The 57,346-nt window shown below is 71.0% G+C and carries 50 protein-coding genes and 1 pseudogene (2 of these 51 only partly in view); 34 read left to right on the forward strand and 17 right to left on the reverse strand.

Translation table 11 applies throughout. From position 1 onward, the window contains the following. Nucleotides 1–353: the 3' portion of a DUF6636 domain-containing protein gene (locus IT780_RS13735; protein ID WP_199511863.1), read on the forward strand. Its footprint begins 253 nt before the window's first position; 353 of the gene's 606 nt are visible here — the last part of the coding sequence; the start codon falls outside the window, past its left edge; its stop codon occupies nt 351–353. A gap of 39 nt (nt 354–392) precedes the next feature. Further along, complete coding sequence (locus IT780_RS13740) at nt 393–848, forward strand: pyridoxamine 5'-phosphate oxidase family protein (RefSeq protein ID WP_199511864.1); 456 nt, start codon at nt 393–395, stop codon at nt 846–848. Between the two features lie 260 nt (nt 849–1,108). On the opposite strand, the gene IT780_RS13745 is transcribed toward IT780_RS13740, so the two are convergent. Further along, a complete protein-coding gene (locus tag IT780_RS13745; protein ID WP_199511865.1) occupies nt 1,109–1,513 on the reverse strand; it encodes a GntR family transcriptional regulator in 405 nt (134 codons plus the stop codon). A 911-nt stretch (nt 1,514–2,424) separates the two neighbouring features. Then, nucleotides 2,425–2,682, reverse strand: a complete 258-nt coding sequence (locus IT780_RS13750) for a hypothetical protein (RefSeq protein WP_199511866.1) — start codon at nt 2,680–2,682, stop codon at nt 2,425–2,427. 1,890 nt (nt 2,683–4,572) lie between these two features. Here IT780_RS13750 and IT780_RS13755 point away from each other — a divergent pair. Then, a complete protein-coding gene (locus tag IT780_RS13755; protein WP_199511969.1) occupies nt 4,573–4,758 on the forward strand; it encodes a DNA-binding protein in 186 nt (61 codons plus the stop codon). 202 nt (nt 4,759–4,960) lie between these two features. Here IT780_RS13755 and dprA read toward each other — a convergent pair whose 3' ends face one another. Genes dprA through IT780_RS13770 form a run of 3 tightly spaced genes read right to left on the reverse strand, consistent with a single transcriptional unit; the run spans nt 4,961 to nt 8,043 of the window. Further along, nucleotides 4,961–6,112: a DNA-processing protein DprA gene (gene dprA / locus IT780_RS13760; protein ID WP_233412836.1), complete on the reverse strand. Its 1,152-nt coding sequence runs from the start codon at nt 6,110–6,112 to the stop codon at nt 4,961–4,963. A 31-nt stretch (nt 6,113–6,143) separates the two neighbouring features. Then, the gene (locus IT780_RS13765) at nt 6,144–7,682 is read right to left on the reverse strand and encodes a YifB family Mg chelatase-like AAA ATPase (RefSeq protein WP_199511868.1); all 1,539 of its coding nucleotides are present in this window, start codon (nt 7,680–7,682) and stop codon (nt 6,144–6,146) included. Nucleotide 7,683: 1 nt separating this feature from the next. After that, complete coding sequence (locus tag IT780_RS13770) at nt 7,684–8,043, reverse strand: YraN family protein (RefSeq protein ID WP_199511869.1); 360 nt, start codon at nt 8,041–8,043, stop codon at nt 7,684–7,686. A gap of 145 nt (nt 8,044–8,188) precedes the next feature. Here IT780_RS13770 and IT780_RS13775 point away from each other — a divergent pair, with 145 nt between their 5' ends. The 8 genes from IT780_RS13775 (at nt 8,189) to IT780_RS13810 (ending at nt 16,348) form a co-directional block, all read left to right on the forward strand. Then, nucleotides 8,189–8,980, forward strand: coding sequence for a hypothetical protein (locus IT780_RS13775; protein ID WP_199511870.1), 792 nt, complete (start codon nt 8,189–8,191; stop codon nt 8,978–8,980). Between the two features lie 345 nt (nt 8,981–9,325). After that, nucleotides 9,326–10,258, forward strand: a complete 933-nt coding sequence (gene rpsB / locus IT780_RS13780) for a 30S ribosomal protein S2 (RefSeq protein ID WP_199511871.1) — start codon at nt 9,326–9,328, stop codon at nt 10,256–10,258. 78 nt (nt 10,259–10,336) lie between these two features. After that, on the forward strand, nt 10,337–11,167 hold the full coding sequence (tsf, locus tag IT780_RS13785) for a translation elongation factor Ts (protein ID WP_199511872.1): 831 nt from the start codon (nt 10,337–10,339) through the stop codon (nt 11,165–11,167). Nucleotides 11,168–11,269: 102 nt separating this feature from the next. Further along, the gene (pyrH, locus tag IT780_RS13790) at nt 11,270–12,034 is read left to right on the forward strand and encodes a UMP kinase (RefSeq protein WP_199511873.1); all 765 of its coding nucleotides are present in this window, start codon (nt 11,270–11,272) and stop codon (nt 12,032–12,034) included. Between the two features lie 56 nt (nt 12,035–12,090). Further along, on the forward strand, nt 12,091–12,648 hold the full coding sequence (frr, locus tag IT780_RS13795; RefSeq protein WP_199511874.1) for a ribosome recycling factor: 558 nt from the start codon (nt 12,091–12,093) through the stop codon (nt 12,646–12,648). Then, nucleotides 12,648–14,006: a phosphatidate cytidylyltransferase gene (locus IT780_RS13800; RefSeq protein ID WP_233412734.1), complete on the forward strand. Its 1,359-nt coding sequence runs from the start codon at nt 12,648–12,650 to the stop codon at nt 14,004–14,006. Before frr ends, IT780_RS13800 begins: the two co-directional genes overlap by 1 nt. Before the next feature lie 34 nt (nt 14,007–14,040). Continuing rightward, nucleotides 14,041–15,219 carry a dual-specificity RNA methyltransferase RlmN gene (gene rlmN / locus IT780_RS13805; protein ID WP_199511875.1) on the forward strand — a complete coding sequence of 393 codons (1,179 nt, stop codon included), beginning with the start codon at nt 14,041–14,043 and terminating at the stop codon, nt 15,217–15,219. Between the two features lie 40 nt (nt 15,220–15,259). Further along, nucleotides 15,260–16,348, forward strand: coding sequence for a DivIVA domain-containing protein (locus IT780_RS13810; protein ID WP_199511876.1), 1,089 nt, complete (start codon nt 15,260–15,262; stop codon nt 16,346–16,348). Between the two features lie 67 nt (nt 16,349–16,415). Here IT780_RS13810 and IT780_RS13815 read toward each other — a convergent pair whose 3' ends face one another. Continuing rightward, on the reverse strand, nt 16,416–16,643 hold the full coding sequence (locus IT780_RS13815) for a DUF2631 domain-containing protein (protein WP_199511877.1): 228 nt from the start codon (nt 16,641–16,643) through the stop codon (nt 16,416–16,418). A 130-nt stretch (nt 16,644–16,773) separates the two neighbouring features. On the opposite strand from IT780_RS13815, the gene IT780_RS13820 reads away from it, so the two are divergent. From IT780_RS13820 to IT780_RS13835, 4 genes are all read left to right on the forward strand, one after another. After that, complete coding sequence (locus IT780_RS13820; RefSeq protein WP_199511878.1) at nt 16,774–18,321, forward strand: Rieske 2Fe-2S domain-containing protein; 1,548 nt, start codon at nt 16,774–16,776, stop codon at nt 18,319–18,321. 199 nt (nt 18,322–18,520) lie between these two features. Beyond that, nucleotides 18,521–19,474, forward strand: a complete 954-nt coding sequence (locus tag IT780_RS13825) for an SDR family oxidoreductase (protein ID WP_199511879.1) — start codon at nt 18,521–18,523, stop codon at nt 19,472–19,474. A 29-nt stretch (nt 19,475–19,503) separates the two neighbouring features. After that, a complete protein-coding gene (locus tag IT780_RS13830) occupies nt 19,504–20,349 on the forward strand; it encodes a helix-turn-helix transcriptional regulator (protein WP_199511880.1) in 846 nt (281 codons plus the stop codon). An 11-nt stretch (nt 20,350–20,360) separates the two neighbouring features. After that, the gene (locus IT780_RS13835; protein WP_199511881.1) at nt 20,361–21,140 is read left to right on the forward strand and encodes an inositol monophosphatase family protein; all 780 of its coding nucleotides are present in this window, start codon (nt 20,361–20,363) and stop codon (nt 21,138–21,140) included. A gap of 61 nt (nt 21,141–21,201) precedes the next feature. Here IT780_RS13835 and IT780_RS13840 read toward each other — a convergent pair whose 3' ends face one another. Beyond that, a complete protein-coding gene (locus tag IT780_RS13840; RefSeq protein WP_199511882.1) occupies nt 21,202–22,803 on the reverse strand; it encodes a phytoene desaturase family protein in 1,602 nt (533 codons plus the stop codon). Nucleotides 22,804–23,020: 217 nt separating this feature from the next. Here IT780_RS13840 and IT780_RS13845 point away from each other — a divergent pair. Further along, nucleotides 23,021–25,042, forward strand: a pseudogene (locus IT780_RS13845) (MMPL family transporter); the annotation flags it as partial. On the opposite strand, the gene IT780_RS41810 reads toward IT780_RS13845, so the two are convergent. Then, nucleotides 25,014–25,967, reverse strand: a complete 954-nt coding sequence (locus IT780_RS41810; RefSeq protein WP_233412736.1) for a YhjD/YihY/BrkB family envelope integrity protein — start codon at nt 25,965–25,967, stop codon at nt 25,014–25,016. The pseudogene IT780_RS13845 and the gene IT780_RS41810 sit on opposite strands and share 29 nt — an antisense overlap. A 66-nt stretch (nt 25,968–26,033) precedes the next feature. Here IT780_RS41810 and IT780_RS13850 point away from each other — a divergent pair, with 66 nt between their 5' ends. The 4 genes from IT780_RS13850 to ispG are packed head-to-tail and all read left to right on the forward strand — an operon-like array spanning nt 26,034 to nt 30,220. After that, on the forward strand, nt 26,034–26,549 hold the full coding sequence (locus IT780_RS13850; RefSeq protein WP_199511884.1) for a YcxB family protein: 516 nt from the start codon (nt 26,034–26,036) through the stop codon (nt 26,547–26,549). Between the two features lie 29 nt (nt 26,550–26,578). After that, complete coding sequence (gene dxr, locus IT780_RS13855) at nt 26,579–27,790, forward strand: 1-deoxy-D-xylulose-5-phosphate reductoisomerase (RefSeq protein ID WP_199511885.1); 1,212 nt, start codon at nt 26,579–26,581, stop codon at nt 27,788–27,790. Next, a complete protein-coding gene (locus IT780_RS13860; RefSeq protein ID WP_199511886.1) occupies nt 27,790–29,040 on the forward strand; it encodes a M50 family metallopeptidase in 1,251 nt (416 codons plus the stop codon). Before dxr ends, IT780_RS13860 begins: the two co-directional genes overlap by 1 nt. 7 nt (nt 29,041–29,047) lie before the next feature. Further along, a complete protein-coding gene (ispG, locus tag IT780_RS13865) occupies nt 29,048–30,220 on the forward strand; it encodes a flavodoxin-dependent (E)-4-hydroxy-3-methylbut-2-enyl-diphosphate synthase (RefSeq protein ID WP_199511887.1) in 1,173 nt (390 codons plus the stop codon). Between the two features lie 265 nt (nt 30,221–30,485). On the opposite strand, the gene IT780_RS13870 is transcribed toward ispG, so the two are convergent. Continuing rightward, nucleotides 30,486–31,409 (reverse strand): glycerophosphodiester phosphodiesterase, encoded by a 924-nt coding sequence (locus IT780_RS13870; protein WP_199511888.1) that lies wholly within the window; start codon nt 31,407–31,409, stop codon nt 30,486–30,488. A gap of 225 nt (nt 31,410–31,634) precedes the next feature. Further along, complete coding sequence (locus tag IT780_RS13875) at nt 31,635–32,234, reverse strand: PadR family transcriptional regulator (RefSeq protein WP_233412737.1); 600 nt, start codon at nt 32,232–32,234, stop codon at nt 31,635–31,637. A 126-nt stretch (nt 32,235–32,360) separates the two neighbouring features. On the opposite strand from IT780_RS13875, the gene IT780_RS13880 reads away from it, so the two are divergent. Continuing rightward, nucleotides 32,361–33,200, forward strand: a complete 840-nt coding sequence (locus IT780_RS13880; RefSeq protein WP_199511889.1) for a GNAT family N-acetyltransferase — start codon at nt 32,361–32,363, stop codon at nt 33,198–33,200. Between the two features lie 221 nt (nt 33,201–33,421). Here IT780_RS13880 and IT780_RS13885 read toward each other — a convergent pair whose 3' ends face one another. Then, nucleotides 33,422–34,384, reverse strand: coding sequence for an LLM class F420-dependent oxidoreductase (locus tag IT780_RS13885; protein ID WP_199511972.1), 963 nt, complete (start codon nt 34,382–34,384; stop codon nt 33,422–33,424). A 461-nt stretch (nt 34,385–34,845) separates the two neighbouring features. On the opposite strand from IT780_RS13885, the gene IT780_RS41815 reads away from it, so the two are divergent. Genes IT780_RS41815 through IT780_RS13900 form a run of 3 tightly spaced genes read left to right on the forward strand, consistent with a single transcriptional unit; the run spans nt 34,846 to nt 38,719 of the window. Further along, the gene (locus IT780_RS41815; RefSeq protein WP_233412738.1) at nt 34,846–35,988 is read left to right on the forward strand and encodes an ABC transporter ATP-binding protein; all 1,143 of its coding nucleotides are present in this window, start codon (nt 34,846–34,848) and stop codon (nt 35,986–35,988) included. After that, complete coding sequence (locus IT780_RS13895) at nt 35,985–38,129, forward strand: YhgE/Pip family protein (protein WP_307831172.1); 2,145 nt, start codon at nt 35,985–35,987, stop codon at nt 38,127–38,129. The genes IT780_RS41815 and IT780_RS13895 overlap by 4 nt, the downstream gene beginning before the upstream one ends. Before the next feature lie 5 nt (nt 38,130–38,134). Further along, nucleotides 38,135–38,719, forward strand: a complete 585-nt coding sequence (locus IT780_RS13900; protein ID WP_199511890.1) for a TetR/AcrR family transcriptional regulator — start codon at nt 38,135–38,137, stop codon at nt 38,717–38,719. A gap of 372 nt (nt 38,720–39,091) precedes the next feature. On the opposite strand, the gene IT780_RS13905 is transcribed toward IT780_RS13900, so the two are convergent. Continuing rightward, entirely contained in the window at nt 39,092–39,616 is a 525-nt protein-coding gene (locus tag IT780_RS13905) for an ArsR family transcriptional regulator (RefSeq protein ID WP_199511891.1), read from the reverse strand. Nucleotides 39,617–39,619: 3 nt separating this feature from the next. Continuing rightward, nucleotides 39,620–40,249 (reverse strand): DUF998 domain-containing protein, encoded by a 630-nt coding sequence (locus IT780_RS13910; RefSeq protein ID WP_199511892.1) that lies wholly within the window; start codon nt 40,247–40,249, stop codon nt 39,620–39,622. Between the two features lie 203 nt (nt 40,250–40,452). On the opposite strand from IT780_RS13910, the gene IT780_RS13915 reads away from it, so the two are divergent. Continuing rightward, nucleotides 40,453–41,295 (forward strand): SDR family NAD(P)-dependent oxidoreductase, encoded by an 843-nt coding sequence (locus IT780_RS13915; protein WP_199511974.1) that lies wholly within the window; start codon nt 40,453–40,455, stop codon nt 41,293–41,295. Nucleotides 41,296–41,513: 218 nt separating this feature from the next. Here IT780_RS13915 and IT780_RS13920 read toward each other — a convergent pair whose 3' ends face one another. After that, the gene (locus IT780_RS13920) at nt 41,514–41,912 is read right to left on the reverse strand and encodes a helix-turn-helix domain-containing protein (RefSeq protein ID WP_199511893.1); all 399 of its coding nucleotides are present in this window, start codon (nt 41,910–41,912) and stop codon (nt 41,514–41,516) included. Nucleotides 41,913–43,069: 1,157 nt separating this feature from the next. On the opposite strand from IT780_RS13920, the gene IT780_RS13925 reads away from it, so the two are divergent. The 6 genes from IT780_RS13925 to IT780_RS13950 all read left to right on the forward strand — a co-directional run bounded on the left by IT780_RS13925 (nt 43,070) and on the right by IT780_RS13950 (nt 50,286). Further along, the gene (locus IT780_RS13925; protein WP_199511894.1) at nt 43,070–44,599 is read left to right on the forward strand and encodes an amino acid permease; all 1,530 of its coding nucleotides are present in this window, start codon (nt 43,070–43,072) and stop codon (nt 44,597–44,599) included. 72 nt (nt 44,600–44,671) lie between these two features. Further along, nucleotides 44,672–46,018, forward strand: coding sequence for a glutamine synthetase family protein (locus IT780_RS13930; RefSeq protein WP_233412739.1), 1,347 nt, complete (start codon nt 44,672–44,674; stop codon nt 46,016–46,018). Nucleotides 46,019–46,201: 183 nt separating this feature from the next. Then, nucleotides 46,202–47,563, forward strand: coding sequence for an aldehyde dehydrogenase family protein (locus tag IT780_RS13935; RefSeq protein WP_199511896.1), 1,362 nt, complete (start codon nt 46,202–46,204; stop codon nt 47,561–47,563). A gap of 11 nt (nt 47,564–47,574) precedes the next feature. Beyond that, complete coding sequence (locus tag IT780_RS13940) at nt 47,575–48,339, forward strand: 3-oxoacyl-ACP reductase (RefSeq protein ID WP_199511897.1); 765 nt, start codon at nt 47,575–47,577, stop codon at nt 48,337–48,339. Continuing rightward, complete coding sequence (locus IT780_RS13945) at nt 48,339–49,055, forward strand: gamma-glutamyl-gamma-aminobutyrate hydrolase family protein (protein WP_199511898.1); 717 nt, start codon at nt 48,339–48,341, stop codon at nt 49,053–49,055. The genes IT780_RS13940 and IT780_RS13945 overlap by 1 nt, the downstream gene beginning before the upstream one ends. 481 nt (nt 49,056–49,536) lie before the next feature. Beyond that, the gene (locus IT780_RS13950; RefSeq protein WP_199511899.1) at nt 49,537–50,286 is read left to right on the forward strand and encodes a gamma-glutamyl-gamma-aminobutyrate hydrolase family protein; all 750 of its coding nucleotides are present in this window, start codon (nt 49,537–49,539) and stop codon (nt 50,284–50,286) included. A gap of 210 nt (nt 50,287–50,496) precedes the next feature. Here the strand turns inward: IT780_RS13950 and IT780_RS13955 are convergent, their stop codons facing one another. Beyond that, a complete protein-coding gene (locus IT780_RS13955; protein ID WP_199511900.1) occupies nt 50,497–51,063 on the reverse strand; it encodes an HD domain-containing protein in 567 nt (188 codons plus the stop codon). Between the two features lie 64 nt (nt 51,064–51,127). Here IT780_RS13955 and IT780_RS13960 point away from each other — a divergent pair, with 64 nt between their 5' ends. Then, nucleotides 51,128–54,766: a SpoIIE family protein phosphatase gene (locus tag IT780_RS13960; RefSeq protein ID WP_199511901.1), complete on the forward strand. Its 3,639-nt coding sequence runs from the start codon at nt 51,128–51,130 to the stop codon at nt 54,764–54,766. Here IT780_RS13960 and IT780_RS13965 read toward each other — a convergent pair. Next, on the reverse strand, nt 54,753–55,070 hold the full coding sequence (locus tag IT780_RS13965) for an STAS domain-containing protein (protein ID WP_307831173.1): 318 nt from the start codon (nt 55,068–55,070) through the stop codon (nt 54,753–54,755). The two genes, IT780_RS13960 and IT780_RS13965, sit on opposite strands and share 14 nt — an antisense overlap. Nucleotides 55,071–55,158: 88 nt before the next feature. On the opposite strand from IT780_RS13965, the gene map reads away from it, so the two are divergent. Continuing rightward, nucleotides 55,159–56,016: a type I methionyl aminopeptidase gene (map, locus tag IT780_RS13970; protein ID WP_199511903.1), complete on the forward strand. Its 858-nt coding sequence runs from the start codon at nt 55,159–55,161 to the stop codon at nt 56,014–56,016. Beyond that, on the forward strand, nt 56,013–56,708 hold the full coding sequence (locus IT780_RS13975; protein WP_199511904.1) for a VIT1/CCC1 transporter family protein: 696 nt from the start codon (nt 56,013–56,015) through the stop codon (nt 56,706–56,708). The genes map and IT780_RS13975 overlap by 4 nt, the downstream gene beginning before the upstream one ends. On the opposite strand, the gene IT780_RS13980 is transcribed toward IT780_RS13975, so the two are convergent. Beyond that, a protein-coding gene (locus IT780_RS13980; RefSeq protein ID WP_199511905.1) for a nucleotidyltransferase domain-containing protein crosses the window boundary here: on the reverse strand, nt 56,705–57,346 show its 3' portion. 69 nt of this gene lie beyond the right edge of the window; only the last 642 of its 711 coding nucleotides appear in the window; its start codon lies off the right edge, out of view; its stop codon occupies nt 56,705–56,707. The two genes, IT780_RS13975 and IT780_RS13980, sit on opposite strands and share 4 nt — an antisense overlap.

Here is a 57,346-nt window from a genome sequence, read left to right on the forward strand (position 1 = left end):
CTCCCAGCGTGGTCACCGAGGCCGCATTCGCCTCGCCGTCGGGCAACATCGGCTGCTACCTGACCGCGGACGGCGCCCGGTGCGACATCGCCAAGAAGTCCTGGTCCCCGCCGCCGGCGCCGGATTCGTGCACCCTGGACTGGGGTTTCGGTGTCGCGGTCGGCAAGGACGGCGAGGCCACCTTCACCTGCGCCGGCGACACGGTCCTGGGAGCCCGGGACAAGCTCGAGTACGGCGAATCGCTGAAGGCCGGCCCGATCCGGTGCGACAGCGCGAGCGCCGGCATGCGGTGCGAGAACACTGCCACGGGACACGGGTTCAGGCTCGCGAAGGAACAGTACGACCTGTTCTGACGTCCCCTTCTTGTCGTACCCCTCTTCTAGGGTCGACCCATGGCCAGCTGGCACGAGATCGAGAACGACCAACCGGAGTTCGCCGCCAAGGTGAAGGCTCTTTTCGAGGCGGGCACCAACAAGACCATCGCCACCATCCGCCGCGACGGCTCACCCCGCATCAGCGGCACCGAACTCGCTTTCACGGACGGCGAGATGACGTTCGGCTCGATGGGCGGCTCGATGAAGCTCCTCGACATCCGCCGCGATCCCCGCATCGCGATCCACAGCCCCACCCTCGAACCACCGCCCGACCATCCGGAACAGTGGCTGGGCGAGGCAAAGCTCACGGGCACGGCCATCGAGATCCCGGCGCGCGAGGAGCATCCGGGAGCGGGCTTCTTCCGCGTCGACATCAGGGAGGTGTCGATGCTGTACGTGGGGGAGCCGGCCGACCACCTGGTGATCGAGTCCTGGGACGCGACGCACGGCTACCGCCGCAGACCTCGGTATTAAGCGCCGGTCCGCTCTAGCTTGCTCGGGCTTGTCGGCAAAGCCGCTCGTACGGCCGGCTGCTTGAGCTCGTCGGGCTTTTCGGCGCCGCCGCTATCCGGCCGGTCGCTTGAGCTTGCGGGCTTTTCGGTGCAGCGGCTCATCCGGCCGGTTGGCTTGAGTTCGCCGGGCTTTCGGCGCAGCCACTCGTTCGGCCGGCTGCTTGCGCTCGTCGGGCTCGCCGGCGCGGCTGCTTTCCGGCCGGTCGAGTGGCGATGGGCCGCTCAGGGCCTGGTGAGCTGTACCCGGTCCGCCGGGTAGACCGTGGTCGTGCCGTCGGCGGTCGTGACCACCAGCACCGGTACGCCCTCGCCCAAGCGGTGGGTGCGGCGTTCCGCGTCCGTCGGCATGCGGGCGCTCACCTTCTCGCCCCGGCCGAGGGTCACCATCTCCGTCGGCTCAGGCACGCGGACGAACGTGCCGCGTGGCCGGTCCACTGTGACCAGACCTTCGGTGCGAAGCTGACCGATGGCCTGCCGGACAGTGGTGCGGCTGATGCCGTACTCCTGCGCCAGACGCAACTCGCTCGGCAGCGGCTCGCCCGGACCGAGGTCGCCGGACTCGATCTGGTTGCGCAACAGATCGGCGAGCTGGCGGAACACCGCGCGGTCGGCCGAGGGATCGATCATGGCTGACACCGTACGTGGTCACGATGTTCCATAGCATTGTACGTACGACATGATGTCGGTACGATGTCCCGGCCACGCTGAGAAGGCCGAGCTTGATCGCGTGGTGCAAGGCGGCGGCGGTCGGCGGTTCCCAAGGTCCCGGCCGCCGTCTGCCCATCACCGAATCGTCGAGCGGGAGCGTCCGTGCCGCACAGGGGTTGGGAAGGCGAACAGCCGCCCGCGGACCCACCCACCGGTGCGAACCCCCTGCTCTGGCGCTTGTCCTGCGGTCTGCACCGCGACCATCGCCCCGGACGTGACGGCCAGTGCGAAGCCTGCGGCAGCTCCTGGCCCTGCATCGCCCGCCGGCTCGCTGAACAGGGGCTCGCGGCAGCATCCCGTACGGCCTGAGTACCGAGCCGCGGCTGGCTGATCGAGCATCGCTAGGTCTCGCCCCTCCGCGCTGGTCGGCGCTCCAGTTCCTACGGACACGTGACGTCGGCTCTCTCGCTGACAGTGCTGGTCACTCGCCCAGACCGCGGATCAATTGCTGAACGTGCCGGTCGCTTGCTGACCGTGCGACCCGCTTGCTGACGGCACCCGATTCGCTGGCTGCGCTCGATTCGCTAGCGGCGCCAGACTTGCTGGTAGCGCCAGACTTGCTGGTAGCGCCAGACTTGCTGGTGGCGCCAGACTTGCTGGTGGCGCCAGACTTGCTGGCGGTGACTCACTTATCGGCGGCGCTTGACCTGCGGGCGGTGCCCGACTTGCGGGCGGTGCCTGACTTGCGGGCGGTGCCTGACTTGCGGGCGGTGCCTGACCTGCGGGCGGTGCCTGACCTGCGGGCGGTGCCTGACTTGCGGGCGGTGCCGACTTGCGGGCGGCGCCGGACTTGTTGAGGGTCCTGCGTCTGATGCGAACTCCGGGCTTCGTCAAGGTGCCGGGTTCGTCGCCTTGATCCATCCGATGAACCGGTCCCACAGGTCCGGCGGCGGCATCTTGCCGTGCGCCCCGTAGTCCTCGATCGCCTGGGACAGGTACGCGGACATGTAGATGGTCAAGCTCGACGGAAACCGCTTGAACTCGACCAGCAATTCCTCCTTGGCCTGCGCGCACGGCCACGGCTGAGTACAGGCCACGCAGTCCCAGTCCGGCCCCACGCCGACATGCGTGATGGCAGGCCACGACACGTCCCCGCACGACCTCACCACAGGCGGCCCCACCGCGCCGCGATCTCGGACCCGCTGTGGACCTGCCACCGCGAGGCTCGATGCCCCGCCGCTGAAGACGGTGCGCCCCAAGGGGTGGCGGACGTGGGGTCGCGCACGCCGGAGCGCCGGCCGGACACCACTCCGCATGCATCGCCTGACGTCGGCGCACCAGATGCTCTGCTGCGCCGGCGATGGGGGAAGCAAGGTGGCGCGCTGAGCGGGGCGGAGTGTTGTGGCGCCGCGCTGGGCTGAGGAAGGCGGGTTGGTCCCGCGCTGAGTCGAGCGAAGCGGGGTGGTGTGAAGCGGGGTGGCGCCGCGTTGTGCTGAGCCGAGCCGGGTCGCGCCGTGGTGCGACGGCTCACGGAGTTGAGTGATGCCCTGCTGCGCCAAGCCGGACCGGGGGTTGATGATGCGTCAGGCCAAGCCGGCGTGTTGGTCGATCCGCGGCTACGTCGGGTGCGAGGGCCCGCTGGCGAGGGCGCTGGTCGGGCGGCGTTGCGACGCGGTGCGATCTGGAAGAACTGAGGGGCGTTCGAGCGAAGGACCGCAGCCATCATGCCGGTCCCCGATCTGCGCGGAATGCCTGCGCCGGCGTCAGGTCGCCGGCTCTCCCGATCTGCGCGAGCGGCATCGTCGGAGCGTTCCACTGAGGTGGCACCTTCAGCCCGCCTTGCAGGGCGCTCGCCGAGTCCGTGGCGAACGTGGTCGGAACGCGGCTTCGGCGAACCTCAGACAGGTCAGCAGCGCAAGCGCGCGGGATGCGGGCCGGGGGGTGGCCCGGTCGGTCGGCGGCGGCGCGCGGTATGCGGACTGGGGGATGGGCCGGTAGGTCCGTGGCGCAACCGCGTGGGATGCGGGCCGGGGGATGGCCCGGCCAGTTGGCGGCGGTGCGCGACGTGTGGTCCGGAGGATGGTTCGGCGGGTTCGGGGCGCAGGCGTGAGCGGGTCTGGGCGGCATGGTGTCGACCGATCCAGAGTCTTCGCCCCGCACAGCAGTCAGCGGACGCGCAGGTGCGTCCGCTGACGTCCGATCGTCGAAGGAGTGGAGGGTGCCGGCGGTATCCGCATGTGGAGCGCTGTGCGTGTGGATGCGGTGCAGGAGCGGCGTTGTGCCGTGGCGTGGTCGGTGCGGTGGTGGAGCGGCAGGCGAGGCGCGTTGCGGGGTTGGGCGTTGTCGCGTCGGGGTGGTGAAGTTTCGTGGATGACGTCGCCACTCTCCGGGGAGATCGTCGTACGGTGCCTCGTTCGCGGGGGAGAAGGTCGGCGGCGAGAGGTGGGGAAACGGCGTAGGTGGCCAGGACGCTGCCGTGGGACTTCCCGTTCGGTCGGGGCGGTCCCATGATGCGGCTGTCGTGCGTTCCTGCGGGTTCTCAGGTGAAGGGGCGGGGATGCCGGGCGGTGCCGTGCGTGAGCCGCCCGGCGGTTGGCGCCGGCGTGGAATCGGTAGCGTGGCCTCGAAGCCGCCGAGGTGGTATCCGGTAGGGTGCCGCCTCGAGCCGTGATTGACGTCGGCATCCGCGGTGAGCTTGGGCGCGCCGCCGCTCGCGGGGTCTGCTGCGGGCGAGGGCATCTCCGGGCGCGGAGGCGTCAGCGCGAAGGCCGACCCGGCCGTTGCTGGGGCCGGTATGGGAGACGGCAGCCGGTTGGCCGCCGGGCACGGGATCGAATGTCCGCAGGCGCAGCGGCGCCACAGACTGCGCCATTGGCGTTTGTGGACAGGCGGATGAAGGGCCTGCTGAGGGCCCCTCTGACGTGGGATAGTCATGCGACAACCCTAGTTGACGGGTAACTAGCTGTCTTTCGCCAAGTTGACCTATGACTAATAGTCATGCGTCTACGGTCGATCATGTGGCTAAGTCGATCCGACTCATGGGTGCGCATGAGATCCGCCTCCGTCTGGGCGGAGTGAGCCGCCAGCGCGCGTACCAGATCACCAGCAGAGCCGACTTCCCCGCGCCGGTGGCGGATCTCAAGCAGGGCAAGGTCTGGCTGGCGGAGGACGTCGAGGCGTGGATGAAGGTCCACCGCCGCGACCTCGACGACGCGGAGGCATGACCCCACCGGACCTCGGAGGGGTCATCGCGCGGACGGGCCGACGTGCCGCCGCGCAGCAGCAGCCTGCGCCGTCGCGCAGCAACACCGCCCACCGGCCACCGCGGTGAACCACGCCCGCGGCGAGGGTCGTAAACCGCTCTCGAGGCAAGGGCCGTGAACCGCCCGAGGGGTGAGAGCGACTGCGGCAGGCATACGGGCGATCTCATCTGCCGGTCCCGCCTCGGGCCAGCGCGATCCCGTTGTCCCGGCGTACCACCAGGCCTTTCATCTCCAGGAGCGACAGCCTCCGCAGGACAGTGCGTACGCCCAGCCCGGCCTTCGCCGCCAGCTGTTCCGGCCCGACAGCGCCGCGCAGGGGCACCGCCTCCAGCACCAGCGCCGACTCCTCGTCCAGGTCGTCGCGTACGTGGTCGCGTCCGCGGGCCGGCTCGGACAGATATTCGCCGATCCTTCCGACCTCATCGAGTACGTGGGCCACGCCCGTGACCACCCGCGCCTGCGGATAGCGGCGCAGTAGCTCGTGGCATCCCACCGACATCGCCGAGGTGACCGGTCCCGGGACGACCATGGCGTGACGGTTGAGGGACACCACGCGGCTCATCGTCTGCACCGCGCCGCTGCGTGCGGCCGCTTCGACGACCACCGTTCCGGCCGTGGCAGCCGCGATGACCCGGTTGCGGATGAGGAAGCGGTGGCGCAGCGGCTCGGCGCCCGGCAACCATTCGCTCATCAGCAGGCCGCTGTCCGCTATCTGTTCGAACATGGCGGCGTTGCCCATCGGGTACGGCCGGTCGACGCCGCACGCCAGCACGGCGACCGTGCACCCGCCCGCCGAGAGCGCCGCCCGATGAGCTGCCGCGTCGATACCGAACGCGCCGCCGGACACGACGGTCCACTCCTGCTCGGCGATCCCGTACGCGAGGTCGCTCGTGACGTGCATGCCGTACGGGGTCGCGGCCCGGGCGCCGACGATCGCCACCGAACGCTCGAACGCGTCGCTGAGCGGCCGGGTCCCGCGTACCCATAAACAGAGCGGGGGGCGTACGTCGCGATTGATTCTTCCCGCGATGTCGAGCTCCAGAGTGGCCAGTGATTCGACGCCCGTCGGCCACTCGGCGTCGGACGGTACGACCACCCGGGCGCCGAGCCGGCGGGCCCGCCCCATGGCCACCTCCGCGATCCGCCGGGGATCGCCCAGGCCCGAACGCGTCAGGACCGCCGTACGCAAAGCGGCTTCTGGAATGTCGCCCTCGAGCAAGCGTGAGAGCGTGGCCTCCGCGCCATGTGCCTGCACCAGCTGCCAGACGATGCGGTTGCCGGGCTCGGCGAGCCAGGTCAGCGCCACGCGCGCCATCCGGTCGGCGTCGTGGTCGGCGGGTCTGTGGTCAACGTCCGGCTTGCCGGTCACTTGCTTCTCCCATTCTGAGTTGAGCGGCCTCGTCCACATCGGAACCGGTCGGGCGGTCGCGCCCGTCGAGGTCCGCGATCGACCAGGCAAGCCGCAAGATCCGATCGAAGCCCCGCGCCGACAGCGAGCCGCGTTCCAGCCCGGCACGCAGGGCCTTGGTGTCTTTCGGGGGCAGCCGCCATGGCGCTCGGCGGAGTTGAGGCCCGGGCACCTCCGCATTGAGCCGCCATCCGTGGGCGGACCAGCGTGCTGCTGCAGCGTCGCGGGCCCTGCTGACGCGAGCGGCGACCTCGGCGGAGGACTCGGCCGGAGTCTCGGTCGTCATCAGCTGCGCGACGCCGAGCGGCTGCAACCGGATCTGGATGTCGATCCGGTCCATGAGCGGGCCCGAGAGCTTGCCGAGGTACCTGCGCCGGGCGATGGCCGAGCACTGGCAGTACTGATCTCCCGCAGGGTTGGCGCACGGGCACGGATTCGCGGCGATGACCATCTGGACCTGGGCTGGATACTCCGTGCTCCCACGGGACCGGGCGAGAACCACCCGCCCGCTCTCCAGCGGCTGCCGCAACGCCTGGAGGGTGAGGTAGGCGAACTCCGGCGCCTCGTCCAGGAACAGCACTCCGCGGTGCGCGAGCGAGATCGCACCCGGCCGGGCCAAACCGGACCCGCCACCTACGAGGGCGGCGAGGCTCGCGCTGTGATGCGGCGCCTGGAACGGTGGCCGCCGGACCAGCTCCGCGTCGGCTGCGAGCACCCCGGCGATCGACTGCAGCGCCGTGACCTCCAGGGCGGATGTGTCGTCCAGCGGCGGGAGGATCGAGGGCAGCCGCTCGGCCAGCATGGTCTTACCCGCGCCCGGCGGTCCGATCATGGCGAGGTGGTGGCCACCCGCAGCCGCGACCTCGAGCCCGTGCCGGCCGAGTTCCTGACCGGCGACGTCCGCGAGATCCGGACCGCTCGAGGGTGGTGCAGCCCGCGCCGCGGGCGGGTCCATCAGCGGGCCCTGGCCCTTGATGAAGGCAACGAGGCGATGGAGTGAATCGACCGCACCGACTGTCACGCCCGGCACGACGGCGGCCTCCCGGGCATTGCCGACCGGCACGATGACCCGCTCGATCCCGGCGTCCGCGGCTGCGGCCACCATGGGCAGGACGCCGCGGACGGGTCGGACGGTGCCGTCGAGACCGAGCTCACCGAGGACCGCGACGCCCTCCATCGGCGCCAGGGGTAGCTCGCCCGCCCCGGCGAGTAAGGCACAGGCGATCGCCAGGTCGAAGGCGCTCCCGTGCTTGGGCAGCATGGCCGGGAGCAAGTTGACCGTGATGCGTCTGTTGGGCCACACCTGCCCCGAGTTCACCATCGCGGCGCGCACCCGATCGCGGGCCTCGTGCAACGCGGTGTCGGGCAGGCCGGTCAGGACCACGGCGGGAAGGCCGGAGGAGAGATCCGCCTCGACTTCCACCACGTGGCCTGTCACTCCGACGAGGCCGACGCAGAGGACTCTGGCGTAGCTCATGTCAGAACGCCGCGCGCAGATGCTCGACCCGGGCCGGTCCCTTCGGTTGCGCCACGACCGCCACCACGTCGAAGCGGACCTCCCGGGGGCGTACGTGCCTCTCGGTCAGCCAGCGGGCCGCGAGCCGGCGCAGGCGTTTGATCTTCGTGGGGCTGATCGCTTCGGCGGGGGTGCCGTACGTGTCGCCGCGGCGGGTTTTCACCTCGCAGAAGACGATGGCCGGGCCGTCGCGGAGGATGAGGTCGATCTCGCCGTCGCCGCAGCGCCAGTTGCGCTCCAGCACCACCAGGCCCTGGTCCTGCAGGTGGCGTTCCGCGAGGCGTTCCCCGTACGCGCCGACCGCCCGTCTCTCGTTCGTCATGGCCGACACCTTGGCGCAGGTGGCGGCCCGGCCGGGGGCTGCCTGTGGACAGAGCGCTACTGTGGATAACCCCTGCGTCACCGTTGTCACGTGATAGGGGCTCACCGGTGGCATGACGCCTCCGCGTCACCTACGGTGCGGAATCGTGGACGCACATCGCCGGTACGCCGAAGAGCCGGAGCCCAGCTGGTACACCGGGCAGCGGACGTCGGACGGGCAGGGGTCGTACGCGGCTCCCGCGCCCGGTTCGAGCCCCTATGAGTCCGGTGTGCACGAGCGCCCCAGTGGCGCCTTCCGGTTGCCCGAGCAGCGGCCCGCCGACCCGTACGCGAGCCCGGCGTCGTACGCCCCCGCGGACCCGGTGACGACGTCGGGCAGCTACGCGACGTCGTCGGTCGACTCGGGTTCGATGCGGATTCCCGTACGCGGCCCGGAGTACCCGACGATCCGGCCGACCAGCAACCCCCTCTCGGCGGCCGACCCCGCATCCGCCTCACCTGCGGTCTCCACCGTCACGACCACCACGACGTACGGAGCGGGCGCGCTGCCCAATGCGGCGGCCTCGCCGTCCGTTCCGGGCAGTTCGGCGTACGACGAGCCGACCAGCATGGTCCCGTTGGCGGCCGGGTCCCGCCCGGAGAGCGTCTACAACTCGCGCCGCCCGGTCACCGCAGTGATCTTCGCGGCGGTCACCGGCGTCCTGCTCGTTCCCGCGCTGCTTCTGCTCGTGCACGTGACCTTCGTGAGCGATCCGGTGGCGCGCGGCGTCGTGCCGGCCGTACTCCTGACTCTGGGGCTTCCGTTGACCGGCGCCGGGCTGTACTTCCTCGCCGGGGCGGGACGCGTCGCCGGCCGTGAGGCGTGGCTGCGTCCGCCGCTGGCGTACCTTCCGATCGGTCTGGTCCTGCTCCTGGCCGCAGGCCTGGCCGTGGCCTGACGGCCGCGCGGCCGACGCGAGCCGGCGCGGACCGCCGAAGCGCCTCCGGCAAAGCACCCAAACCGGACGTGGATCGCCGTCCGGGGCGGAAACCGGGCCGGCACCCCGCCCGGAGGCGCGCCCCGAAGCGCACGGCGTATGCTTGTCGACGGCGACCGTCTCGTGCGGTCGACCTCGCGCGCCCTCTGCCACGTGCCGTGTTCGATGAGTGCCTTCGATCATGAGCCGTCAGCGACGGCCCTCCCTGGTCCCGATCCGTCGGGTCCGCCCTGGGCCGGCGACCGGGCGCCAGGACGCCCACCGCCGGTGAGCGTGACAACCAGGGAAAACAGGGAGCAACCCACCATGGCCGTCGTGACCATGCGCCAGCTGCTGGAGAGCGGTGTCCACTTCGGGCACCAGACCCGGCGCTGGAACCCGAAGATGAAGCGCTTCATCTTCACCGAGCGCAACGGTATCTACATCATCGACCTGCGCCAGACCCTCGACTACATCGAGAAGGCCTACGCGTACGTGCGGGACACCGTCGCCGAGGGTGGCCACATCCTCTTCGTCGGCACCAAGAAGCAGGCGCAGGAGGCGATCGCCGAGCAGGCGACCCGCGTCGGCCAGCCGTACGTGAACCACCGCTGGCTGGGCGGCATGCTCACCAACTTCCAGACGGTGTACAAGCGCCTGCAGCGCATGAAGGAGCTTGAGGCTCTGGGTGACCTGACCGGCACCGCCGCCGGGTACACCAAGAAGGAGACCCTCCAGCTGTACCGGGAGAAGACCAAGCTCACCAAGACCCTCGGCGGTCTGCGGGACATGACGAAGGTGCCGTCGGCGATCTGGGTCGTCGACACCAAGAAGGAGCACATCGCCGTCGACGAGGCCCGCAAGCTGGGCATCCCGGTCATCGCGGTGCTCGACACCAACTGTGACCCGGACGAGGTCGACTTCCCGATCCCGGGCAACGACGACGCGATCCGCTCCGCCGAGCTGCTGACCAAGGTCGTCGCCGCCGCCGTCGCCGACGGCCTCATCGCCCGCTCGGGTCGTAACCGTGGCGACGCCGACGCGAAGCCCGAGGCGACCGTCGCCGCCGGCGAGCCGCTGCCCGAGTGGGAGCGCGACCTGTACGAGGGCGCCGAGAAGAAGGCCGCCGACGCCGAGCCGGCTGCGGCTGCCCCCGCCGCCGAGGCCGCCCCTGCTGCTGAGGCCGCTCCTGCTGCTGAGGCTGCCCCCGCCGCCGAGGCCGCTCCTGCCGCCGAGCCGGTCGCGACCGCAGCGGAGTAAGTCCGCCGACGCCGGCCGCCTGCGGGCGGCCGGCGTTCACCGACAGCCAGCGAGACTTCCAGAGGATCAGAGAGAGTCATGGCCAACTACACCGCCGCGGACGTCAAGAAGCTCCGCGACCTCACCGGCGCCGGCATGATGGACTGCAAGAAGGCGCTCGACGAGTCGGACGGTGACTTCGACAAGGCCGTCGAGTTCCTGCGCATCAAGGGTGCCAAGGACGTCGGCAAGCGCGCCGGCCGTACCGCCGCCAACGGCATCGTCAGCCACTTCGACAAGGCGCTGCTCGAGCTCAACTGCGAGACCGACTTCGTCGCGAAGACCCCCGACTTCGTCGCGCTGGGTCAGCAGCTGGTCGAGCACGGCTCCAAGACCAAGGCCGGGGACGCCGCCGCGCTGCTCGGTTCGAAGCTCGAGGACGGCCGCGCCGTCGCCGACGTGATCCAGGAGTTCTCCGCCAAGATCGGCGAGAAGATCGTGGTGAACCGCTTCGCCGAGCTCGACGGCACCGTCGCGGTCTACCTGCACCGCAAGGCCCAGGACCTGCCGCCGCAGGTGGGTGTCCTGGTGCAGTACACCGGCAAGGACGACGAGGCCGGCGCCGACGACGCCCGCGCCGTCGGCATGCAGATCGCCGCCATGCGCCCGAAGTTCCTCACCCGCGACGAGGTTCCCGCCGAGACGGTCGAGAACGAGCGCCGCATCGCCGAGGAGACCGCGCGCGAGGAGGGCAAGCCCGAGCAGGCCCTGCCCAAGATCGTCGAGGGCCGGGTGAACTCGTTCTTCAAGGACTTCGTCCTGCTCGAGCAGCCGTCGGTCACCGACAACAAGAAGACGGTCAAGCAGGTTGCGGCCGAGGCCGGCATCGAGGTCACGCGCTTCGTCCGGTTCGAGGTCGGCCAGGAGTAATCCAGGCATCAGCGCACTGCGCGGGAGGCCGGGACGCGACACAAGCGCCCGGCCTCCCCGTCACATAAGGTCTTCTGTTAGCGAAGGAAGGGCGGGGTCGGCATGACGATGGTGACCGAGCAGACTGTCGCGGTGGGCGAGGTTCCGGCGCAGCGACCCGATCGGCCCCGGCGGGTCGTACTCAAGCTCTCCGGCGAGGTCTTCGGCGGCGGCGCGGTCGGCGTCGACCCCGACGTCGTGCAGGGCATCGCCCGGCAGATCGCCACCGTCACCCGCCGCGGCGTCCAGGTCGCGGTCGTGGTCGGCGGCGGCAACTTCTTCCGCGGCGCCGAGCTGCAGAAGCGCGGCATGGACCGCAACCGCGCCGACTACATGGGCATGCTGGGCACGGTCATGAACTGCCTGGCCCTGCAGGACTTCCTCGAGAAGGAGGGCATCGAGACGCGGGTACAGACCGCGATCACGATGGCCCAGGTCGCCGAGCCGTACATCCCGCTGCGCGCCATCCGCCACCTCGAGAAGGGCCGTGTCGTGATCTTCGGCGCCGGCGCGGGCATGCCGTACTTCTCCACCGACACGGTCACGGCCCAGCGCGCCCTGGAGATCCACGCGGACCTCGTGCTGATGAGCAAGAACGGCGTCGACGGCGTCTACACCGCGGACCCGCGGACCGACCCCGACGCCCGCAAGATCGACCACATCACCTTCGCCGGCGTGCTGCAGCAGGGTCTGCGCGTCGCCGACCAGGCGGCCTTCAGCCTCTGCGAGGAGAACGGCCTGCCGATGCTCGTCTTCGGGGCCCAGGGTGACGACACGATCGTCCGAGCCGTCAGCGGCGAGAAGATCGGTACCTTGATCACCGCCTGATCCCGCGCCACAACCACCATCGGACGCATGACGAGAAGCAAGGAGGCGACGGAGCGGTGATCGATGAGATCCTCTTCGAGGCCGAAGAGAAGATGGAGAGCGCGGTCGAGCACGCCAAGGAGGAGTTCGCCGCGATCCGTACGGGCCGTGCCACGCCGGCGATGTTCTCCAAGATCGTCGTCGACTACTACGGCGCGCCCACCCCGGTGACGCAGATGGCCTCCGTCGGCGTCCCCGAGCCGCGCATGGTGATCGTCAAGCCGTACGACCAGACCCAGCTCGGCGCGATCGAGCGGGCCATCCGCGACTCGGACCTCGGTGTCAACCCCAACAACGAGGGCACCCAGCTGCGCATCCACCTCCCGCAGATGACGGAGGAGCGGCGCCGCGAAATGATCAAGGTAGCGCGGCACAAGGCCGAGGAGAGCCGCGTGGCGATCCGCAACGTGCGCCGCAAGGCCAAGGAGCAGCTCGACCGCCTCGTCAAGGACGGCGACGCGGGCGAGGACGACGGCCGGCGCGCCGAGAAGGAGCTCGACGACGTCACGCACAAGTATGTCGCCGTCGTCGACGAGCTCGTCAAGCACAAGGAAGCCGAGCTTCTCGAGGTCTGATGTCGTACCTCGAGCCCCGCGGCGGGCATCCCGGCAGCCGGGCGTCTGATCCCTCCGACGCCCCGTCGCCGTACGCCGGTGACCGGCCGCCCGCCGAGGGGCTCACCCCGCCCGTCACCGGCCCCGGCGCCCCGGCACCGCGCAGCGTGCCACCGGCCGGAGCGCAGGAAGGCGGCCCGCGGGGAGTGCCGCAGCCCGGGGCGGCACCGCGCAGCGTGCCACCGGCCGCAGCGCAGGCCGGCCCGCCGACCGGACCGGTCCGCGGAGGGCACCAGCCCGACGCTTCCTGGGCCCATCAGCCGACCGCCCCCCACTGGGTGACCCCGTCCCCGGAGCACGTGACCCCGTCCCCGGAGCACGTGACCCCGTCTCCGGAGCACACTGACCCGCCGTTCGTCCCCGAGCCGGCGTGGGCCGCGCCCACCGCCGCCACCTCCACCTCTCAGGCGGAGTGGGAGTTGACCACGGCCGAGACGGCCCGCCGTGGCCCCGGGAAGCGGCGGGCGGGGCGGGACGGGCGTCCGGCGCCGCAGAAGCAGCAGGCCGGCCGGGCGGGGCGCAACCTGCCCGCAGCCATCGCTGTCGGCGCGAGCCTCGTGCTGGTCGTGCTCGCGTCGATGCTGGTCTGGAAGCCGGCGTTCCTCGGCGTGATCGCGCTGGCCTCCGGCGTCGGCATCTGGGAGATGGTCCGGGCGCTCAAGGTCACCGGCGCGCGGCCGCCGCTGGTCCCGCTGGTCGGCGGTGGCCTGTTGATGACCGGCCTGGCCTGGTACGAGGGCCCCGACGCGCTCGAGATCGGCCTGCTCGCCACCCTGCTGGCCGCCCTGGTCTGGCGCTTCAGCGAGCACAAGGTGGGCTTCCGGCGCGACATGGCGGCCGCCGCGCTCATCGCCGTGTACGTACCGTTCCTGCTCAGCTTCGGCGTGCTGCTGGTCAAGCCCGACGACGGCCCCGGCCGCGTGCTGTGCACGCTGCTCGCCGTGGTGCTGTCGGACACCGGCGGGTACGCGGCCGGCGTCTTCTTCGGCAAGCACCCCATGGCGCCCCGGATCAGCCCCAAGAAGTCCTGGGAGGGCTTCGCCGGCTCGGTCACCGCGGCGGCGGTCGGCGGTGCGCTGCTCGTGTATTTCCTGCTCGACGACGTACCTTTCTACTGGGGCCTGCTCTTCGGGGCTGTGATCTCCGTCGCCGCAGTGGTCGGCGACCTGGCCGAGTCCATGCTCAAGCGCGACATCGGCATCAAGGACATGAGCAACCTGCTGCCCGGCCACGGCGGGGTCATGGACCGGCTCGACTCGATCCTGTTCGCGGTGCCGGCCGCATACCTGCTGCTCTCGCTGATCGCGCCGCCGGGGTAGGCGTGCGCGCCCGACGTGGGAGACTGGTTACGCCATGACGATTCTTCCGGTCATCCCGACCAGCCCCGACGCTCCCGACGCGGTCACCACGCGGCGTCGCCCCACCATGCCCCCGCGCCACCTCGCGGACCTCGACCTGGCCGGCCGCAAGGCCGCCGTCGCCGACCTGGGTGAGCCCGCGTTCCGCGCGAAGCAGCTCTCCACGCACTACTTCGGCCGGCTCGTGCGCGACCCGGAGGCGATGACCGACCTGCCGGCCGCGGCCCGCGCCCGTCTCGCCGAGGACCTGCTGCCCACGCTGCTGACCCCGCAGCGGGAGCTCGCCTGCGACGACGGCGCCACCCGCAAGACGCTGTGGCGGCTGCACGACGGCGCCATGGTGGAGAGCGTCCTGATGGGCTATCCCGACCGGATCACCGCCTGCGTCTCCAGCCAGGCGGGCTGCGGCATGGCCTGCCCGTTCTGCGCGACCGGCCAGGCCGGGCTGACCCGCAACCTGTCCGTGGCCGAGATCGTCGACCAGGTCGTCTACCTGGCCGGCGTCGCCGCGTCGGGCGCGGTCACCGGTTCGCCGCCGCGGCTGTCCCGGGTCGTCTTCATGGGCATGGGCGAGCCGCTGGCCAACTATCCCCGGGTGATCCAGGCCGTACGCCGCCTCACCGCGCCGGCGCCGGAGGGCCTCGGCCTGTCACAACGGCACATCACCGTCTCCACCGTGGGCCTCGTGCCCGCAATGCGCCGGTTGATCGCCGAAGAGCTGTCGGTGACCCTTGCGTTGTCCCTGCACGCCCCCGATGATGATCTGCGCGATGAGCTAGTGCCTGTCAACCAGCGTTGGAAGGTGGCCGAGGTGCTCGATGCCGCGTTCGACTACGCGGCGCAGACCGGGCGTCGGATCTCCATCGAATACGCCCTGATCAGGGACGTAAACGATCAGCCCTGGCGTGCCGACCTGCTTGGCAGGCTGCTGCACGGCAAGCTGGCGCATGTGAACCTGATCCCGCTCAACCCGACACCGGGCAGCAAGTGGGACGCCAGCCCCAAGCCGGTCGAGCGCGAGTTCGTCCGCCGGCTGCGGGAGGCGGGCGTCGCCACCACGGTGCGGGACACCCGGGGCCGGGAGATCGACGGTGCGTGCGGCCAGCTGGCCGCAAGTGAGCTGACGGTGGTGGACGCTGGGGGCGCCGCCGCCGACGCGGAGGTGGCACGATGACTGGGCTCAGTTCCCAGCAGACGCGAATTTGGGAGACGTTGTGACGAGTCAGGGGCAGCGTTTCCGCCGTCGCGCACTGCGCCGCGGCTACAAGGTGGACGAGGTCGACGCCTTCCTCGACCGGGTCGAGGCCACCCTCGCCGGCGAGCAGGTCGGCGCGCCCGTCGGCGCCCAGGAGGTGCATGACGTCGTCTTCCGCGTCCGTTTCGGCGGGTACGACGAGTGGCAGGTCGACCTGCACCTCGACCGGGTCGAGCGGCAGCTGGCCGAGTTCGAGGAGCGCGGTGGCGGCCCCGGAGCCGGTCGCGCCGAGGTCCGCATGCAGCCCGAGCCGATGCGCGGGGGCATGCCGCCCGAGCGCATGGGTGACCGGATGAGCCAGGCGCTGGGCCGCGGCGCCCCGCCCACCGAGCGTCTCCCCGCCCCGGTGCGCGACGACCGCCAGTTCGCCCGTGACGACCAGTTCGCCCGTGACGATCAGTTCGCTCGCGACGATCAGTACGCGCGTGACGACCAGTACGGCCGCGACCCGTACCTGCACGAGGAGCGCCTGCAGCCGCAGCCCATGCCGCAGCGGCCGCAGATGCCGGGGCCCGACCCGTACGGGCGCTACGAGGAGCCGGGCTACGGCCAGCAGCAGCAGCAGCCGCCGCAGCGTCCCCAGGCCCCGCAGGGCTATGACACCGGCGGCTACGAGCAGTTCGAGCCCGGCCGGCACGGCAAGGCCGACATGACCGCGGAGATCCGCATGCCCGAGCGGGAGCGGGGCGGCTTCGGCGGCCCGGCCCCGATGAGCGCGCCCCCGATGAGCGGCCCGCCGATGGGTGGCCCGCCCATGGGTGGCCCTCCGCCGATGGGTGGCGGCCAGGGCGGCAGCCCCGAGCTCTACCGGGTGGACCAGCTGCGCCGCACGTTCCAGCCGCGCCGCTTCGGCAGCGGGTACGACCCGGTGCAGGTCGACCGGCTGTTCGAGAGCATCCTGCAGGCGATGACCGGTCGCGGCCCGATGCCGGTGCCCGAGAACGAGCTCGACACGCTGCAGTTCGGGCTGGTTCCCGGCGGCTACTTCGAGGCCGAGGTGGACGCCGCACTGCGCGAGGTCAAGGACATCCTGCTCCGCGGCCGCTGAGCCCCACGCACCGAAACGGCCCGCTTCCCCGGATAGGGGGAGGCGGGCCGTCGAGCGTTACGGGACGCTACTGGTCGTTGGCCTTGAGGCCGTTGCGCCGCAGCACCGAGTCGGCGAGCACGATCACGATGAGCAGTGCCGCGAGGCCGATCAGCCAGAGGTTCTCGGTGTTGCCCTCGTGGTTGCCCCACAAGTAGAGCAGCAGGATCGCGGCCGATCCGATGGCGCCCCGGCGGGCCCACTTGCGGTTGCCCGGCTTGAGCTGGTCAGGCGCGTAAACCGGCTCTTCTGCCACGACTCGGTCCTCCTGCGAAATACGGTGGGAACGTCGAGGTCAGTGTCGCACGGCGCCTCCGCGCGCGGCTCACCAACCCGTACCCGGTACCTTCGATGCCGTCGGTAACGTCGGACGAGGGAGCGACACGGTGCGGATCACGGGCACTGGGCATGCCAGCATGCGGATCGACACGGGCGCGGGCAGCATTCTGTGCGACCCCTGGGTCAACCCGGCGTACTTCGCGTCGTGGTTCCCGTTCCCGGACAACTCGCTGCTGGACTGGGAGACGCTGGGCGACGTCGACTACCTGTACGTCTCCCACCTGCACCGGGACCACTTCGACGCCGAGCACCTCAAGCGGTTCGTCAGCAAGAAGGCGACCGTGCTCCTGCCCGAGTATCCGACGAGCCAGCTCGAGGACGAGCTGCGCGACCTGGGCTTCACGAGCTTCCTCAAGACCAAGAGCAACGAGGTGCACGAGCTCGACGGCGGCCTCAAGGTCATGATCCAGGCGCTGATCAGCCCCACCGACGGCCCGATCGGTGACTCGTCGCTCTGGGTCGAGCACGACGGCGTCCGCGTGCTCAACCAGAACGACGCGCGCCCCACGGACCTTTCCGTCTTCGCGGAGCTCGGCCACGTGCACGCGCACATGCTGCAGTTCTCCGGCGCGATCTGGTACCCGATGGTCTACGAGCTGCCCCAGGCCGCCAAGACCGCGTTCGGCAAGCAGAAGCGCGACCGGCAGTTCGACCGGACGTGGCGGTACATCGACGACCTCAAGGCCGACCACGTCTTCCCGATCGCCGGCCCGCCGTGTTTCCTCGACGACGAGCTGTGGCAGTTCAACGACATCCACGGCGACGAGGGCAACATCTTCCCGGACCAGTCGGTGTTCATGAGCGAGTACGCGAAGGTCGGCGGCACCAACGGCGTCGTCCTGCTGCCCGGCAGCGTCTCAGAGCTCACCACCGACGGCATCGAGACCACCCACCCCACCGATGTGGACGAGTTCTTCGCCAACAAGAAGGCCCACCTCGAGGAGATGCGCGAGCGCAAGGCGCCGATCATCGCCGCCGAGAAGGCGTCGTGGCGGCACCCCGAGATCGACGTGCTGGGCGAGCTGAAGAAGCGCATCGAGCCGCTGCTCGAGGAGTCGATCTACCTGGCCAAGGGCGTCGGCGGCCCGGTCCGCTTCGACCTGGTCAGCTACGACGGCGATGCGGTCGAGTCGATCGTGGTGGACTTCCCCGGCAAGCAGGTGCGCCCGTACGCCGACGAGAAGGTCCGCTACCGCTTCCGTACCCAGCGCGAGCTGATCGAGCACCTCATCTTCATCGACGAGGGCGACTGGGTGAACTCGCTCTTCCTCTCCTGCCGCTTCACCGCGGCCCGCATCGGCCAGTACAACGAGTTCGTCTACGCGTTCTTCAAGTGCCTCAGCGAGGAGCGCCTCCAGTACGCCGAGGGCTGGTACGACGAGCACGAGAAGACGGTCGAGGCTGAGGACACGCAGCTGGGCGACTGGACGGTCCAGCGCCGCTGCCCGCACCTGAAGGCCGACCTCAGCCGCTTCGGCATCGTCGACGGCAACGTGCTCACCTGCCAGCTGCACGGATGGAAGTTCGACCTGCCCAGCGGCCGCTGCCTCACCAGCGTCGGCCACAAGATCCGTGCGGAAAAAGCCACTTCATAAGCAGAGGTCGTAGCTCGGTGGGTGGTGCGGACCGTCGCTCCCGCCGAGGCCGGGGCCGGGGCCCAGCATTCGCTGGCCCTGGCCCCTTCATTCTGCGTGAGTGGCTTTCGCGCAGCCTGGGATCGACGGGCCGTGGTTGCGCTCCGGGATCCCGCGCACTCTGGTGTCACATCCAGCGAGTGACATCCGGGAGCAGCTCATGCCGCGCAAGCCAGTGACCATCACCGTCCCCGACCTGTCCGGCAAGCGGGCCGTCGTGACCGGCGCCAGCGACGGCGTCGGCCTGAGGCTGGCGACCCGCCTCGCGGCCGCCGGGGCCGAGGTCGTCATCCCGGTCCGGAACCCGGCCAAGGGCGAGGCTGCCGTCGCCGGGATCCGCCACCAGGTGCCCGGCGCGAGGGTGTCGTTGCGCACGCTCGACCTGTCGTCGCTGGAGTCGGTGGCGGCGCTCGGCGCGACCCTGCGGCAGGACGGCGAGCCGATCCACTTTCTGATCAACAACGCCGGGGTGATGACGCCGCCGGACCGGCAGGTGACCGCGGACGGCTTCGAGCTGCAGTTCGGCACGAATTACCTCGGCCACTTCGCGCTGGTGGCGCACCTGATGCCGCTGCTGCGGGCCGGCCGGGCGCGGGTGACGAGTCAGCTCAGCGTCGCGGCGAATTCCAACCGGATCAACTGGGACGACCTCAACTGGGAACGCTCGTACGACGGCATGCGGGCGTACAGCCAGTCCAAGATCGCGTTTGGCCTGTTCGCCCTCGAGCTGAGCAGGCGGAGCCTCCGGCACGGGTGGGGCATCACGAGCAATCTGTCGCATCCGGGCGTGGCCCCGACCAGCCTGCTGTCCGCCCGTCCGGAGGTCGGCCGGGGCCGGGACACCGCGGCGCGGCGGCTGATCGGCGCACTGTCCGAACGCGGCATCCTGGTGGGGACGGCCGAGTCGGCGGCCCTGCCGGCCCTGTACGCGGCCACCGCCGCCGACGCGCGGGACGGCGGGTTCTACGGGCCGCGCGGGCTGGGGCACCTGAGCGGGCCGCCGGCGGAGCAGAAGCTCTACTCGCGGCTGCGCAGTCCGGCGGACGCCGAGCGGATCTGGCGCGTCTCCGAGGAGCTGACCAGCATTTCCATGCTCCCGTCCGGGCGACACTGACAGAACCGGGTCGCCAGAGGGAGAACGCCATGCAGATCGATCGCGCCGGGCTCGCCGATTTCCTCCGCCGGCGTCGTGGGTCGCTCCAACCCGAGGACGTCGGCCTGCCCCGCGGACAGCGCCGCCGCACGGCCGGCCTGCGGCGCGAGGAGGTGGCCACGCTCTGCCACATCTCCGCCGACTACTACAGCCGGCTGGAACGCGAACGGGGCCCGCACCCCTCCGAGCAGATGATCGCGTCGATAGCGCAGGGCCTGCACCTGTCCCACGACGAACGCGACCACCTGTATCGCCTCGCCGGGCACCATCCGCCCGTCCGCGGCGACTCCGGTGAGCACATCAGCCCCGGGCTGTTGCGGATCTTCGACCGGCTCGGTGACACGCCCGCCGAGATCGTCACCGAGCTGGGTGAGACGCTGCGGCAGAACCGGCTCGGGGTGGCCCTCAACGGCGACCTGACCCGCTTCACCGGCCCCGCCCGCAGCATCGGCTACCGCTGGTTCACCGATCCGGCCGCCCGCGCCCTGTACCACCCCGACGACCATCCGCTGCACTCGCGCGTCTTCGCCTCCGGGCTGCGGAACGTGGTCGCTCTCCGGGGGCCGCGATCCCGGGCCGCACACCTGCAGAAGCTGCTGCTCGGCCGGAGCGAGGAGTTCCGCGCGGTCTGGGACGAGCACGAGATCGGGATCCGGTACGCCCACCTCAAACGGTTCGTCCATCCGGAGGTGGGTGCTCTCGAGCTGACCTGTCAGGCGCTGTTCGACCCCGACCAGGGCCACTCGCTGCTCGTCTACACCGCCGTGCCGGGCACCGAGAGCTACGACAAGCTGGAGCTGCTCTCCGTCATCGGCGCCCAGACGGTCACCCGGTAGTCTTCGTCGCGATGGACCACCGTGACCTTCTCGAAGCTCGTGACCTCGCCGTCGAGCTGGCCGTCCGCGCCGGGCGGCTGCAGCTGGAGCGGCGCGACACCCTGCGGATGGGCGCGCCCAAGGCCCACGTCAACGACGTCGTCTCCGACGTCGACATCGCCAGCGAGCGCCTCATCGTCGACGGGATCCTCGCGGCGTGGCCCGACGACGCCGTGCAGGCCGAGGAGGGGCACGGCCGGACCGGCTCGAGCGGCTGGTCGTGGATCGTCGACCCGCTCGACGGCACCCGCAACTATGTGAGCCGCACCGGCCCGTGGTCGGTGTGCATCGCGCTGTACCACGACGACCGGGCCCGGGCGGCGGTCGTGCACGACCCGGCCGCCGGCGAGACGTTCAGCGCCGTCGACGGTGCCGGCGCCCTGCTCAACGGCGAGCCGATCACCGCGCCGGGTGGGCGGCAGCTGCACGAGGCGCTCGTCGGGGTGAGTTTCCAGCCGAACCCGGCGACCAAGGAGCGCGCCGGCCGGGTGATCCGGGAGCTGCTCCCGGCGTCGGGCGACATCCGCCGGGTGCCGGCAGCGCTGAACCTGGTGTACCAGGCCGCCGGCCGGCTCGACGGCGGTCTGGCGCTGGACACGAACCTGTGGGACATCGCCGCGGGCGCGCTGATCGCCCGGGAGGCCGGCGTGGTTCTCGGTGGGCGCGGCGCGGACTTCTCCACCGAGCTGACGATCGGCGCGGCCCCGTCCCTGTGGCCCACGCTGTCGGAGCTGGTCCGGGCAGTCGCCTGACGGCCGCCGCGCCGCGCCGCGCTGGGCCGCGCCGCGCTGGGCTGGGCCGGGCCGGGCGGTACTAGCGGCCGAGGCCCAGGTCGCGCAGGATGCGTCGAGCCGCGTTGTGGCCGGCCGCGCCGATGACGCTGCCCGCCGGGTGGGCGCCCGCCGAGCCCGCGTACAGGCCGTCGAGGCCCGTCGCGTACGGCATGCGCCGGTCGAACGCCACCGTGTTGTCGACGTGGTGGATGTGGCCGCCGGTGATGCCGAAGTGCCGTTCGATGCCAGGCGGGGTCAGCGGCATCAGATCCGCGACCAGGTCCGACGTGCCGGGGGCGTACCGGTCGACGATCTCCAGCAGCCGCGTCACGTAGCCGGGCAGCGCCTCGTCCCACGTGGTGCCGTCCAGCTCGTACGGCACCGACTGCACGAACAGCGCCGAGGAGTGGTGCCCGGCCTCGTCCTGCAGCGACGGGTCGACGGTGGTGTGCAGGTACCACTCGATGGTCGGCTCGGCGGGCAGGCGCCCGGCCTGCACGTCCGCCCACATGCCGCGCAGCGCCGCCATCGGCGAATCCGACTCGGCCATCCCGGCCAGGCCCGCGGAGCCCGGCAGGAGGTGGATGGTCGAGCCGAACGGCGAGGGGGCATCCGCGGGGAGGCAGGAGAAGCGCGGCAGCCCGGACAGCGCGAGGTTCAGCTTCAACGTGGTGCCGGGCCGCTTGACCGCGGCCATGCGCGACGTCAGTTCCTCCGGGAGCGCGCCCTCGGGCACGAGCGACATCAGCTGGTACGGGTCGCAGGCGCCCAGGACCACCCGGGCCTCCACGGTGCGCCCGTCGGCCAGCGCGACCCCGGTGGCCGCCCCCTGGGTGACGGTCACGGCGCTCACCGGCGTACCCGTGAAGATCTGGGCTCCGGCGGCGCGGGCAGCGTCGGCGAAGGTGCGCGAGACCGTGCCCATGCCGCCCGCCGCGATCATCCACGTGCCGTCCGCGCCCGGCAGGCGGCACATGTTGTGCACGAGGAAGTTGTGGCCGGTGCCCGGGTCGTCGGGGCCCGCGTTCAGCCCGGACAGGCCGTCGGTCACCGCGTACATGCTCATCAGCAGTTCGCTCTTGAAGCCGAAGCGCTGCAGGTAGTCGGCGACCGAGCCGCGTACCAGATCCACGAAGGTGCTCTGCAGCTGCGGCCGGATGTGCCGGTCGGCGATCTCCTCGACGGAGCCGGGCTCCTGCAGCCAGGCGGGCGCGAGATCGGCGCGCAGTGCGGCGATCTCGACCTGCAGCGCCTCGTCCGCCGCGATGTCGCGCGGCGAGAAGAACCGCTCCATCTGCGCGCGCGTGGCCTCGCGGTCGGTGCCGAACAGCAGATAGGGCGAGCCGGGGCCGCCGGGCGTGGGCAGGAAGTAGTGCGGGTCGCGGCGCAGCACGGGGATGTCGACGTCGAGCGTGGCCAGCAGCTCGGGCGGCATCAGGCCGAGCAGGTACGACCCCGTGGACTGCCCGAGGCCCGGCACCCTGCCGAACGGGTGCTCGGTGCGGGTGGCGCCGCCGATCACGTCGGCCACCTCGAGCACGACGACGTCGAGACCGGCGCGGGCGAGCAGCACAGCGGAGACCAGGCCGTTGTGGCCGGAGCCGATGATCACCACGTCGGCGCGGGGCGGCAGAGCGTTCATGAGGGCCGACTCTAGCGCGCCGATCGGCGGACAGTTCCCCCTAAATCGTCGCCTCCTCGACGCTGTCCGGCCGACGGCCACCGGGTGCTTTCCGGCCGTCGCGGGTAAGACACCGGTACAGGCGTGGCGGTCGTCATAGTCGGCGCCATCGAGCCCCGCTCACCCCCTACGGTGAGCGGCGTCTATGCGTAGCGGCCGGGTGCGGGGAGGCGGGCGGATGTTCGGCTGGTGGGGCAGGGCGGTCGTGCGCCTGCGCTGGTGGGTGGTCGCCGCCGCCGTGGCGCTGGTCGTGGCCGGCGCGACCTGGGGCGCCGGTGTCTTCGGCGCGCTCACCGGCGGCGGGTACGACGACCCCGGCAGCGAGTCCAACCGCGCCGCCGCGGCGATCGCCCAGCACCTCGGCCAGCGCAACCCCGACCTGCTCGTGCTCTGGTCCAGTGACACCGCGACCGTGACGGATGAGGCCTTCCGCGGAGCCGTCTCCGCCGCGATCGGCCGGATCCGGGCGCAGGCCGACGTCGAGAAGGTCGCCGGCTACACCGATCCCGACGCCTCACCGGCCCTGGTCAGCACCGACAAGCACGCCACGTACGCGGCCGTCTACCTCAAGGCCGGCGGCGAGGACGGCAAGGCCGCCGCGTACCACCGGCTGGAGCCGGACCTTGCCGCTCCCGGGCTGGAGACCGAGGTCGGCGGGTTGGTGGCCTTCACCGATCAGGCCAATGAGCAGACCAAGAAAGACATCACGCGGGCCGAGATCTTCTCGCTGCCGGTGCTGTTCGTGCTGCTCGTGCTGATCTTCCGAGGCCTGATCGCCGCCCTCTCGCCCCTGCTCGTGGGAGGCATCGCGATCCTCGGCGCGTTCGTCGCGATCCGGGGGCTGACCTACCTCACCGACATCTCGGTCTTCGCGATCAACGTCATCACCCTGCTAGGGCTCGGCATGGCGGTGGACTACTCGCTGTTCATCGTCAGCCGCTTCCGCGAGGAGCTGGCGCGGGGCAACGACGTGCCCACGGCCATCCGCATCACAGTGGCGACGGCCGGCCGTACGGTCATGGTCTCGGGCCTGACGATCGTCCTCGCGCTCTCCAGCCTGCTGATCTTCCCGCAGCCGTTCCTCGGCGGCCTGGCCATCGGCGGCATGGCCGCCGTGCTGATCGCGATGCTCGCCGCGCTGACGGTCCTGCCCGCGGTGCTGTCCGTGCTCGGCCACCGCATCGACAAGCTGCGCATCCCGCTGCCGCAGCGCCGGCGTGCCGACGAGGCCGCCGGGGCCTGGGAGCGCCTCGCGCGCAGCGTCATGCGGCGTCCCGTCCTGTACGTCGTCGGCGTGCTCGTGGTCCTCGCGGCCTTCGCGGCGCCGTTCCTGCGGGTCGAGTTCGGCGGCTTCGACGAGCGCGTGCTGCCGCCGGGCAGCGCCGCCCGGGTGGTGGGGGAGCGGCTCGCCGCGGAGTTCCCCGGTGGCGGGCAGGACCCGATCTCGGTCTTCGTCCAGGGACCCGCCGGCGACCTGGCCCAGCGCATCGCGGCGCTGCCGGACGTCGGTGGCGCCACCGTCACCGCCCAGCGCGACGCCGCCTCGCTGATCACGGTGACGTACCCGCCGGACCTGCCGAACGCCGACGCCCGGCGGATCGTCTCCGGCATCCGCGACCTCGCCCCGCCCCCGGGCGCCGAGGTGCTGGTCGGCGGGCGGCCCGCGATCGACCTGGACCTGCTGGAGAGCCTCGCCGCGCGGCTGCCGTACATGGCGCTGATCATGGCGGTCGCCACGATCGTGCTGCTCTTCCTCGCGTTCGGCTCGGTGCTGCTGCCGATCAAGGCCGTGCTGATGAATGTGGTGTCGATCGGCGCGTCGTTCGGGGTGGTGGTCTGGATCTTCCAGGAGGGCCACTTCGAGAACGTGCTGCGCTTCGAGTCGACCGGCTACATCGAGCCCAGCAACATGATCCTCGTGCTGGCCGTGCTCTTCGGGCTGGCCACCGACTACGAGGTGTTCCTGCTCTCGCGCGTCCGCGAGGAATGGGACCGCACCGGCGACAACACCGCCTCCGTCGCGACCGGCCTGCAGTTCACCGGCGGCATCATCACCGCGGCCGCGCTGCTGCTCATCACCGTCGTGGCGGGCTTCGCCACCGGCGGCGTGACGGTCATCAAGACCATCGGTGTCGGCATGATCGTCGCGATCGTCGTGGACGCGACGCTGGTCAGGGCGCTGCTGGTCCCGGCGACGATGCGGCTGCTGGGTCGCTGGAACTGGTGGGCACCGGGCTTCCTGAGCCGCTTCTACGCCCGGTACGGGATCCACGAGACGCCGGAGCCGCCGGCGCCTGCGGAGCAGCGGCAGTCCGTGCCCGCCTGAGCCGCTGGTACGCGCTCGCGCTCTGGGTGGCGGCGAACCCGGCGAGCACGATGACGTGGAACAGGTAGAGCCACAGGCCCACCGCCACCGTGCCGCCGATCTCGGTGAACCCGCCGAACGGCGCGCCCAGGTCCAGCGGCAGGGAGCAGAAGAGCACGAAGCCGTGCAGGAACCCGGAGAGGTTCGCGGCGGTGAACGAGCCGACCAGTGTCGTCGCCAGCCACTCCGGCCGCCCGGGCGCGACACCCCGGTAGACCCAGATCACCACGGGCGTCAGCACGAGCCAGGCGGCCAGGAACGACAGGATCACGCCGGCCACCGCGTACCAGCCGCCGCGGACCCAGAGGCCGCTCGTCACCGGCAGGGCCAGGAACAGCGACAGCAGCAGCGCGGGCGCGGCGGCGAGCAGCGGCAGCCAGAGCAGCCGGCCGCGCCAGCCGACCAGGGACTCGCCCGGGTCCCGCAGGCTCACGAACGCGCGGCGCAGGCCCTCGCCGTACAGGGTGGCGGGCAGCAGGCTGGCCAGCGCGAGCCAGGGCGTCAGGTGCAGGCCCGCCTCGATGAGGCGCTCGAGGGCGTTCGGGGCGCCGATCGCGTCGGGCAGGGCGTCGATCGTGCGGCCGGTGAGGCGGCGTACCCGGTCGGCCCCGGCGATCAGCCCGGTGATCCAGATGGCCAGCAGCGCCACCGGCACCACGGCGATCCCGGCGTAGAACGTCACCGCGGCGGCGTGCAACGCGAGGTCACGCCCCTGCAGCGGCCGGAACGGGGCGGCCAGCAGCCGGCGTAGTCGTCGCATTCTTCTGACATACCCATTCGACCGCTACGATCCCGCACCATCCACTGCCCGCAGCGGGAAGGCATCATGTCCCTGTCCTTCAGCGCCGAGCCGGACGCGCGGCAGATCGCCGAGGCGGTCCGGCATGTGGCGCGCCGGCGTTTCCTGCCCGCCCGGCTGCTCGCCCTGCCCCTGCTGGTCATCGGGATGACCGGCTACTTCGGCTTCGGCCTGTCGTTCCTCGCGCTGCTGGCCGTGCTCGCGCTGATCTTCAGCGTGCTGGGGCCCGAGGTGGTGATCCGCCGCATGACGCGGGAGGGCGTACGGCTGCTGGCCCGTCCGACCCTCTACCACTTCGACGACGACCGGTTCGGCTTCGCCACCGACCTCGCGCGGACGGAGGCGGTGTGGGAGCTTCTGAGTGCGTACGACGAGCTCCCCGGCCTGATGGTCGTCCGCCTCGGCAAGGAGCAGTTCTTCCTGATCCCGACCGCCGGGCTCGAAGAGGACCGGCTGATGGAGTTGCGAGACCTGCTGGACGGGGCGGTCTTCCGGGCCCGGAACCGGCCCGGCCGGCCCGCATCGCCCGGCGGGCAAGGCTGAGCGCCGCGGGCGTGCGGGCGTCCGGGAAGATGGCAGGCATGCGTGAGCTCGTCCTGCTCGGTTCCACCGGTTCCATCGGTACCCAGGCCATCGACATCGTCCGGCGCAACCCCGACCGGTTCCGGGTCGTGGCGATCGGTGCCGGCGGCGGCAATGTGGCGCTGCTCGCCGCCCAGGCGCTGGAGCTGGGCGTCGACGTCGTGGGGGTGGCGCACGCCAGCGCCGTGCAGGACCTGCAACTGGCGTTCTACGCCGAGGCGCAGAAGCGGGGATGGGCGACCGGCGGCTTCAAGCTGCCGAAGATCGTGGCCGGCCCGGACGCCATGACGGAGCTCGCACAGTGGCCCTGCGACGTCGTGCTCAACGGGGTGGTCGGCAGCCTCGGGCTCGCGCCGACGCTGGCCGCGCTGAACGCCGGCCGTACGCTCGCGCTCGCCAACAAGGAGTCCCTCGTCGCCGGCGGCCCGCTGGTCAAGGCTGCGGCGACGCGGCCGGGGCAGATCGTTCCGGTCGACTCCGAGCACTCCGCGCTCGCCCAGTGCCTGCGCGGCGGCACCGAGCGGGAGGTGCGCCGGCTGATCCTCACCGCCAGCGGCGGGGCGTTCCGCGACCGCCGGCGTGAGGAGTTGACGAACGTCACCCCGGAGGAGGCGCTCAAGCACCCCACATGGGACATGGGCCCGGTCGTCACCATCAACTCGGCGACGATGGTGAACAAGGGGCTCGAGGTGATCGAGGCGCACGAGTTGTTCGGCGTCGCGTACGACGACATCGAGGTGATGGTGCACCCGCAGTCGGTGCTGCACTCGCTGGTCGAGTTCGCCGACGGCTCCACTCTCGCCCAGGCCAGCCCGCCCGACATGCGCCTGCCGATCGCGCTCGCCCTGGCCTGGCCGGACCGCGTTCCCGGGGCCGCCGCGGCGGTGGACTGGACGCTCGCGCACAACTGGGAGCTGCGCCCGCTCGACACCGAGGCGTTCCCGGCGGTGGAGCTGGCCAAGGAGGCCGGCCGGGCCGGTCGCTGCCGCCCGGCGATCTACAACGCCGCCAACGAAGAGTGTGTGGCCGCGTTCGTGTCCGGTCGGCTACCTTTTCTGGGCATCGTCGAGACCCTGTCGGCGGTGCTCGCGGCGGCTCCCGGATTCGACGAACCGAGTACGGTCGAAGAGGTGCTGGCCGCGGAGGCGTGGGCGCGGGCCCAGGCACAGCGGATGATCGCTACTGCGGCTGAAGGAGCCTGATGCTGTACTGGTTGGGGGTAGCGGCGTTCGCGCTCGCCATCTTGATCTCGGTGAGCCTGCATGAGCTGGGCCACATGATCACGGCCAAGCGGTTCGGCATGAAGGTGACGAAGTATTTCGTCGGGTTCGGCCCGACGATCTTCTCGTTCAAGCGCGGCGAGACCGAGTACGGCCTCAAGGCCATCCCGCTCGGCGGCTTCTGCAAGATCGTCGGGATGACGCCGCAGGACGACGACGTCGAGCCGCAGGACCAGCCGCGGGCCATGTGGCGCTTCCCGGTGTGGAAGCGCACGGTCGTCATGTCGGCCGGCTCCATCACGCACTTCCTGCTCGCGATCGTCGCGACCTGGTTCGCGGCCGTCTTCGTCGGCCTCCCCAACCCGGACCTGCCGCAGACCGCCGCCGAGGAGCGGGCCATCCCGGCCAAGATCTCGGTGGGTGAGTGCGTGCAACTGGTCATCACCGACCAGCAGGGCTGCTCGCCGACCGACCCGCAGGCCCCGGCGGCCGCCGCCGGCCTCAAGACCGGCGACGTGATCACCCAGGTCGGCGCCACGCCGATCCAGAACTACGGCCAGCTCACCGACACGATCCGGTCGCTGCCGCCCGGCGAGGTCACGTTCGCGTACACCCGCGACGGCGTCGCCGGCACGGCCACCGTGAAGCTCCTCGCCGCGCAACGGGCGCCGCTCGACGACCCGCGGGGCGAGGTCAAGCAGGTCGCGGTCGCCGGCATCGGTCCGCGGCTCGACATGCCGGGACTGGTCACGTACGGGCCGGTCGACGGCGTCGGCGCCAGCTTCGACTACGGCTGGAGCCTGGTGAAGGCGTCGTTCGCGGCGATGAAGCGCATCCCCGAGAAGATCCCGGCGCTGTGGAACTCGATCACGGGCGAGCAGCGCGACCCCGACACCCCGATCAGCGTGGTCGGCGCGAGCCGGCTGGGCGGCGAGGCGATCGAGGCCGGCGTGCCCCAGGTCTTCCTGATGATCTTCATCTCGCTGAACGTGTTCATCGGGTTGTTCAACCTGCTGCCGCTGCTGCCGGTGGACGGCGGTCACATCGCCATCGCCTGGTACGAGCGCGCCCGGTCGTGGCTCTACGCTCGACTCAAGAAACCCGACCCCGGCCGCGTCGACTACTACAAGCTCATGCCGTTGACCTACGCCGTCATCCTGATCGGCGGCGCGTTCACGCTGCTGACGATCACCGCCGACGTCGTCAACCCGATCTCGATCTTCTCCAGGTGAGTGTGAAATGACCGCAGTCAGTCTCGGTATGCCGGCCGTACCTCCGCCGCCGCTCGCGCAGCGGCGGCAGAGCCGCCAGATCAACGTCGGCGGGGTGCTGGTCGGCGGCGGCGCCCCGGTCAGCGTCCAGTCGATGACCACCACGCTCACCGCTGACGTCAACTCGACGCTGCAGCAGATCGCCGAGCTGACCGCGTCCGGCTGTCAGATCGTGCGGGTCGCGGTGCCCTCGCAGGACGACGTCGAGGCGCTGCCGGCGATCGCGAAGAAGTCGCAGATCCCGGTGATCGCCGACATCCACTTCCAGCCCAAGTACGTCTTCGCCGCGATCGACGCGGGCTGCGCGGCGGTCCGGGTCAACCCCGGCAACATCCGCCAGTTCGACGACAAGGTGAAGGAGATCGCCAAGGCGGCCTCCGACGCCCGCATCCCCATCCGCATCGGCGTCAACGCGGGCTCCCTGGACAAGCGGCTGCTCGAGAAGTACGGCAAGGCGACCGCGGAGGCCCTTGTCGAGTCGGCGCTGTGGGAATGCTCGCTCTTCGAGGAGCACGGCTTCCGCGACATCAAGATCTCGGTCAAGCACAACGACCCGGTCGTGATGATCCGCGCGTACCGCCAGCTCGCCGAGCAGTGCGACTACCCGCTGCACCTCGGCGTCACCGAGGCTGGCCCCGCCTTCCAGGGCACGATCAAGAGCGCGGTGGCGTTCGGCGCGCTGCTCGCCGAGGGCATCGGCGACACCATCCGCGTCTCGCTGTCCGCCCCGCCGGTCGAGGAGATCAAGGTCGGCCAGGCCATCCTCGAATCCCTCGGCCTGCGCGAACGCGGCCTCGAGATCGTCTCCTGCCCGTCCTGCGGCCGCGCCCAGGTCGACGTCTACACGCTGGCCGAGCAGGTCACGGCGGCCCTCGAGGGCTTCCCGGTCCCGCTGCGCGTCGCCGTGATGGGCTGCGTCGTGAACGGCCCCGGCGAGGCCCGCGAGGCCGACCTCGGCGTCGCGTCCGGCAACGGCAAGGGCCAGATCTTCGTGAAGGGCCAGGTCATCAAGACCGTGCCGGAATCGATCATCGTGGAGACCCTGGTCGAGGAGGCGCTCCGCCTGGCCGACGAGATGGGCGCGGAACTGCCGGAAGAGCTCCGCGAGCTGCTGCCCGGCCCGCAGGTCACGGTCCACTGACCAAGCCCTTTCTCAGGTACGGCGCGACGGGCCCGACAACCGCAACACCGTGCCGGGCCCGCACACGGACTGTGACCGGCTACCCGCCGCGCGCCCGCCTCTCCGCGGGCGGGCGGCGTCTGCCGGGCTGGTCGGGTGGCGGGTTCCTCGTGCGGGTTGGGCGGCGGCCTTCCCGTGCCGCTGGGGTGGCGCTTTCCCAGCCAACCGATGCGATCCCCGCGCACCAGCATCGCCCCCGTGCCGCCTCTGCCGGGCGGGGCCGCGGTCAGCCGGTGCAGGCGGAGCCGCCCTGCTGGGCGAGCGCCTCGTCCGGCCGGTCGGTGGTGAGCGCGTCCGCCCCGTACGAGCGGGCTCTGCTCCAGTTCGCGGGCACGTCCAGGCTCGGATCGTCCGTCGTCCACGTGGAGACCTTGAGCCCGTACGAGTGGTAGTAGTCCACGTACGCCACCGAGCGCACCTCGCCGATCGGGACCGCGTACGCCACCGCGCCCATCGCCTTCAGTGAGTCTCCGGTGCGCATGAAGCCGGACGCCGGGCGCTCGAGCAGGTAGTACGTGAGGTCCGGGTACCAGCCGCGCATCGTCCGCAGCCCCGTCTCGCTGTTCGCCATCCACACGATCCGGTTCCGCATCTGGAACTCGGGCCGGTCCAGGTATCCGACGAACGAGTCCGCCTGCGCCCGCGTCGGCGTCACCTTCACGTCCAGCAGCAGCTTGACGCCCGCCTTCTTCGCCGCGTCGAGGAACTCGTACGAGTACGGCGGCCGGACCTTCGGCGTGCCGTCCGCGTTGAAGCCGCCGTACCGCGGGTCGGTCTTCCAGGGTGCGTAGTCCGCGGCGCTGAGCTTCTGCAGATCGGGCATCCACAGGTCCTGGACGCGCCCGGTGCCGTTCGTGGTCCTCGAGACGTCCTCGTCGTGCATCGCGAACGCGAAGTTGCTCTTGTTGAACCGGATGTCGATCTCGACGGTGCCGACGCCCAGCGACCTGCCGACGGCGATCCCGGGAGCCGTGTTCTCCGGCGCGTGGCTGCCGCCGGTCTTGTGCGCGATCACGGCCGGACACGACACGGCGACCGCGGTGGATGCGCGGCCGCTGTGCGTGGACGGGTGGGCTGCGGCGGGGGCGGATGGGAGGGCCAGGACGGTGGGGACGGCGGCGGCCAGCAGGACCTTGTGGGTTGCGGACATGACATCAGTGGGACCGATGCTCACGAATGATGGGTTTACGGGATATGACCGGCTCCCGGCAAGAGGTGGAAGCTCATCGATCGGTTCACGACGCTGGGCGGGGCCGGCGGTCCGTGCTGTGTGCTGGTGGGGGACGGTGATGCGGTTGTCGGGTCCGGTGCGCCGTACCTGGAAAAAGGGCGCACCGAAACGGTGCGCCCTTCCCCCGATGGGTTTGCCGGCAGCTCACTCGCTGTCGGCGAGGATCGCGTAGAGCTTGCGCTTGGTCTCGTTGAGCACCTCGAGGGCGCGCTGGCGCTGCTCGGGGGTGCCGCTGAAACCGACCTGGCGCAGGGCGCTCATGATCCCGACCGCCGCGTCGCGGAAGTCCTGGACCTGCGACATCGTGTCGTCGCTGAACTGGGCCCACGGCGGATTCTCCGCGGCCGTCTGCGCCTCGGCGCGGCCGGCCTCGGTGAGCGTGAAGCGCTTCCGGCCGCCGGTCGCCTCCGCCTCGATCAGGCCCTCGTCCTCCAGCAACTGGAGGGTCGGGTAGACCGAACCGGGGCTCGGACGCCAGATGCCGCCCGTGCGGCTCTCCAGCTCCTGGATCATCTCGTAGCCGTGCATCGGACGCTCTAGCAGGAGCGCGAGCAGGGCGGGACGGACGTTGGGACGGCTGCCGCGGCCGCCGCGGCGATGGCCGTGACCGCCGGGGCCCGGGGGTCCCCAGCCCGGGCCGCCGCCGAAGCCGCCGGGACCGCCCTGGCCGAAGGGGAACCCGGGCGGGAAGCCGAAGCCCCGCATCCGGCCCTCGTGCAGACGACGCATGTGTTCGTGCCTCATGACTATCTCCGATCTGTTGTCGATAGTTAGACGATATATCGCCAACGTGTCGGCGACAAGGCCCCGCCCAAAGTTGCCGGGGGAGCGCCGGGTGTGCGGGCCGTGGGATCTGGCAATCTGATAGCTGTGCTGACGGTGCCGATTCGCCAACTCGGTGAGCCCGAGCGGGCCACGGTCGAGAAGATCCTCGACCAGGACCCGTACGCCGGCGCGCAGATCGCGGAGCGCGTAGCGGCCCACGGGCTGAACTGGTGGCGCTCCGACGGCCGCATCTACGGCTACGGCACCGGGCGGCGGATCGAATCGCTGTGCTGGTCAGGCGCGCACCTGGTGCCGGTCTGCGCGACCCCGGCAGCGGTCTCGGCCTTCGCGGACCTGCTCGGCGCCGACCCCCGCATCTGCTCGTCGATCATCGGCCGCTCGGACGCGGTCCTCGACCTCTGGAACCGCCTCGGCGGCCACTGGGGCCCCGCCCGCGACGTACGCCCCCACCAGCCCCTGCTCGTCGCCGACCGCGAAGCCCCGATCGCCCCGGACCCCGAGGTGCGGCTCGTGGCGCCGGACGAGGTCGACCAGCTCTTCCCGGCGGCCGTGGCCATGTACACCGAGGAAGTGGGCGTCTCACCGCTGCTGGACGATGGGGGCAGGGGATACAGGCGCCGGATCGCCGAACTGGTACGGGGCAAACGGGCGTACGCGCGGTTCGTCGGAGACCGAGTGATCTTCAAGGCGGAGCTGGCCATCGTGACGCGGCGGACCACCCAGGTCCAAGGGGTGTGGGTGGACCCGGAGTACCGAGGCCGAGGCATGGCAGCGGCGGCGATGTCGGCGGTACTGCACGACGCGCTGCACCGGGTCGCGCCTACGGTGAGCTTGTATGTGAACGACTACAACACTGCTGCTCGGCGGGTTTACGCGCGGTGCGGGTTCGTGCAGTGCGGGAGCTTCGCGACGGTGTTGTTCTAGCTGACGAGGTCCGTTCTCGGCGGGTGGCGGTCGTGCGGGCGGTGGGTTTGCGGCTTTATGTGCGGCGGGTTAGCGGCCGTGCGGACGGCGGGTCGGTGGCCGTGCGGACGGCGGGTCGGTGGCCCGGCGGGTCGGTGGCCGTGCGTGCGGCGGGCGAGCGGCCTCGCGCGGTAGATGAGCGGCCCGGCGGTTGGCGGGTCAGCGGCCCGGCGGTTGGCAGGTCAGCGGCCCAGCGCGGCGATCAGGCTGGTGAGCGCCTTCGGGCCGCCTTTCTCCAGCTCAGGCGTGCCGATGAGCGCCATGACCGGCACCTTGACCCCCGCGTCGCTGTAGCGCTGCACATGGTCGCGGCACTGTTCCGGTGAGCCGTGCACGATGAGCTCGTCGATCACCTCGTCCGGGATGGCCGCGAGCGCCGCCTTCCGGTCACCCGCCGCCCACGCGGTCCACATCGGAGCCAGCGCCGGCTCGCGACCCAGCCACCGGTGAAACTCCAGGTACGCCGGAACCGTCAGGTACGCGGCGATCATGCGACGTCCCACCGCCCGGGCGTACGCGGCATCCTCCGTCGGGCACACGAAGATGCGGGCCACCACGTCGAAATCGGGGTTGTCCGTCTTCGCCTCGCCCAGGACCTGCGCCACGTCGGTGGCGGCGAGCCAGTTGAGGATCACCCCGTCCGCCTCGGCCGCGGCCAGCCGCAACATCCCGGGGCGCAGAGCGGCCAGCAGGATCTGGGGCGGAACCGCCGGCGGCCGTTCGAGCCGGAAACGCCGAACCTGGAACGTTTCGTACGCCTCATCCACGGTCTGCCCGGCCAGCGCGGCGCGAAGGAAGCGGAGCATGTCACGGCTGCGGGCGTACGGCCGGGTGAACTCGGCCGCATTCCAATCACCGACCACCACCGGCGACGAGGAACCGATGCCCAGCTGGAAACGCCCGGGAGCGACATCGGCAAGAGCCGCCGCGGTCATCGCCAACAGGCCGGGGCCGCGGGTGAAGACGGGCGTGATGGCGGTACCGAGGCGGGCCGCGGGCTGCCAGACGGAGGCGAGGGTGAGCGGCGTGAAGGCGTCGGTGCCGTTCACCTCGCTCGACCAGAAATCGGTGAATCCGGCGTCGGTCAGCGCGGCGAGAACCGCGGCATGGTCGGCCAGCGGAACCCCGCCGAGCGGAACGGTCATGCCCCATCGCGTCACCATGACTTGATCCTGCCTTGCGCGTCGGGGCCGGGTCCAGCGTGCCGTGGATCGTGGGCGGGGTCTTGGCTTGGTTTGGCTGGCGGTGGGGTTCGGGGCGGCGCCTCTCGGGTGGGGTGGGGGTTCGGGGCGGCGCCTCTCGGGTGGGGTGGGGGTTCGGGGCGGCGCCTCTCGGGTGGGGTGGGGGTTCGAGGCGACGCCGATTCGGAACGGGTTCTCGCCGGAGAAGCCAGCCGTAGCGGCGGCTTTCTTACGGCTTGAAGCGGCCCTTCCGCGGCCGTTGACGCCGACCGCCGGCAAGCGACCGTCGTCGAGACGGCGTACAAGTCGGGCAATTGACGCGTCAGTGAGAGGTCGGACGGTGAGGTGGGCCACCTCGGCGTGCATCTATGGCATGGTCGGGTAAGTATTTGTACTGACCAGTCAGTGCAGAATAGGTACCCATCATGACGGTTCTGACCGTGACCGCAGCGGGAGTCCGCGACCGCCGCCGTTGGCTCTTCCAAGACCTGAACGTCACCGCTTCGGCCGGCGACATCGTGGCGATCGTCGGGCCGCCGGGCAGCGGCCGCACCACCGTGTTGTTGGCGCTGGCTCAACGCTTCCGGCTGTCGTCGGGCCGAGTGGAGTCGTCCGGTACGGCCGCGCTCGGTCATGTGCCTGGCGTGTCGGAACCCGAATCCGTCCTGACCGTTGCGGAGCACGTGCGCGAACGAGCCCTCCTCGCCGGTCGACGCCGAGCGGGCGATGTGGCTTTGCGCGGGCTCGACCCGGAGCTGCGGGGCTTTGCGCTCAGCCCGTACCAGAAACAGATCCTCGGGATTGTTCTGGCGCAGATGACGCAGCCGCAGATCGTCGCGCTCGATGCGGTGGATGAAGGTCTGGATGCGGGGGAGCGGCAGGCGCTGTGGGCGTTGATCGACGAGATGGCCGCTGCCGGGACGACGGTTCTCGTGACGGCCCGCGAGGTGGACGAGGCGCGGGCGTCCACGGTGATCCGATTGGGAGAAGCCTCCGGGCAAGAGGCATTGAACGAGCCATCTTATGTGGATGGTCATGACGCACCGCAGTTGGCGACCGTGCCGGCCGATGCGCCGCCCACCGGGCCCGAAGCCGAGCCCGACACCAACCCGGAGGTCGAGCTCGCGACCGAGCCTGAGGCCGAGCTTGAATCCGAGCCAGAAGCCGAGCCAGAAGCCGAGCTTGGAATCGAGCCCGACGCCGAGCCAAGGTTCGAGCTCGCGATGGAGTCCAAAGCCGAGCCGAAGGTCGAGCTCGCGATGGAGCCGAAAGCCGAGCCGAAGGTCGAGCCTGACGCAGACACAGAGGCCGAGCGTGAAGCCGGACCCGAGGCCGAGCGAAAGGCTGAGCTTGAAGCCGATCCGAAGGCCGGCCCTGGAGCCGAGCCGGCAATCGCCTCGCCCGCTGAGCCTGTGGCCGTTCCGAAGGCTCGGGTCGCGCTAGCCGATGCGCCTGAGCCGGTACCCACAACCGCGGCGCCTACGACCGCGGCGCCTACGGCGGCGGCGCCTACGACGGCGGTGCTCAAGGCCTCGGATCCCACCAAGACTGCTGGAGAGACCAAGTGATCGGTTTGTCGAGCGTGCGGCTCGCGGGGTTCGAGCTGCGGCGTTTTCTGCGTGGCCGGCTCACCGCCGCCGCCCTGGTCGTCATCTGTGTGATTCCGCTGCTGTACGGCGCCCTCTACCTGTATGCGTTCTGGGATCCGTACGGGCGCCTCAACCACATTCCCGCCGCGCTCGTTGTCGAGGACACGGCCGCGACCGCCAGTGATGGCACGAAGGTGCATGCGGGGCAGGATCTCGCCGATGAGCTGGTGCGGCGGGAAGTTTTCGACTGGCACGTGACCGACGAGAAGAGCGCCGAGAAGGGGCTTGCCGACGGCCGGTATCAGCTGTCGCTGCGCATTCCGCGTACGTTCTCGACGAATCTGACCACCGGGCCGGACGCCGATGCCGCTCCGCGGGCTGCCGAGCTTGTCGTCGTCAACGATGACGCCACCAACTACCTGTCGGGCATCTTCTCGCGTACCGCCTTCGAGGAGGTTCGGGCAGCTGCGGCGCAGAGCGCTCAGTCCGGATACTTCGACAAGATGCTGATCGGTTTCACGGACTTGAAGCAGCAGACCGGCAAAGCGGCCGACGGCGCGCGCAAGCTCGACGGCGGGCTCACGGATGCGCGGAAGGGAGCCGGTCAGCTTCAGGCAGGTCTGGCCGACGCTGAGGAGGGCGCGGGCCGGCTGTCCGGCGGGCTCGGATCCGCCGCGCAGGGCGCCGACGATCTCGCCGACGGATTGGCCGCGCTGCAGACCGGGGCTGCCCAGCTGGCTACCGGCACGCAGCAGGCCGCAGCCGGTGGCCGGCAACTCGCGAACGCCGTGGATGCCGCCGCCAACCGGGTGGAGCCCGTGCTGCGGGACAACGCCGAGCTCATCGAGGACGCGGCGAATCAGGTTGCCCGCGGCGCCGACGTGTTGGCGGCCAACGTCAACCGGCTTGATGACGCCGCGGACGACGCCGTCCGTCATGCGACGCGGCTGCAGCGCTACCTGAACGGCCTGCCGGATGACACGCCGGGCATCGACCAGGCGCGCGCGTACGCGAAGGAGCTGGTCTCGGCGGCGAAGCGGGTGCAGTCCACGATCGACCGCGCCGACCTGAACGGGTTGAGCAAGCGGTTGCACACCGTGGCGGCCACTGCGCGAAAGGTGGCGGCGGCCGCGCCGCACCTGGCCGACGATGTTGCGGCTGCCCGGGCGAAGGTCGACGACCTCGCAGCCGGCCTCGGGGACCTTGCCACGGGCGCGCAGCAGGTCAGCGATGGCGCGTCCGACGCGGCGACCGGCGCGACGCAGCTGCGCGGCGGCATTTTCCAGCTTGCGTCGGGCGCGCGGCAGCTCGACAGCGGTCTCGGGACTCTGTCCGACGGCGGTCGCCAGCTCGCGACGGGATTGGGTGATCTGCAGAGTGGCGCCGCTCAGCTCGCGTCCGGGCTGCGGGACGGTGCCGGGCAGATCCCCTCGTACGGCGACGACCCGTCGGACCGTGCCGACCTGCTCAGCAACCCGGTGCAGGTCGACCGCACCGTGCGACACCCGGCCGGAACCTATGGCGTCGGCTTCGCACCGTACTTCCTGTCGCTCGCGCTGTGGGTCGGCGCGATGATCACTTACATGGTGATGCGGCCGCTGAACCGGCGTTACGTGGTGTCGGGCGCGCCCGCACATCGGGTCGCGTTCGCCGGGCTGCTGCCCGCGGTCGCGGTCGGGCTCGCGCAGGCCACGCTGCTCTTCCTGGTCGTGGTGTTCGGCCTCGGTCTGAGCCCACACAATCCGCTGCTCACGCTCGGTCTGCTTGCGCTGACGGCGACGGCGTTCGCCGCGATCATGCAGCTGCTGGGCGCGGCTCTCGGCCCTGCCGGGCGCATCGTCGCGCTGGCACTGCTGATGCTCCAGCTGACATCGTCGGGCGGCACCTATCCGGTGCAGACCACGCCGTGGTTCTTCCAGGCGATCCACCCACTCCTCCCCATGACGTACGTCGTGGAGGCGTTGCGCCACACGATCGACGGAGGGCCGACGGGTACGGTGGTGACCGGCGTTCTGGCGCTCCTCGCGTACGGCCTCGGCGCCCTGGCGCTGACGGTCGCGGTGGCTCGCCGCAAACGTCGGCTGACTCGAACGGACCTGCACCCGGAGCTGGTGATCTGACAACCGTGGACGGACGGACCCGCAGACGCGAGGACACCCGCCAGCGCCTGTACGAGGCAGCGGTGGAACTGATCGCCGAGCAGGGTTTCTCCGCCACGACGGTCGACGACATCGCCCTGCGCGCGAAGGTTGCCAAGGGCACGGTGTACTACAACTTCGCGTCGAAGACGGCGCTGTTCGAGGAGCTGCTGCGCCACGGTATCGGTCTGTTGACCGACGAGTTCCGTGCCGCCGTCGCCGGCCTGCCACCGCGGGAAGCCGTCGGGGCCCTCGTACGGGCGCAACTGGAATACATCCGGCGCTACCGAGCCTTCGCACAACTCCTCCTCTCCGAGATGTGGCGGACGAACCGCGAGTGGCAGCAGACCCTGGTGCTTCTCCGCGAACAGGCGATCGGCGTGATCGCGGAGACGGTGCAGGCCGGCGTGGACTCCGGTGACCTGCCCGCCGAGCTGGACGTGCGAGTGGCGTCGTCGGCGCTCTTCGGTGTCGGTCTGGTCGTGGCGGTGGACTGGCTGGTGTTCCAGCCGGACCGAGCTATCGAGGACGTGGAGCAGTCGCTGCTGGCGATCGTTCGCAGGGTGGCTTGACGCCGTGCCGGTGCGGAACCGGCCGACGAAGAAGGTCCAGGTGAAGACGCGCCGCCAGCGTTGGTGACTGGAAAGCGTGCGGCGGACGACGGACTGACCAGCACCGTGCGGCGGATGACGAACTGACCAGCACCGTGCGGCGGATGACGGACTGACCAGCACCGTGCGGCGGATGACGAACTGACCAGCACCGTGCGGCGCGCGCCGATCCGCGCGACCGGCGCGCCGACCAGCGCGACCGGCGCGCGCCGATCCGGACGGCTGGCGCGGGTCCACCCCTGCGGCCCTCGCCTCAGCCGGTCCCTCGACGCCGCCCGGAAGCCTGCTCGGCGGCGGTCACCCGACCGGCATCCCCGAGGCGTCTGAAGTGCTTCATCGGTTGGCGCCCGACAGCACGACGAGCAGGGGCACGACCCGTTCGCCCGGAACCGCGTAATGCCCGCGGGCGGAGGAGCGCAGCCATCCCGCGCTGACGAGCTGCTTGAGGTGGTGGTACACCTGCCCGGTCGTGCCCAGCCCGTCGTCGGCGGCGAGCTCTGCGGCCGTACGCGTGCCCTGAAGCACCCGGCGCAGCAGCAGGAGCCGGGCGGGATGGCCGAGCGCACCCAGCGTGCCCGCCCACTCCGACCAGTCGGCATCGAAGAGGTCGTCGACGGTTGTGCCCAGCTGCCAGTCGTAGTGCTCACCGGTCGGCAGGTCGACGGTGCCCGTGTAGAGCACCGCGCCCGAATTGTCCTCGCCGACCCGTTCCCGGAGGCCTTCCAGCGCCCAGTACATATCGGTGTGGTGCTTCGTAGCTGGCGGCTTCTCGTCGGTGATCTTGCTGATGAGATCCGCGAAGCGTCGCTCGAGGTCGGAGACGCGGCGCTCGAGGGGATTCGGTTCGGTCGGCGTCATGCCCTACACTTTTACGGAAGAACGTAATAACGTCAAGAGGGCCGTCCCGGAGAGCCAGCTCACCGCGACGATCAGCAAGATCCGCTCGAGGATGGCGCCGGTCAGGCCTCTGCCCACGAAGAGCATGGTCAGGCCCAGCGCGCCGCCCAGCGGGACGGTGAGGACGGTCGCGATGAGAGCGAGCCGTCGCATGACACGCGTGAAGAGGGGGGTGAGAGCGACAGTGAGCATGGCGCCGGCCAGTACGGCCATCCCGACGATGCTTGCTGCGGTGTGCACGACATCGCTGACCGTGGTGCGCTCGAAGGGTGGCAGGGGGCATTGGTCGGTGCAGGGCACGACGCCGGAGGTCGCGGCGAGCACTCCCGCGCTGCCCAGCAGCGCCAACAGCAGGCGGGAAGCGGGGCGCAGGGCTAGTCCGAGCAGTGCCACGCCGGCTGCAAGAAGAACCAATCCCCACCTGTACGCGGTCGCCAGCGGCGAAGCGGAGGTGCCGGCCTCGCTCACATATCCCTGCAGCCACGAGCCCGGCGCGGTCACCAGGGCGACGAGCATGATCAGGGCGCCTACGACGACCGCGAGAACGGCGGCGGCGCTCAGGGCGCGGCCCGCGTCGGTGCCGGTGGGGTCCATGCGGTCGGGCTCGGCGCCGCGGTCGGCCCCGGCTGGTCGGGTCGGCGCAGATGCCGGCGTCACTCCTTCGACGCGGGTGCGGGGGTGGTCACCCATGGGCGTGCGGGAGCAGGTGCTGCCCGGGGGTGGTGGGCCTCATGATCGCGAGCATGCGTTCCACGCTAGCGCCGGGATGGTGATCGAATGGTTGGGTGGCGCGGACCGTGGTGATCACCGGAGGCAGTTCGGGTATCGGCTTGGCGGCGGCTGCCGCGCTGGCCCGGGGCGGAGACGAGGTTGTGCTGCTCGGACGCAACCCCGAACGGCTTGCGCGGGCCGTCGACGTGGTCCGCGAGGCCGGCGGCCGGACCCCGGCGGCGTACCGGGCGGACTTCGCCGTGCTTGGCGAGGTCCGTGATGTCGGCGTGCGCCTGGCCGAGGAATACGGGCGGATTCACGTCCTCGTCAACAATGCCGGGCAGCTCACGTCGGTGCGCCGGCCGACCGTCGACGGCTTCGACCCGACCATGCAGACGAACCACCTCGCCGGATTCCTGCTCACGCATCTGCTCCTGGAGCCGTTGCGAGCAGCGGCGACCGAGGGGACGCCGGCTCGGGTCGTCACGACCGGGTCCGCGGCCGAGGTGTGGGGCACGCTCGACGTCGCGCGTCCTGGCCGGCGTCAGCTCAGCCGGTGGCTCGCGTACGGGGCCAGCAAGCAGGCCAACCTGTTGTTCACGATCGAGGCGGCGCGGCGGTGGGCGCCGTACGGGATCGTGCCGACCTGCTTCTTCCCCGGGTTGATCCGCAGCGGCTTCGGGCGGCGAAGTCCCGTCTTTTCGCTGGCCGGCACGTTGCCGCTGGTGTTCCGCAGTGCGGAGGAGGGTGCCGAGACCCTGGTGTGGCTGGCGAAAGATCCGGCTGGTCTGGTGCCGGGCGGGTACTTCGCGTGGCAGCGGCCGTTCGGGGCGACCGCACGGTCCACGGACGCCCGGCGCGCTCAGGCGCTGTGGGATTCGAGTCTGGCGGCGGTCGGTCTCGTCGAGAGCGGACAGCCGGGCAGGTAACGCCGCTCGCTGGGTGGCCGACGCCGGTTCGGCGCTCGTCATGTCCTGTCGGTGAGGCGCCGACGGAAGGGTGACCATGTCGGGCCATCGCCGGCATGGGGCACGGTGACGGAGGTGGTGCTGCTCGCGGGGCAGCTGGCGCCGGCCCGGTGGTCGCCCATGTCATGTCGGTGCGGCGTCCCGCCAGGGTGACTATGGCTGGCCACCCTCGGCGTGGGTCACGGCGACGAAGGCGAGCGCTCGGTGGTCGGGGAGGGGTAGTAGTTGGTGGTTGCGATGTCGGGGCGTGTCTGGGTCGGGATGTCCGCGTCGTCGTCGGGGGTGAGGGTGCCGCCCAGGTCGATGATGCGGCGGTGGGCGACCTCCAGGCGGTCCTCCAGCTTCACGATCCGGCAGGCCGCGGCGAGCGGCATGCCGTCGTTCAGGAGTTGCCTCACGCGTTCCGCCAGGAGCAGTTGGTGGCGCGAGTAGCGGCGGTGGCCGCCCCCGGAACGTTCCGGCTCGATGAGGCCGGCCGTGCCGAGGCTTCGCAGGAAGGCAGGTGTCACGCCGATCATGGCGGCGGCCCTGCCCATCGAGTACGCCGGGTAGTCGGCATCGTCGAACGGGGTGCTCATGGTGCCTTCCGGGGAGTCCTGCAGACAATCCAAGGCCCCGGCGGGTTACCGGGGCCTTGGCTGTTCAATTCTGCGCCGACCGTCGTCGGCAAGGCCTTACCGCCTGCGTGCCGCTAGCGGACGGCCTGAGTGTTGGGCATCGGCTGCGATCACCTCTCGTCGGGTCGGGGACGTGGCGATTTCGCGTTGCTGCGGTATCTCGTCCTCCTTAACCAACTCAGCGTCTGTGCCAGTTGCGTTGTCGGCTGTGCGTGCCGACAACCACGATCCTAGGCCCGTTCACTGTCAATTTCTAGACTCGCCGCTGTAGATTTTCTGGCGTGTTGAGTAGGGAATCGGCCTTCGCCGAGTAGGTGCCGGGGCGCTCCGCCGCGGCCCGGTAGGGCGAGGGTGGCGAGGCGTCTCAGGCAGGCGAGATCCGGTCGCTACAGGAGCGGGCGGCCCAGGCTGCGGGCGGCTCGTAGCTGCAGCAACCAGGAAAGTCGCAGCGACGGAGGGCGCGGCAGTCCGGCGGTCGCGACAGCGGCGGGCACGGTATCGCGCGGGATGCGGCGAAGGACCGGGCGCCGGGTGCGAGGCCACGAGGTCGGGTGCGGATTGCGCCGAGACGACGGCCGGGCGCGGGGTGCGCGGTGATGGGGCCTGGCGCCCGGTGTGCGGTGATGAGGACCGTGCGCGGGGTGCGCCGTGGTGACGATCGGGCGGCGAGTGCGGCGCTCGACGAGAGTGCGTCGTACCGGGTCGGGCCGCCGTACGAGGTAGGTGCGGCGGTGCGGGGCGGGCGCATGGCACGGCTGTCCGCCGTGTCGAGAGAGAGGTGACCGCGCCCCGCGCCGCCGCGGGATGGGAGCCGGTGTGGTGCTCCCCGGTGTTCGCGATGCCTGCCGAGGGCTCGCGCGCTTGCTCGTGCGCCGATCCGGGTGGTTCGCCCGGTTGCGCCGGTAGCGTCAGAACACCGGCAGGGACTTGCCTGATCGGCGGCGGGCTGTGCCGCGCCGCGCTTTCCGGTGCCCTGTCATGGGTACGAGTGTGCGGGCGGCGGACGGCGTGCGGCAACGCAATTAACACGGCTCATTGACGTGCGTAACACCAGGGGGAGATCATCACCGAACGGCGGTGGCCCAGGTCACAGCCGCCCCTCGGTCTAGGGAGCCTTCATGAGTGCCGACCCTGTACCCAGCACCGACGAAGAACGACTCGCTCAGCTCGGCTACCAGCAGGAACTGCACCGCCGACTGTCCGGCTTCTCGAACTTCGCGGTCTCCTTCTCCATCATCTCGATCCTCGCCGGCGCGATCACGTCGTACGGCATCGCCATGACCGCCGGTGGGCCGCTCGCCATCACCGTCGGGTGGCTCTTCGTCGGTGTCATGGTCACCTTCGTGGCCCTGGCGATGGCGGAGGTCTGTTCGGCGTACCCGACCGCCGGCGCCCTCTACTGGTGGGCCGCCGCGCTCGCGAAACGGAACAAGGCCGCCTGGGCCTGGTTCGTGGGCTGGTTCAACTTCCTCGGTGAGGTGGCCGTCACCGCCGCGATCGATTTCGGTGCGGCGATCACCACGTCCGCCTTTCTCAGCCTCACGTTCGACATGGAAGTCACGGCCGGGCGTACGTTCCTGATTTTCCTCGTCATCATCGTGGTGCACGGCCTGCTGAACACGTTCGGCGTCAGCCTGGTCCGGCTCCTCTCCGACGTCAGCGCATGGTGGCATCTCATCGGCGTCGCCGTCATCGTCGTTCTGCTCGCCGTCATTCCCGACAGTCACAAGCCGATTTCCGAGGTCTTCTTCGAGGTACGCAACGAGACGGGCTTCACGTTCGCCGGGGCGGGTGCTTACGCCGTACTCATCGGATTGTTGATGGCGCAGTACACGTACACCGGATATGACGCCTCGGCGCACGTAGCGGAAGAGACACACGATGCGGCGCGCGCAGCGCCGCGAGGAATCGTGATGTCCGTGGTGGTTTCCGTGATCGCCGGCTTCGTGCTGCTGGTCGCCATCACGTGGGCGATCCAGGACTACGAGGCGGAGCGTACGACCGATCTCGGGCTGCCTCCCGCGCAGATCTTCATCGACGCGGTCGGGCACGACCTCGGCACGTTCCTGCTGTTCATCTGCATGGTGGCGCAGTGGTTCTGTGGCATGGCATCGGTCACCGCCAATTCCCGGATGGCGTACGCGTTCGCTCGCGACGGCGCGTTGCCCGGGTCGCGGCTGTGGAAGCAGGTCAACCCTCGCACGGGTACGCCGACGAACTCGATCTGGCTCTGCGTCACGATCAGCACGATTCTGGTGCTGCCGTCGCTGTGGAACACCACGGCCTATCTCGCGGCGACGTCCATTGCGGTCATCGGCCTCTACATCGCGTACGTCGGCCCGGTGCTGTTGCGCCGGCTCAGTCACGATTTCCAGCCGGGACCGTGGAATCTCGGCCGCTGGAGTGCCCCGATCGGCTGGATCGCGATCGTGTGGGTCGTCGTCATCTGCGTGCTGTTCGTTCTGCCGACCGCGAGTCCCATCACCGCGTCGACCTTCAACTACACGATCGTCGCCGTGGTGGTCGTGGTCGGTGCGGCCACCGTGTGGTGGTTCGCCAGCGCCCGGAAATGGTTCACCGGACCGCGCCAGAACCTCCTGGAAAAGGCCGCCCACGGGGAGCAGACCATGCCCGCACCGCCTGAGTGATCGTGCTCACAGGGGCCGGGCACCCGCCCGGCCCCGAAGAAAATGTCGGTCCCCTGCGATAGGACATCACCCATGAACCTCGAGGACCTCGACGTCGCGGTCGACAACGGCACCATCGACACCGTCCTGCTCGCGCTCACCGACATGCAGGGCCGCCTGCAGGGCAAACGTCTGCATGGCCGCTACTTCGTGGACGAGGTCGTCCGGGGCGGCAGCGAGGGCTGCAACTATCTGCTCGCGGTGGACGTCGACATGAACACCGTCGACGGGTACGCGATGAGCTCGTGGGACAGCGGCTACGGCGACTTCGTCATGCGGCCCGACTTCACCACGCTGCGGCACGTGCCGTGGCTGCCCGGCACCGCGATGGTCCTCGCCGACCTCGAGACCACCGACGGCGAGGCGGTCTACGCCTCGCCGCGGCAGATCCTGCGCCGCCAGCTCGACCGCCTGGCCGAGCACGGGCTCACCGCCTTCGCCGGGACGGAGCTCGAGTTCGTGCTCTACAAGGACACCTACGAGCAGGCGTACGCGAAGAACTACCGGGATCTGATCCCGGCCAATCAGTACAACGTGGATTATTCGCTGCTCGGGACAGCACGCGTGGAGCCACTGCTGCGCCGCATCCGCAACGAGATGGCCGGCGCGGGCCTGGTTCCCGAGAGCGCCAAGGGCGAGTGCAACCTGGGTCAGCACGAGATCGCCTTCCGGTACGCCGACGCGCTGACCGCCGCCGACCACCACGTCATCTACAAGAACGGCGCCAAGGAGATCGCCGCGCAGGAGGGCATGGCGCTGACGTTCATGGCCAAGCCCAACGAGCGGGAGGGCAACTCCTGTCACATCCACTTCTCCTTGCGCGGGGAGGACGGCCGGTCCGCGATGCTGGGCGACGGGCCGGCGCACCTCTCGGTGATCGGCCAGCAGGTGCTCGCCGGGCTGCTCGCCACCATGCGTGAGTTCAGCCTGCTGTTCGCGCCGAACATCAACTCGTACAAGCGCTACCAGCCCGGCTCGTTCGCCCCGACGGCGTTGCGCTGGGGCGTCGACAACCGGACCTGCTCGCTGCGGATAGCCGGGCACGGCCAGGGCATGCGCGTGGAGAACAGGGTGCCCGGCGGCGACGTCAACCCGTACCTGGCCATCGCGGCGCTCGTCGCGGGCGCGCTGCACGGCATCGAGAACGAGCTGAGCCTCGAGGACGAGTTCAAGGGCAACGCGTACGACGACAGCAGCGCGCCCCGGGTGCCCACGACATTGCGGGATGCGATGGACCTGTGGGAACGGGGGCCGGTGGCGGCCGCCGCGTTCGGCGACGACGTGGTGGCGCATTACGCGAACATGGCGCGCGTGGAGCTGGCGGCGTTCGACGCCGCGGTGACCGACTGGGAGTTGCGGCGGGGCTTCGAGCGGATGTGACGGGTCGCGATGCCGGGGTCGGTCCGGGCGCGGCCGGCCGGCGGCTGACGCTGGGGCTGGGGCTGGGGCTGGGGCTGGGGCTGGGGCTGCGGCGTCGCGTCGGCGCTGGGACCTGCGGTGATGTTCGCCGGGGCGGGGCGGCGGGATGCCGCCGTCGTGTGATGATGCGCGAGGAGGTGGGGCGTGGACAGCTCTGATGTGATCAATCCTGCGACCGGGGCGGTGTTCACCGCCGTACCGGCGAACGGGGTTACCGAGACCGACGCCGCGATCGAACGCGCGCAGCGGGCCTTCATGTCGTGGCGGGAAGTGGCGCCCGGGGACCGGGCGCGGCTGCTGCGGCGTTTCGCTGCCGTGGTGGACGACCACATCGAGGAGCTGGCCGCGCTCGAGGTGCGCAACTCCGGGCACACCATCGGGAATGCCCGCTGGGAGGCCGGCAACGTCCGGGACGTGCTCGACTACTACGCGGGGGCGCCCGAGCGGTTGTCCGGGCGGCAGATCCCCGTGCCGGGCGGCATCGATGTGACGTTCCACGAGCCGCTCGGGGTCGTCGGGATCATCGTGCCGTGGAACTTCCCGATGCCGATCGCCGGATGGGGCTTCGCACCCGCACTGGCCGCCGGCAACACCGTGGTGCTCAAGCCGGCCGAGGTGACGCCGCTCACCGCGATCCGGCTGGGGGAGCTCGCCCTGGAAGCCGGGCTGCCCGAGGGAGTGTTCACCGTCATCCCCGGCAAGGGCAGCGTCGTGGGACAACGGTTCGTCGAGCATCCCGCCGTACGCAAGGTCTGCTTCACGGGGTCGACGCCGGTCGGGAAATCGATCATGGCGGGCTGTGCCGACCAGGTGAAACGGGTGACGCTCGAGCTGGGCGGCAAGAGCGCCAACATCGTGTTCGCCGACGCGGACCTGGAGCGGGCCGCGGCGACGGCGCCGGGCGGGGTCTTCGACAACGCCGGCCAGGACTGCTGCGCGCGGTCGCGGCTGCTGGTGCAGGAGTCCGTGTACGAGCGGTTCCTGTCGCTGCTGGAGCCCGCCGTGAAGGCGTTCCGGGTGCAGGACCCGGCGCTCGACACCGCGGAGATGGGGCCGCTGATCTCGGCCGCGCACCGGGACAAGGTCGCGTCCTACACCGGCGACGCCGAGGTGGCCTTCACCGGGGAGGCGCCCGGCGGCGACGGCTGGTGGTTCCCGCCGACAGTGCTGCTCGCGCGCTCCTCCAGCGACCGGCACTGGCGCGAAGAGGTGTTCGGGCCGGTGCTGTCGGTCATGCCGTTCCACGACGAGGCCGAGGCGATCGAGCTGGCCAACGACACCGAGTACGGCCTGTCCGGCTCGATCTGGACGCGCGACCTCGGGCGGGCGCTGCGGGTGTCGAGGGGCGTGCAGAGCGGCAACCTGAGCGTCAACTCGCACTCCTCGGTGCGCTACTGGACGCCGTTCGGTGGGATGAAGCAGTCCGGGCTCGGCCGCGAGCTGGGTCCCGACGCGCTGCTGAGCTTCACCGACGTCAAGAACGTGTTCATCTCGACGGACAGCTGAGAGGGTCGGCAGTGGAGCGTTTGCAGGATCGGATCGCCGTTATCACCGGCGCGGGCAGCGGCATCGGGCTGGCCACCGCGCGGCGGTTCGCCGCCGAGGGTGCCAAGGTGATCTGCGTCGACATCTCGGCGGATGCCGGTAAGGCGGTCGCCGACGAGGTGGGCGGCGAGTTCGTGGCGTGCGACGTCAGCGACGAGGAGTCGGTGCGCGCGCTGTTCGACGGGGTGGTGGAACGGCACGGGCGGGTGGACATCGCGTTCAACAACGCCGGCATCTCGCCGCCGGACGACGACTCCATCCTGGTCACCGGCATCGAGGCCTGGGAACGGGTGCTCAAGGTCAACACTACGAGCGTCTTCTTCTGCTGCAAGTACGCGATCCCGCACATGCAGCGCCAGGGCAAGGGCTCGATCATCAACACCGCCTCGTTCGTCGCGCTGCTCGGGGCGGCCACGTCGCAGATCGCGTACACGGCGAGCAAGGGCGGGGTGCTGGCGATGACCCGCGAGCTCGGCGTGCAGTTCGCACGGGAGGGCATCCGGATCAACGCGCTGTGCCCCGGCCCGGTCGCTACGCCGCTGCTCATGGACTTGTTCGCCAAGGACCCCGAGCGGGCGGCGCGGCGGCTCGTGCACGTGCCGATGGGACGGTTCGCCGAGCCGGAGGAGATAGCGGCGGCCGTCGCGTTCCTCGCCAGCGACGACGCCTCGTTCATGACCGCCGCCCAGTTCGTGGTGGACGGCGGCATCACCGGCGCGTACGTCACCCCGCTGTGATGCGTCCGGTCATCGGCATCACCACCTATGTGGAACCGGCCACTTGGGGGGTCTGGCACGACCTGCCCACCGCGCTGATCCCGCAGGACTACGTCGCCGCGGTGACCGCCGCGGGAGGCCGGGCCGTGCTCCTGCCCCCGGACGACCTCGACGCCGACGTGCTCGGCGTGCTCGATGGCCTGCTGCTCAGCGGCGGTGCCGACCTCGAACCCGAGCTGTACGGGCAGAGCCCCCAGCCGCTGACGGTCACTCGTCCCGAGCGCGATGCGGCGGAACTGCTGCTCGCCCGGGCGGCGCTCGGCCGTGACATGCCGGTGCTGGGCGTGTGCCGCGGCATGCAGCTGCTCACCGTCGCCGCCGGCGGCACGCTGCACCAGCACATCCCCGACGTGCTCGGCCACGAGGGACACCGCCCGGCGCCCGCCGTGTACGGGCACCAGGAGGTCGTGTTCACCACGGGCAGCCGGATCGCCGCGCTCATGGGCGAGGACCGCCGCGTTCAGTGCTACCACCACCAGGGCGTAGCGGATGCCGGGTCGCTCACGGTGACCGGGCGTACGGAGGACGGGCTGGTCGAGGCGGTGGAGGAGCCGTCGAGGACCTTCGTGCTCGGGGTGCAGTGGCATCCGGAGGTGGTGCGGGACAAGCGGCTGTTCGGGGCACTCGTCGCGGCGGCGAGGGAGTACGGGAGCCGGCGGTCCGGGTCGCAGCACTGAGGAGGCGTGCGGCAGGGAGTTCGCGGGCGGGCTCGCGGGGTCGGACGGTCTTCGGCAGCGGCGGTCCTGGGCAGCGGCGGAACGGGCTGGGGCGGCGGCGGGCGGCTACCGTGGGGAGGACCACCCGGGCCCTCGTTGGAGTGACGGGCTTGATCGCCGGCATCGAGAAGCGGCGATAATGGTGGAAACCCGACCGAACCCGCGATGCAGGTTCGCCGACGATGGCGTCGGTTGACGAGGCTTCGGGTCGGACGGCTCGCTCCGGGGCTGCTCAGCATGATTAGTGGGCCGGAGCCGGGTCATAGACATCATCGTGCCGGCAATGCCGTCGGCCTCGTACCTGTTGATGACCGCCGCCCGCCGGTGTGCCGGGGCGGGCCGGTTTCTGAGCCCTGGACTGCCACATTCGCCGGGAATCCCGCTCAGGCGCCGTACCCGCCGGCCGATAGCGAAGATCTGGAGACCCGAGGAGGATCGCCGCATGCGCAGGCCTTTGATCGGACTGACCTCGTACGCCGAGCACGTCACGTACAACGGCAACGACGTCATGGCCGGGATGCTGCCCATGTCGTACGTCAAGGCGGTGCACGCCACCGGTGGCCGCGCAGTCCTGATCACCCCCGATGATCCGGGCACCGACGTGCTGGAATCGCTGGACGGCATCGTGTTCGCCGGCGGCGGGGACATCGACCCGTCGCACTGGGGCGCCGAGCGGCATCCGGCCACCGAAGCCGATTCCGGGCGGGACGCCGCGGAGCTGATGCTGATGCGGGCGGCGCTGGAGGCCGACGTACCCGTGCTCGGTGTGTGCCGGGGCATGCAGGTGATGGCCGTGGCCACCGGGGGTTCGCTGCACCAGCACCTGCCCGATGTGATCGGCCACGACCGGCATCGGGCCGCCGCCGGCACCGACCCGCTCGCGGCGGACGCGTCGGCGTTCGGGCGGCACGACGTCGAACTGCAGCGTGGGTCGCGGGCGATGGCCCTGCTCGGCGGGCGGATCACGGTCAACTCGTTCCACCACCAGGCGGTCGACGACCCGGGGACGTTCACGATCAGCGGCTGGTGCCCCGACGACCGGGTCGTCGAGATCCTCGAGGCTCGGGACCGGGAGTTCGCGCTGGGCGTGCAGTGGCATCCCGAGCGCACGGGTGACCTGCGGGTCTTCGCCGCGCTGGCGCAGGCGGCCGCGCGCCGCGCGGGCCTCGGCACATCGGCCCTCGCCGCCTGACCCCAACCTGAGCCCCCCGCGCGGGCTTCGGCGCCCAAAACCGCGCTCCGCGCGAGACAGGTGGGGGACGCCGGAAAGGCGGGGGCGCGGGAAAGGCGGGGGCGCGGGAAAGGCGGGGGCGCGGGAAAGGCGGGGGCGCCGGAAAGGCGGGGGACGCCGGAAAGGCGGAGGCGCGTGGAAAGCGAGCGCCCCGCGAAACGACGCCCCGGTTCACACCGGGAAAGCCGCCTGGAAAGCGAGCCGCTCCTCAGCCCCACCGGCCAGATCCTGAACAAGGTCGTCCAGCGCCAGGAACGCCTCCCACGGCGCCCCGCCCAGATGCTCTGCCACCCGGGCCTCCAGCGACTCCACCCGCGCCCCTTTCCAGATCTTGTCCGCGAGGCTGACCAGCAGATCCTCCAGCCCCACCTCCGCCGCCTCCCACGACCCGTGCGTCGCCGCGAACCGGGCCAGGTGACTCGGCACGCCGTACCGGATCAGGAGGTCTCGGCCCGCCGCTTCGTGGCGGTGGCCGGGGCCGGTCAGTTCTTCGGGGTGCTGCACCTTGCCGATGTCGTGGGTGGCCGCGCCGAACAGCACCGCCGTCGTGTCGAACGGCAGGTCAGGGGTGCGCCGGCCGAGGCGGTCCGTGATGGACCAGGCGACGTCGTGGACCGCTCGGAGGTGGGCGCCGAGGCGGGGCGGGGCGTTCAGGTCGTGGAGGAGCTCCGCGGCCGTGGGCGGCAGGGGACGCAGGCCCGGTCGGGTGAGGGCCTGCTCGAGACCCGGGGTTGCCACGCGCGCAAGGGTAGCTACGGTTACCGTGCAGGTCTCGTTGGAACGGACACGTCCGGGAGGATGCATGGGCGGCGCCCTGCCGGAACGGCTGCGGACGGCGTTCGAGCGTGGCGGCGAAATGGGCGGGCGGATGCTCTCCCTGGACTGGTCCGCGACCCCGCTCGGCGAGCCGGCGCAGTGGCCGGCGGAGCTGGTGCACGCCGTGGCGACGATGCTCGCCTCCAAGGCTCAGATCGTCATCTTCTGGGGCCCCGACTACTGCGCGCTCTACAACGACGCCTACATCACCACGATGGGCAGCAAGCATCCGAGCCATCTCGCGCGGCCCGGGCGGGAGATGTGGGCCGAGATCTGGTGGCTGCTGCAGGAGTTGTTCGACGGGGTGGCCGCCGGCGACGAGTCCTACTACGCCGGCGATCACCCGTTCATGCTCGAACGGTACGGCTTCCTCGAGGAGACGTACTTCGACATCTCGTACGACCCCATCCGGAGCAGCGACGGCACGGTGACCGGCGTGTTCTGCATCGTCGGCGACACGACCCGGCGGGTGCTGGCCGACCGGCGGGTACGCACGCTGAGCCGGCTCGGGTCGCGGCTGGCGGACTCGCCCGATCAGGCGTCGCTGGGCCGGCAGGCCGCGCAGGTCCTCGGCGAGAACCCGGGCGATGTGCCGTTCGCGGCGCTGTACCTGGACGATCCCGCCGACGGCGGCGAGCTGGCCCTTGCCGGGGCCTGTGGCGTTGCCGCCGAGGCCCTGCGGCCGCTGGACGGCACGGTGCTGCGGACGGTGGAGGAGGTGATGCGCGCCGACCGGGCGGGGAAGCTGCCGGTGGCGCTGCTCACCGAGGAGCCGCCCGAGTCCGCGGCCGAGCAGGCGATGGTGTTCCCGGTGGGTGCCGGCACCAGCCGGGTCGGCGTGCTGGTCATCGGCATCAGCCGCTATCTGGCGCTGGACGACGCCTACCGGGACTTCGTGGATCTCGTCACGTCGCAGATCTCGCGCGCGGTGGCGAACCTGCGGGCGTACGAGCAGGAACGCAGGCGGGCCGCCCAGCTGGCGGCGCTGGACGCGGCGAAGACGAACTTCTTCTCGAACGTCAGCCACGAGTTCCGGACGCCGCTGACGTTGATCCTGGGTCCGCTGGAGGAGCTGCTCTCCGACCCCGTCCTGACCGCCGACCAGCGGGAACGGCTCATGCCGATGCAGCGCAACGGGCTGCGCCTGTTGAAGTTGGTCAACACCGTGCTGGACTTCTCGCGGCTGGAGTCGGGGCGGCTGCGCGCGGCGTACCGTCCGACCGATCTCGCCGATTACACCGCGCGGCTGGCCAGCACCTTCCGCTCGGCCGCGGAGCGGGCCGGGCTCGCCCTCGTGGTCGACTGTCCGCCGCTGACCCAGCCCGTGCTCGTCGACCGGGAGATGTGGGAGAAGATCGTCTTCAACCTGCTCTCCAACGCGGTCAAGTACACCGCCGCCGGTGGCATCACCGTGCGCCTTGCCGAGCGGGACGGCTCCGCGGTGCTGGAGGTAGAGGACACCGGCGTCGGCGTCAGCGCCGACGAGCAGAAGCTTCTCTTCGACCGCTTCCACCGGGTCACCGGTGCCTGGTCACGCAGCCACGAGGGTACGGGCATCGGCCTGGCCCTGGTCCGCGAGCTGGCCGAGCTGCACGGCGGTACGACCACCGCGCGCAGCGAGCTCGGCGTCGGCAGCACGTTCACGGTCACCGTCCCGTTCGGCGCCGCGCACCTGCCCGCCGACCGCATCGTCGACGAGCGCACGACGGCGTCGCCCGACGAGCAGGCCCGGCTGTACGTCGAGGAGGCGCACTGGTGGGTCGGCGAGCCCGAGCAGCCGGCGGCCGCCCCGGTGAGCCCCGGCGAGGTCAAGGACGCCCGGCGCGGGCGGGTGCTGCTGGTCGACGACAACGCGGACCTGCGGGATCACGTCGCGCGGCTGCTGACGCCGTACTTCGATGTCACGAAGGCCGTCGACGGCCGCGACGGCCTCGACCGGGCCCGGGAGGATCCGTTCGACCTGGTCCTGACCGATGTGATGATGCCGCGGCTGGACGGCTTCGGGCTGATCAAGGCGTTGCGCGCCGACGAGCGCACCCGCGACGTGCCGATCGTCGTGCTGTCGGCCCGCGCCGGCGAGGAGTCCTCGGTGGAGGGCCTGTCCGCGGGCGCCGACGACTACCTGGTCAAGCCGTTCTCGGCGCGTGACCTGATCGCTCGGGTGCGCGCGAACCTGGAGCTGGGCCAGCTCCGGCGGCAGATCATCAGCCGGCTGCGGGGCCTGGTCGACGCGGCGGCTGCGGTCAACACCGTACGGACGACGGCCGAGGTGCTCGATGTCGCCGCCCGGCACGTCCGCGGCATGACCTCGGCCGGCCGGGTGGTCGTGACCGCGCCCGGCATCCGCGCCGAAGTGGACGGCGGGGCGCCCTCCTCGGCGGAGCCGGACGCGGTGCTGGTGCTGCCCGACACTTCCGGCGCGCCGCTCGGTGAGCTCAAGGTCTGGTCGGGTCCCGACGGGGCGGCCGAGCCGGTGCTGCTGACCCAGCTGGCCCGCCTGATCGGCCTGCGGCTGGAGAACGCGCGGCTCTACGAGGCGGAGCACCGCATCGCCAGCACGCTGCAGCACAGCCTGCTGCCGCAGTCGCTGCCGCGGGTGCCGGGGGCCATCGTGGCGAGCCGCTACCTGCCGGGCAGCAGCGAGGCCGAGGTCGGCGGCGACTGGTACGACGTCATCACCGCCCCCGACGACCAGCTCGTCCTCGTGATCGGCGACGTGGTCGGCAAGGGGGTGCAGGCCGCCGCGGGCATGGGTCAGCTGCGGAACGCGCTGCGGGCGTACATCCTCGAGGGGTTCGACTGCGGGGAGGCGCTGACCCGGCTGAACCGGCTGGTGGACAACCTCGGCCGGCGCCAGTTCGCGACGGTGGTGTGCGTACGCTTCGACCCCCGTACCCGTGACCTGCGCTTCTCCGCGGCGGGCCACCCGTCGCCGGTGGTTGCCGCACCCGGCCGGGAGGGACAGTTCCTCTACACGAACGCGCTGGGGCCGCCCGTGGGGGCGCTCAGCGACTCGGAGTATCCGACGCTGCACACGAAGCTCGAGCCGGGCGACCGCGTGCTGCTCTACACCGACGGCCTGGTGGAGGACCGGCGGGTCGGCATCGACGCCGGCCTCGCCGAGCTGCGCGCCGACCTGGCGAAACCGGCCGACCACGTGGAGGACCTGCTCGACCACCTGCTCGGTAAGGCGGCCCGGCACACCCGCCGCGACGACATCGCCCTGCTGGCCCTGGAGGCCACGGACCCGCGCGAGTTCGTGCTGCGGTTGCAGGCCGACCCGACCCGGCTGAGCGTGCTGCGCCGGCGGCTGGAGGACTTCCTCACCGCCAACGGCGTACCGGAGAACGACGTCTTCGATCTGCTGGTGGCGGTGTCGGAGGCGGCGGCGAACGCCATCGAGCACCCGATCGACCCGGCGGAGCCGGTGGTGACGGTCGAGGTGTCGCTGGACGGCGAGGCGGTGACCGCCACCGTGCGCGACACCGGCAGCTGGCGTCCGTCCGGTGGCGCCGGCTTCCGCGGCCGCGGCCTGGCGCTGATCGGCGCCCTCTCGGAGCTGTCGGTGGCCCGGTCCGAGGCGGGCACCGCGGTGACCCTGCGCCGGGCTCTCAGTCGCTCGTGACCAGCCAGGGCTGGTTGCCCAGCCCGGAGATGTCGAGGACCCGGCGGACCTGCGGGGACGGGATGACCGACAGCGCCGCGGGGTAGCGCTCGGCGAGCCGGATCAGCGCGTGGATCGCGGCCGAGTCGAAGAAGGTGACGCCGAGCAGGTCGAGGGTGACCGCGGCGGCACCGCCGCCGGTCGCCGCCCGGAACATCCGGTCCGCCGTCGACATGTCGACCTCGCCGGCCACCACGACGGTGACACGATCTCCGGCCACGGACGTGGTGGCCGAGAAGATGTTCTCCGCGCCGTCTTGATCCACGCAGACACGATTACACAGGGGCCCAGGGGCGGCAACAACCGATGCACGCGGCGCCGGGCGCCGGCCGGCCCGGCGATAGTCTGGACCCATGACGGTTCGTGCCCCGCTCACCCCCGGGAAGCTCTCGCCCGCGCGGGCGGTGCCCCCGCAGATCGCCCGCCCCGAGTACGTCGGCAAGAAGCGCCCGAAAGAGTGGCGTGGGTCGCACGTGCAGACGCCGGAGACGATCGAGAAGATGCGGGTGGCCGGTCGGATCGCCGCGCAGGCCACCCAGCTCGCCGGTGAGCACTGCAAGCCCGGCGTGAGCACCGACGAGATCGACCGGGTGGTGCACGAGTTCCTCGTCGACCACGGGGCGTACCCGTCGACGCTGGGCTACAAGGGCTTCCCCAAGTCGTGCTGCACGTCGCTCAACGAGGTCATCTGCCACGGCATCCCGGACACGACCGTGCTCGAGGACGGCGACATCGTCAACGTGGACGTGACGGCGTACCTCGACGGTGTGCACGGCGACACGGACGCGACGTTCTGCGTGGGCGAGGTCAGCGAGGAGGCCCGGCTGCTCGTCGAGCGCACCCACGAGGCGATGATGCGGGGCATCCGCGCGGTGGCGCCCGGCCGGCCGATCAACGCGATCGGGCGGGTGATCGAGGCGTACGCGCGCCGCTTCGGCTACGGCGTGGTGCGTGACTTCACCGGCCACGGCATCGGCGAGACCTTCCACAGCGGGCTGTACATCCCGCACTACGACAACCCCCGGCTCGACACCGTGATGGAGCCGGGCATGACGTTCACCATCGAGCCGATGATCACCCTGGGGACGCACGAGTACGAGATGTGGGGCGACGGCTGGACCGTCGTCACGAAGGACCGCAAGTGGACGGCGCAGTTCGAGCACACGCTGGTGGTGACGGAGGACGGGTACGAGATCCTCACCCTCCCGTGACCGCCGTCGAGCACCACCACGCCGACGTCTCGGGCGGCTGGCTGCGCGCGGCCACGTTCGGCGCGATGGACGGCCTGGTGACCAACATCGCCCTGATCGCCGGGGTCGGCGGCGGCGGGGTGGGCCGGCACACGCTGATCCTCACGGGCGTCGCGGGCCTGGTCGCCGGCGCGATCTCGATGGGCCTCGGCGAGTACACCAGCGTCCGCACGCAGAACGACCAGGTCGCCGCCGAGCTCGACAAGGAGCTACGGGAGCTGCGGGAGAACCCGGAGGGCGAGGCCGACGAGCTGGTCGAGATGTGGACCGCCCGGGGCCTGCCGCAGCACCTGGCGCGCCAGGTGGCCGACGTGCTGAAGGCCGATCCGGAGCAGGCGTTGCGGGTGCACGCCCAGGAGGAGCTGGGCGTGGTCCCGGACGAGCTGCCCAGCCCGTGGACGGCCGCGGTGTCCTCGTTCGTGTGCTTCTCCATCGGCGCGATCGTGCCGCTGCTGACGTACCTGCTCGGGTTCGACAGCCTCGCGCTCGCCCTGGCGGTCGGGGGCGCGGGCCTCTTCGTGGCCGGGGTGATCGTCGCGCGCTTCACCAGTCAGTCGTGGTGGCGCAGCGGGGTGCGGCAGCTGGTGCTCGGCGCGGCGGCGGCCGGCGCGACGTACGTGGTCGGCTCGCTGATCGGCGTCGGCGTCTCCTAGTCGAAGAGCGCGTTGAGGGGGCCGTCCACCGGGCGGCCCCGCGCGGTCAGCTCCTCCGCCTGGCTCTTGAGCACCGCGCCCAGCTCGGTCATGTCCGCGCCCGCCAGGCCCGTGCGCTTCACCGCGTCGGCTCGGTTCCGGAAATATGTGCGGCTGAGCAGCCCGGCCACCATGGCGGCGTGCAGGCGGGCCTCGGCCATCAGCACCAGCGCGGCGTCGGTCTCGTACCACTCGGCGAGGCGTACCGCGCGGGCGTGCGCCGCGGAGGCGATGCACCAGTTGCGCCGGGCCAGCCCGCTGAACTCCCCGGGCCGGGTCTCGGCGAGCTTCGCCAGGTGGCCGTCGCGCTGCTGGCCGAACCAGCCGCGGGGGTCGTACAGGTCACGCACGGTCAGGTAGCGGTCCGCTTCCAGCGGCCATCGCGGGGTCAGCTCGCGGGCCCGGCGCAGGCCGTCGTCGCCGGTCACGACGCTGAGGTCGACGAGGATGCCATCGACGCGGCGCAGCGCCGCCCGGGGACCGGCACCTTGACGGTACGTGACCACGACCAGGTTGATGTCGCTCTGGTCGCTGTCGTCGCCGTGTGCCATCGAACCGTGCACGCCGATCGCCCGCACCTCCGCGGACCACCGATGCTG

Source organism: Nucisporomicrobium flavum (genome assembly GCF_016464385.1).
Taxonomy (GTDB): domain Bacteria; phylum Actinomycetota; class Actinomycetes; order Mycobacteriales; family Micromonosporaceae; genus Actinoplanes; species Actinoplanes flavus_A.

Excerpts from the sequence above, each read along its gene's own strand:
- map (WP_199511903.1), top strand. The coding sequence starts at position 55,159 with ATGACGGTTCGTGCCCCGCTCACCCCCGGGAAGCTCTCGCCCGCGCGG.
- IT780_RS13930 (WP_233412739.1), top strand. The coding sequence starts at position 44,672 with ATGAACCTCGAGGACCTCGACGTCGCGGTCGACAACGGCACCATCGAC.
- IT780_RS41815 (WP_233412738.1), top strand. The coding sequence starts at position 34,846 with ATGACGGTTCTGACCGTGACCGCAGCGGGAGTCCGCGACCGCCGCCGT.
- IT780_RS13765 (WP_199511868.1), bottom strand. The coding sequence starts at position 7,682 with ATGAGCTACGCCAGAGTCCTCTGCGTCGGCCTCGTCGGAGTGACAGGC.
- IT780_RS13745 (WP_199511865.1), bottom strand. The coding sequence starts at position 1,513 with ATGATCGATCCCTCGGCCGACCGCGCGGTGTTCCGCCAGCTCGCCGAT.
- rlmN (WP_199511875.1), top strand. The coding sequence starts at position 14,041 with ATGACGATTCTTCCGGTCATCCCGACCAGCCCCGACGCTCCCGACGCG.
- IT780_RS13835 (WP_199511881.1), top strand. The coding sequence starts at position 20,361 with ATGGACCACCGTGACCTTCTCGAAGCTCGTGACCTCGCCGTCGAGCTG.
- IT780_RS13960 (WP_199511901.1), top strand. The coding sequence starts at position 51,128 with ATGGGCGGCGCCCTGCCGGAACGGCTGCGGACGGCGTTCGAGCGTGGC.
- IT780_RS13945 (WP_199511898.1), top strand. The coding sequence starts at position 48,339 with ATGCGTCCGGTCATCGGCATCACCACCTATGTGGAACCGGCCACTTGG.
- IT780_RS13910 (WP_199511892.1), bottom strand. The coding sequence starts at position 40,249 with ATGGACCCCACCGGCACCGACGCGGGCCGCGCCCTGAGCGCCGCCGCC.
- IT780_RS13950 (WP_199511899.1), top strand. The coding sequence starts at position 49,537 with ATGCGCAGGCCTTTGATCGGACTGACCTCGTACGCCGAGCACGTCACG.
- IT780_RS13870 (WP_199511888.1), bottom strand. The coding sequence starts at position 31,409 with ATGTCCGCAACCCACAAGGTCCTGCTGGCCGCCGCCGTCCCCACCGTC.
- ispG (WP_199511887.1), top strand. The coding sequence starts at position 29,048 with ATGACCGCAGTCAGTCTCGGTATGCCGGCCGTACCTCCGCCGCCGCTC.
- IT780_RS13905 (WP_199511891.1), bottom strand. The coding sequence starts at position 39,616 with ATGACGCCGACCGAACCGAATCCCCTCGAGCGCCGCGTCTCCGACCTC.
- IT780_RS13925 (WP_199511894.1), top strand. The coding sequence starts at position 43,070 with ATGAGTGCCGACCCTGTACCCAGCACCGACGAAGAACGACTCGCTCAG.
- IT780_RS13840 (WP_199511882.1), bottom strand. The coding sequence starts at position 22,803 with ATGAACGCTCTGCCGCCCCGCGCCGACGTGGTGATCATCGGCTCCGGC.
- IT780_RS13920 (WP_199511893.1), bottom strand. The coding sequence starts at position 41,912 with ATGAGCACCCCGTTCGACGATGCCGACTACCCGGCGTACTCGATGGGC.
- IT780_RS41810 (WP_233412736.1), bottom strand. The coding sequence starts at position 25,967 with ATGCGACGACTACGCCGGCTGCTGGCCGCCCCGTTCCGGCCGCTGCAG.
- IT780_RS13825 (WP_199511879.1), top strand. The coding sequence starts at position 18,521 with ATGCCGCGCAAGCCAGTGACCATCACCGTCCCCGACCTGTCCGGCAAG.
- IT780_RS13800 (WP_233412734.1), top strand. The coding sequence starts at position 12,648 with ATGTCGTACCTCGAGCCCCGCGGCGGGCATCCCGGCAGCCGGGCGTCT.
- dprA (WP_233412836.1), bottom strand. The coding sequence starts at position 6,112 with ATGGCGCGCGTGGCGCTGACCTGGCTCGCCGAGCCCGGCAACCGCATC.
- IT780_RS13875 (WP_233412737.1), bottom strand. The coding sequence starts at position 32,234 with ATGAGGCACGAACACATGCGTCGTCTGCACGAGGGCCGGATGCGGGGC.
- IT780_RS13770 (WP_199511869.1), bottom strand. The coding sequence starts at position 8,043 with ATGACGAACGAGAGACGGGCGGTCGGCGCGTACGGGGAACGCCTCGCG.
- IT780_RS13740 (WP_199511864.1), top strand. The coding sequence starts at position 393 with ATGGCCAGCTGGCACGAGATCGAGAACGACCAACCGGAGTTCGCCGCC.
- IT780_RS13860 (WP_199511886.1), top strand. The coding sequence starts at position 27,790 with ATGCTGTACTGGTTGGGGGTAGCGGCGTTCGCGCTCGCCATCTTGATC.
- tsf (WP_199511872.1), top strand. The coding sequence starts at position 10,337 with ATGGCCAACTACACCGCCGCGGACGTCAAGAAGCTCCGCGACCTCACC.
- rpsB (WP_199511871.1), top strand. The coding sequence starts at position 9,326 with ATGGCCGTCGTGACCATGCGCCAGCTGCTGGAGAGCGGTGTCCACTTC.
- dxr (WP_199511885.1), top strand. The coding sequence starts at position 26,579 with ATGGCAGGCATGCGTGAGCTCGTCCTGCTCGGTTCCACCGGTTCCATC.
- IT780_RS13850 (WP_199511884.1), top strand. The coding sequence starts at position 26,034 with ATGTCCCTGTCCTTCAGCGCCGAGCCGGACGCGCGGCAGATCGCCGAG.
- IT780_RS13755 (WP_199511969.1), top strand. The coding sequence starts at position 4,573 with ATGGGTGCGCATGAGATCCGCCTCCGTCTGGGCGGAGTGAGCCGCCAG.
- pyrH (WP_199511873.1), top strand. The coding sequence starts at position 11,270 with ATGACGATGGTGACCGAGCAGACTGTCGCGGTGGGCGAGGTTCCGGCG.
- IT780_RS13885 (WP_199511972.1), bottom strand. The coding sequence starts at position 34,384 with ATGACCGTTCCGCTCGGCGGGGTTCCGCTGGCCGACCATGCCGCGGTT.
- IT780_RS13830 (WP_199511880.1), top strand. The coding sequence starts at position 19,504 with ATGCAGATCGATCGCGCCGGGCTCGCCGATTTCCTCCGCCGGCGTCGT.